General features: G+C 39.3%; 44 protein-coding genes, 1 tRNA gene, 1 rRNA gene, 1 other RNA gene and 2 riboswitches. Of the genes, 34 read left to right on the top strand and 13 right to left on the bottom strand.

From position 1 onward, the window contains the following. Positions 1 to 104, top strand: a 5S ribosomal RNA gene (gene rrf / locus J2Z32_RS21190); the annotation flags it as partial. A 63-nt stretch (positions 105 to 167) separates the two neighbouring features. Here the strand turns inward: rrf and J2Z32_RS21185 are convergent. Next, entirely contained in the window at positions 168 to 800 is a 633-nt protein-coding gene (locus J2Z32_RS21185) for a class I SAM-dependent DNA methyltransferase (RefSeq protein ID WP_210091198.1), read from the bottom strand. Between the two features lie 362 nt (positions 801 to 1,162). Here J2Z32_RS21185 and guaB point away from each other — a divergent pair, with 362 nt between their 5' ends. The 7 genes from guaB (at position 1,163) to J2Z32_RS21150 (ending at position 8,723) form a co-directional block, all read left to right on the top strand. Next, on the top strand, positions 1,163 to 2,620 hold the full coding sequence (gene guaB, locus J2Z32_RS21180) for an IMP dehydrogenase (RefSeq protein ID WP_210091197.1): 1,458 nt from the start codon (positions 1,163 to 1,165) through the stop codon (positions 2,618 to 2,620). Positions 2,621 to 2,798: 178 nt separating this feature from the next. Beyond that, positions 2,799 to 4,277, top strand: coding sequence for a D-alanyl-D-alanine carboxypeptidase family protein (locus J2Z32_RS21175; RefSeq protein ID WP_342453987.1), 1,479 nt, complete (start codon positions 2,799 to 2,801; stop codon positions 4,275 to 4,277). 187 nt (positions 4,278 to 4,464) lie between these two features. Continuing rightward, complete coding sequence (gene serS, locus J2Z32_RS21170) at positions 4,465 to 5,745, top strand: serine--tRNA ligase (protein ID WP_210091196.1); 1,281 nt, start codon at positions 4,465 to 4,467, stop codon at positions 5,743 to 5,745. Between the two features lie 193 nt (positions 5,746 to 5,938). Beyond that, a tRNA-Ser gene (locus J2Z32_RS21165) sits at positions 5,939 to 6,024 on the top strand. A 235-nt stretch (positions 6,025 to 6,259) separates the two neighbouring features. Then, on the top strand, positions 6,260 to 6,412 hold the full coding sequence (locus J2Z32_RS21160) for a small acid-soluble spore protein P (RefSeq protein ID WP_210091195.1): 153 nt from the start codon (positions 6,260 to 6,262) through the stop codon (positions 6,410 to 6,412). Positions 6,413 to 6,706: 294 nt separating this feature from the next. Then, on the top strand, positions 6,707 to 7,534 hold the full coding sequence (locus J2Z32_RS21155; RefSeq protein WP_425343027.1) for a YitT family protein: 828 nt from the start codon (positions 6,707 to 6,709) through the stop codon (positions 7,532 to 7,534). Positions 7,535 to 7,637: 103 nt separating this feature from the next. Next, a complete protein-coding gene (locus J2Z32_RS21150; RefSeq protein WP_210091193.1) occupies positions 7,638 to 8,723 on the top strand; it encodes a hypothetical protein in 1,086 nt (361 codons plus the stop codon). Between the two features lie 106 nt (positions 8,724 to 8,829). On the opposite strand, the gene tadA is transcribed toward J2Z32_RS21150, so the two are convergent. After that, entirely contained in the window at positions 8,830 to 9,399 is a 570-nt protein-coding gene (gene tadA / locus J2Z32_RS21145) for a tRNA adenosine(34) deaminase TadA (protein ID WP_210091192.1), read from the bottom strand. A 386-nt stretch (positions 9,400 to 9,785) separates the two neighbouring features. On the opposite strand from tadA, the gene J2Z32_RS21140 reads away from it, so the two are divergent. Together J2Z32_RS21140 and rluF are read left to right on the top strand one after the other, a co-directional pair. Continuing rightward, a complete protein-coding gene (locus J2Z32_RS21140; RefSeq protein WP_245251675.1) occupies positions 9,786 to 11,651 on the top strand; it encodes an ATP-binding protein in 1,866 nt (621 codons plus the stop codon). Then, positions 11,648 to 12,352 carry a 23S rRNA pseudouridine(2604) synthase RluF gene (gene rluF, locus J2Z32_RS21135; protein WP_210091190.1) on the top strand — a complete coding sequence of 235 codons (705 nt, stop codon included), beginning with the start codon at positions 11,648 to 11,650 and terminating at the stop codon, positions 12,350 to 12,352. The genes J2Z32_RS21140 and rluF overlap by 4 nt, the downstream gene beginning before the upstream one ends. A gap of 103 nt (positions 12,353 to 12,455) precedes the next feature. Here the strand turns inward: rluF and J2Z32_RS21130 are convergent, their stop codons facing one another. Next, positions 12,456 to 13,253, bottom strand: a complete 798-nt coding sequence (locus tag J2Z32_RS21130; RefSeq protein WP_210091189.1) for a flagellar motor protein MotB — start codon at positions 13,251 to 13,253, stop codon at positions 12,456 to 12,458. Further along, positions 13,240 to 14,040: a flagellar motor stator protein MotA gene (gene motA, locus J2Z32_RS21125; protein WP_210091188.1), complete on the bottom strand. Its 801-nt coding sequence runs from the start codon at positions 14,038 to 14,040 to the stop codon at positions 13,240 to 13,242. Before motA ends, J2Z32_RS21130 begins: the two co-directional genes overlap by 14 nt. 195 nt (positions 14,041 to 14,235) lie before the next feature. Between motA and J2Z32_RS21120 the strand changes: the two genes are divergently transcribed. From J2Z32_RS21120 to rbsK, 3 genes are all read left to right on the top strand, one after another. Continuing rightward, positions 14,236 to 14,529 carry a hypothetical protein gene (locus tag J2Z32_RS21120; protein ID WP_210091187.1) on the top strand — a complete coding sequence of 98 codons (294 nt, stop codon included), beginning with the start codon at positions 14,236 to 14,238 and terminating at the stop codon, positions 14,527 to 14,529. A gap of 104 nt (positions 14,530 to 14,633) precedes the next feature. Then, positions 14,634 to 14,933 carry a 4a-hydroxytetrahydrobiopterin dehydratase gene (locus tag J2Z32_RS21115; RefSeq protein ID WP_210091186.1) on the top strand — a complete coding sequence of 100 codons (300 nt, stop codon included), beginning with the start codon at positions 14,634 to 14,636 and terminating at the stop codon, positions 14,931 to 14,933. Between the two features lie 36 nt (positions 14,934 to 14,969). Beyond that, the gene (gene rbsK, locus J2Z32_RS21110; protein WP_210091185.1) at positions 14,970 to 15,944 is read left to right on the top strand and encodes a ribokinase; all 975 of its coding nucleotides are present in this window, start codon (positions 14,970 to 14,972) and stop codon (positions 15,942 to 15,944) included. Positions 15,945 to 16,043: 99 nt separating this feature from the next. On the opposite strand, the gene J2Z32_RS21105 is transcribed toward rbsK, so the two are convergent. The 5 genes from J2Z32_RS21105 to J2Z32_RS21085 form a co-directional block, all read right to left on the bottom strand. Continuing rightward, positions 16,044 to 16,538: a GNAT family N-acetyltransferase gene (locus J2Z32_RS21105; RefSeq protein ID WP_210091184.1), complete on the bottom strand. Its 495-nt coding sequence runs from the start codon at positions 16,536 to 16,538 to the stop codon at positions 16,044 to 16,046. Positions 16,539 to 16,802: 264 nt separating this feature from the next. Next, the gene (locus J2Z32_RS21100) at positions 16,803 to 17,291 is read right to left on the bottom strand and encodes a C40 family peptidase (RefSeq protein ID WP_210091183.1); all 489 of its coding nucleotides are present in this window, start codon (positions 17,289 to 17,291) and stop codon (positions 16,803 to 16,805) included. Between the two features lie 5 nt (positions 17,292 to 17,296). Then, a riboswitch (cyclic di-AMP (ydaO/yuaA leader) is annotated at positions 17,297 to 17,432 on the bottom strand. Positions 17,433 to 17,610: 178 nt separating this feature from the next. Further along, positions 17,611 to 18,102: a C40 family peptidase gene (locus J2Z32_RS21095; protein WP_210091182.1), complete on the bottom strand. Its 492-nt coding sequence runs from the start codon at positions 18,100 to 18,102 to the stop codon at positions 17,611 to 17,613. Positions 18,103 to 18,108: 6 nt separating this feature from the next. Beyond that, a riboswitch (cyclic di-AMP (ydaO/yuaA leader) is annotated at positions 18,109 to 18,246 on the bottom strand. 195 nt (positions 18,247 to 18,441) lie between these two features. Continuing rightward, positions 18,442 to 19,272, bottom strand: coding sequence for a hypothetical protein (locus J2Z32_RS21090; RefSeq protein WP_210091181.1), 831 nt, complete (start codon positions 19,270 to 19,272; stop codon positions 18,442 to 18,444). 52 nt (positions 19,273 to 19,324) lie between these two features. After that, a complete protein-coding gene (locus J2Z32_RS21085) occupies positions 19,325 to 21,319 on the bottom strand; it encodes a M1 family metallopeptidase (protein WP_210091180.1) in 1,995 nt (664 codons plus the stop codon). Between the two features lie 106 nt (positions 21,320 to 21,425). Between J2Z32_RS21085 and J2Z32_RS21080 the strand changes: the two genes are divergently transcribed. Further along, the gene (locus J2Z32_RS21080) at positions 21,426 to 21,938 is read left to right on the top strand and encodes a YwhD family protein (protein WP_210091179.1); all 513 of its coding nucleotides are present in this window, start codon (positions 21,426 to 21,428) and stop codon (positions 21,936 to 21,938) included. Between the two features lie 339 nt (positions 21,939 to 22,277). On the opposite strand, the gene J2Z32_RS21075 is transcribed toward J2Z32_RS21080, so the two are convergent. Then, positions 22,278 to 22,676, bottom strand: coding sequence for a VOC family protein (locus J2Z32_RS21075; RefSeq protein WP_210091178.1), 399 nt, complete (start codon positions 22,674 to 22,676; stop codon positions 22,278 to 22,280). Between the two features lie 85 nt (positions 22,677 to 22,761). Beyond that, positions 22,762 to 24,825 carry a transglycosylase domain-containing protein gene (locus J2Z32_RS21070; protein ID WP_210091177.1) on the bottom strand — a complete coding sequence of 688 codons (2,064 nt, stop codon included), beginning with the start codon at positions 24,823 to 24,825 and terminating at the stop codon, positions 22,762 to 22,764. A gap of 181 nt (positions 24,826 to 25,006) precedes the next feature. Between J2Z32_RS21070 and J2Z32_RS21065 the strand changes: the two genes are divergently transcribed. From J2Z32_RS21065 to argS, 6 genes are all read left to right on the top strand, one after another. Further along, complete coding sequence (locus J2Z32_RS21065; protein ID WP_210091176.1) at positions 25,007 to 26,065, top strand: FecCD family ABC transporter permease; 1,059 nt, start codon at positions 25,007 to 25,009, stop codon at positions 26,063 to 26,065. 63 nt (positions 26,066 to 26,128) lie between these two features. Continuing rightward, the gene (locus tag J2Z32_RS21060) at positions 26,129 to 27,103 is read left to right on the top strand and encodes a FecCD family ABC transporter permease (protein ID WP_425343026.1); all 975 of its coding nucleotides are present in this window, start codon (positions 26,129 to 26,131) and stop codon (positions 27,101 to 27,103) included. Between the two features lie 87 nt (positions 27,104 to 27,190). Further along, the gene (locus J2Z32_RS21055; protein WP_210091174.1) at positions 27,191 to 28,915 is read left to right on the top strand and encodes an ABC transporter ATP-binding protein; all 1,725 of its coding nucleotides are present in this window, start codon (positions 27,191 to 27,193) and stop codon (positions 28,913 to 28,915) included. A gap of 200 nt (positions 28,916 to 29,115) precedes the next feature. Then, positions 29,116 to 30,123: a hypothetical protein gene (locus J2Z32_RS21050; protein ID WP_210091173.1), complete on the top strand. Its 1,008-nt coding sequence runs from the start codon at positions 29,116 to 29,118 to the stop codon at positions 30,121 to 30,123. 87 nt (positions 30,124 to 30,210) lie between these two features. Further along, entirely contained in the window at positions 30,211 to 30,636 is a 426-nt protein-coding gene (locus J2Z32_RS21045) for a YwiB family protein (protein WP_210091172.1), read from the top strand. Then, positions 30,633 to 32,312, top strand: a complete 1,680-nt coding sequence (argS, locus tag J2Z32_RS21040; RefSeq protein WP_210091171.1) for an arginine--tRNA ligase — start codon at positions 30,633 to 30,635, stop codon at positions 32,310 to 32,312. The genes J2Z32_RS21045 and argS overlap by 4 nt, the downstream gene beginning before the upstream one ends. Before the next feature lie 70 nt (positions 32,313 to 32,382). Here argS and J2Z32_RS21035 read toward each other — a convergent pair whose 3' ends face one another. After that, positions 32,383 to 33,510: a S8 family peptidase gene (locus tag J2Z32_RS21035; RefSeq protein ID WP_210091170.1), complete on the bottom strand. Its 1,128-nt coding sequence runs from the start codon at positions 33,508 to 33,510 to the stop codon at positions 32,383 to 32,385. Positions 33,511 to 33,967: 457 nt separating this feature from the next. On the opposite strand from J2Z32_RS21035, the gene rpoE reads away from it, so the two are divergent. The 7 genes from rpoE (at position 33,968) to rpmE (ending at position 41,368) form a co-directional block, all read left to right on the top strand. Then, positions 33,968 to 34,549 (top strand): DNA-directed RNA polymerase subunit delta, encoded by a 582-nt coding sequence (rpoE, locus tag J2Z32_RS21030; protein WP_210091169.1) that lies wholly within the window; start codon positions 33,968 to 33,970, stop codon positions 34,547 to 34,549. A gap of 253 nt (positions 34,550 to 34,802) precedes the next feature. Continuing rightward, complete coding sequence (locus J2Z32_RS21025; protein WP_210091168.1) at positions 34,803 to 36,404, top strand: CTP synthase; 1,602 nt, start codon at positions 34,803 to 34,805, stop codon at positions 36,402 to 36,404. Between the two features lie 217 nt (positions 36,405 to 36,621). Continuing rightward, positions 36,622 to 36,999: a response regulator gene (locus J2Z32_RS21020; protein WP_210091167.1), complete on the top strand. Its 378-nt coding sequence runs from the start codon at positions 36,622 to 36,624 to the stop codon at positions 36,997 to 36,999. A 182-nt stretch (positions 37,000 to 37,181) separates the two neighbouring features. Beyond that, positions 37,182 to 38,033 (top strand): class II fructose-1,6-bisphosphate aldolase, encoded by an 852-nt coding sequence (fba, locus tag J2Z32_RS21015; RefSeq protein WP_210091166.1) that lies wholly within the window; start codon positions 37,182 to 37,184, stop codon positions 38,031 to 38,033. A 173-nt stretch (positions 38,034 to 38,206) separates the two neighbouring features. Then, positions 38,207 to 39,460: a UDP-N-acetylglucosamine 1-carboxyvinyltransferase gene (locus J2Z32_RS21010; protein WP_210091165.1), complete on the top strand. Its 1,254-nt coding sequence runs from the start codon at positions 38,207 to 38,209 to the stop codon at positions 39,458 to 39,460. A 265-nt stretch (positions 39,461 to 39,725) separates the two neighbouring features. After that, positions 39,726 to 41,054 (top strand): transcription termination factor Rho, encoded by a 1,329-nt coding sequence (gene rho / locus J2Z32_RS21005; RefSeq protein WP_210091164.1) that lies wholly within the window; start codon positions 39,726 to 39,728, stop codon positions 41,052 to 41,054. A gap of 116 nt (positions 41,055 to 41,170) precedes the next feature. Next, the gene (gene rpmE / locus J2Z32_RS21000) at positions 41,171 to 41,368 is read left to right on the top strand and encodes a 50S ribosomal protein L31 (protein ID WP_210091163.1); all 198 of its coding nucleotides are present in this window, start codon (positions 41,171 to 41,173) and stop codon (positions 41,366 to 41,368) included. 158 nt (positions 41,369 to 41,526) lie between these two features. Here rpmE and J2Z32_RS20995 read toward each other — a convergent pair whose 3' ends face one another. Further along, positions 41,527 to 42,777 (bottom strand): stalk domain-containing protein, encoded by a 1,251-nt coding sequence (locus J2Z32_RS20995; protein ID WP_210091162.1) that lies wholly within the window; start codon positions 42,775 to 42,777, stop codon positions 41,527 to 41,529. Between the two features lie 195 nt (positions 42,778 to 42,972). Here J2Z32_RS20995 and ffs point away from each other — a divergent pair. From ffs to J2Z32_RS20960, 7 genes are all read left to right on the top strand, one after another. Further along, positions 42,973 to 43,240: signal recognition particle sRNA large type (gene ffs, locus J2Z32_RS20990), an RNA gene on the top strand. A 216-nt stretch (positions 43,241 to 43,456) separates the two neighbouring features. After that, entirely contained in the window at positions 43,457 to 45,211 is a 1,755-nt protein-coding gene (dnaX, locus tag J2Z32_RS20985) for a DNA polymerase III subunit gamma/tau (protein ID WP_210091161.1), read from the top strand. Between the two features lie 110 nt (positions 45,212 to 45,321). Next, a complete protein-coding gene (locus J2Z32_RS20980) occupies positions 45,322 to 45,633 on the top strand; it encodes a YbaB/EbfC family nucleoid-associated protein (RefSeq protein WP_210091160.1) in 312 nt (103 codons plus the stop codon). A gap of 39 nt (positions 45,634 to 45,672) precedes the next feature. Then, the gene (recR, locus tag J2Z32_RS20975) at positions 45,673 to 46,272 is read left to right on the top strand and encodes a recombination mediator RecR (protein ID WP_210091159.1); all 600 of its coding nucleotides are present in this window, start codon (positions 45,673 to 45,675) and stop codon (positions 46,270 to 46,272) included. 30 nt (positions 46,273 to 46,302) lie between these two features. Beyond that, a complete protein-coding gene (locus tag J2Z32_RS20970; RefSeq protein WP_210091158.1) occupies positions 46,303 to 46,704 on the top strand; it encodes a hypothetical protein in 402 nt (133 codons plus the stop codon). Between the two features lie 209 nt (positions 46,705 to 46,913). Continuing rightward, entirely contained in the window at positions 46,914 to 47,213 is a 300-nt protein-coding gene (locus J2Z32_RS20965) for a DUF2508 family protein (protein ID WP_210091157.1), read from the top strand. Further along, a complete protein-coding gene (locus tag J2Z32_RS20960) occupies positions 47,210 to 47,473 on the top strand; it encodes a pro-sigmaK processing inhibitor BofA family protein (protein WP_342453986.1) in 264 nt (87 codons plus the stop codon). Before J2Z32_RS20965 ends, J2Z32_RS20960 begins: the two co-directional genes overlap by 4 nt. The last annotated feature ends 268 nt before the right edge of the window (positions 47,474 to 47,741 follow it).

Raw genomic sequence — 47,741 nt, 5'->3', positions numbered from 1 at the left:
GCGGAGGGGTTCCACACGTACCCATCCCGAACACGACCGTTAAGCCCTCCAGCGCCGATGGTACTTGGACCGAAGGGTCCTGGGAGAGTAGGACGTTGCCAAGCAATAGAAAAGAGCCGTTACTTAGTAACGGCTCTTTTTGTATGTCCTTTAACCCCTTTGGTAACTTAGGCTTTCTCCGCACAATAATAAAAGAAGGGTTCATCTTTTATTATTATATTTATTAACCCATATTTAGCCGACAACATGCGCAGGTTGTCCTCACTTGGAATAGGTTCAAAAGGTGGTATAAAACCTATAGATTTATGATGCTCTTTTAAACCATATCTTGTTCTTGCATGAGCAATAAGTAGCTTACCACCCTTATGTAAATGCTTTGTGGCATTTTGAAATAACATATCCATGTTCTTAATATGAGGTGTACCATTAAAAACAATGACCCAATCAAATTTTTTACTTAAGTTAATCTCTCCCTCTATATCAAAGCAGTGCGCTTCAATTTCTGGAAACATAGCCTTTAATTGATTTAACATTTGATCGGATACATCTATAGCTACGTACTTAATAGGGTGCATGTCTAGCTCATGCAATCGTTGCAGCCATACCCCTGTTCCAGCGGCAATATCTAAAATAGAATGCTGATGGTTAATATTGAATTGGTGAATAAGCTTATCAATGCAATCATAGGTTTGCTGTGGAATTTGCTGATGCCAGCGACTAGCTTGCTCATCAAAATGTGCGAGATCACTTTCTTTTGATTGTTTATTACTGGAATCAGTGTTGTTTTTAATTTTATTCATTTTTAGTTTCTCCATATTCCTCTAAAATAACTTAAATAGTTGCAGTAATTATAAATATTATTTCTTTTATTTATCAATAATATATATCTCATCTAATCTATTTTATATAAATATGCGTAAATTTTCACGGTTATTTATACATTTATTTACATATGTGCGCCCTGTAAAGACAACCGTTTTCCCCAGAAAGTATGCTGTTAAAAAGCGTATACTTGTCCTTGACAGCCTATATCCCCTTTGCTAAGATGAACATTAATATATTTTCGTGAGTGCCGAAGATGCCCGATTTTAAAAGGCAAACTGGTGTTTAGTAATAGATGCAAAAATGGTTTAATCCAATATTTTAAGGAGGAATTTTAACAGTGTGGAGTAAAAAATTTGAAAAAGAAGGCTTAACATTTGACGACGTATTATTAGTTCCAAGAGGTTCTGAGGTTTTACCAAAGGAAGTAAATCTTGGTACGCGATTAAGTGATAAGGTTAAGTTGAACATTCCTCTAATTAGTGCTGGTATGGACACCGTAACTGAGGCAGTTTTGGCGATTGCAATTGCTCGTGAGGGTGGGATTGGCATTATCCATAAAAACATGACGATTGAGCAGCAGGCGGGAGAAGTAGATCGCGTGAAGCGCTCTGAGAGTGGTGTTATTACTAATCCATTTTCACTCACAGCAGAACATCTAGTTTCTGATGCTGAGCAGGTTATGGGTAAGTATAGAATCTCAGGGGTACCGATTGTTGATGCTGATAACAAGCTAGTTGGAATTTTGACGAATCGCGATTTGCGTTTTGTACATGATTACAACATTAAAATTAGTAGTGTCATGACGCATGATAATCTTGTGACTGCTCCTGTTGGAACAACATTAGAGCAGGCTGAAGGAATTTTACAAAAGCATAAAATTGAAAAGCTTCCTTTAGTAGATGAAAATAATGTACTTAAAGGGCTTATTACAATTAAAGATATCGAGAAGGCAATCCAATTTCCGAACGCCGCTAAGGATGCACAAGGCCGCTTATTAGTTGGAGCAGCTGTTGGTATTTCTAAAGATACATTTGAGCGCACAGATGCGCTAGTCAAAGCAGGTGTGGACGTTATTGCTGTAGACTCCGCACATGGTCACCATATTAACATTATTGAAGCTGTTGCTGAATTGCGTAGACGTCACCCTGATTTAACTATTATTGCAGGAAATGTAGCTACAGGTGAAGCAACTAGAGCGCTTATTGAAGCAGGTGCTTCTGTAGTTAAGGTGGGTATTGGACCAGGTTCTATCTGTACAACACGTGTTATTGCAGGGATTGGTGTGCCTCAAGTAACTGCAGTTTATGATTGTGCAACAGTGGCACGTGAATACGGAATTCCAATTATTGCTGATGGCGGGATTAAATATTCTGGTGAAATTACGAAAGCAATCGCAGCAGGTGCACATGCAGTGATGCTTGGTAGCTTGTTTGCAGGTACAGAAGAGAGCCCTGGTGAATCTGAAATTTACCAAGGACGTCGTTATAAAGTATATAGAGGAATGGGATCACTTGGTGCAATGAAGATGGGTAGTAAGGATCGTTATTTCCAAGATGATGACAAAAAGCTTGTTCCTGAAGGTATCGAAGGTAGAGTAGCCTATAAGGGTCCTTTAGCTGACACGATTCACCAGCTATTAGGTGGTCTTCGCTCAGGAATGGGGTATTGCGGAACTAAAAATTTAGATGAGCTTCGTAATGATACTCAATTTATTAAGATTTCAGGGGCAGGTCTTCGTGAAAGCCATCCACATGATGTGCAAATTACGAAGGAAGCACCTAACTATTCCGTTTAACAGTATCCAATCATAGCCCAATCTAATACATTAATTTTGTTATTAATTAGTTAAAAAAGGTAGTCTAGACGTGATTCGTTTAGCCTGCCTTTTTTTGAGCTATAGGCTGTGATAGAATAGATAGAGCAACAAGTTTACAAGACAATTTGAGAGATCATGAGAGGGGCTTTAAAAGGCTGTGAAATTTAATTTAAATCAAAATAACCAAAATGATAATAAAAAAGTAAAGAAATCTAAAAGACAAATTATTCGCAGAAGTGTATCTTCTATTTTATTAGTAAATATGTTGTGCTTATCCCTTGTGCCGCCAATGGCATCTGCAAGCAACACATTGTTAGCAAGTGCAACAAATGAAAGTAATCAAAAAACCGATGAAAACAAAAAAAGCGAAGCAACCCCTAAAACAGAGGTTAAGGCTAAAACCACACTTCCTTCTGTACAATCATTAGATTTAAAGGTGAAGTCTGCCATTTTAATAGAAGCATCATCTGGACAAGTTTTATTAAATGTAAATGGTGATGAAGCGTTGCCACCAGCAAGTATGACGAAGATGATGACGGAATATATCGTTGCTGACCTTGTTAAAAAGGGTGAGCATAAATGGGATGAAATGGTAACCGTCCGCAAAAATGCAGCTCAAACGATAGGTTCACGTATTTTCCTAGCTGAAGGAGATCAGCATACAATAGAGCAATTGTATATTGCGATGGCGGTCGGCTCCGCTAATGATGCTACAGTAGCTTTGGCAGAGCATATCGCGGGTTCAGAGCAGGAATTTGTAAAGATGATGAATGATGAAGCAAAACGCATGGGAATGACAGCAACACATTTTGCTAATTCAAGTGGATTAGATATTAGTGATATGCCAGCTGATTTTCAGCCTGCGGATAAAAAGGAAACCGTGATGTCTGCTAGAGATGCAGCGACTTTGGCGAGATATATCGTAACGGATCATCCAGACTTCGATCGCTTTACCAAAATTCAAAGCTACAAATTCCGTGAACGTGATAAAAAGCCAATCGTAAACTGGAACTACATGCTAGAGGCGAACAAAAATGTAGTAAACTTTAAGCAATTTGCTTATGAAGGCTTGGATGGACTCAAAACAGGGCATACTACCAATGCAGGTGGTAGCTTTACTGGAACAGCAAAAAGAAATGGAATGCGTCTGATTAGCGTTGTTATGGGTACAAAAGGTACAAAAACGATGAAGGCGGAAAATGTCCGTTTTGTTGAGACAGCAAAAGTGCTTGATTATGGCTTCAATAACTTTGAGGCGAAGCAGGTTGTTGCACCAAAAGCGACAGTTGCTGGCAATGAATCAGTAACAGTGAAAAGAGCAAAGGATACTACTGTTCCTATCGTTTCAGATGAGGCAGTTACGTTTGTTGTGCCTAAGGGTGCTGATTTAAGCTCAATGCAAACAAAGGTGACCTTAAATGATCCAGAGACGCTTGTAGCACCACTTAAGGTGGGAAGTGTCGTTGGGACTGTGACTTATTCGTATAAAGATGCTGGAATGGATCAGCCGTTGGAAAAAACGGTGAATTTGATCACCGCGCAGGAAGCAGAAAAAGCAGGTTGGTTTACGCTATTGCTTAGAGCGATTGGTGAGTTTTTCTCAGATCTATTTAATGGCATCAAAAATCTATTCTAATGGAAGTATTGTAGTATGCTAGTGACATATTATCTTGTATGTTTATTAGTGATATTGTAAAATATTTAGTTAGAAAAAAATATATTCTCTCACCTTGACCCTTCGAGGGTTAAGGTGTGTTAGTTTACACATAATTTGCAGCACCTTTAGGCTGGCTTGTTGGGATGATTTTTAGGAGGGACTACCTATGTTGGACGTTAAATTGTTACGTAATGATTATGCTAAGGTTGAGGCAGCGCTTGCTAGCCGAGGCAAATCAGCAGAATTGATTTCAGATTTTCCAGCTCTTGATGAAAAGCGTAGAGCTTTATTACAAGAAAGCGAAGCATTAAAAAGCCGTCGGAATACCGTTTCTGCTGAGGTTGCTAAATGTAAAAAAAATAAAGAGAATGCGGATGAACTGATTGCAGAAATGCGTCAGGTCGGTGACCGAATTAAAGAGTTGGATGATGAGGTTCGTGTTCTTGAAGCACAGATTGAAACTTTGACAATGGCGATTCCTAACATTCCACATTCAAGTGTGCCTAAAGGTCGTTCCGAAGAGGAAAACGTAGAAGTGCGTCGCTGGAGTGAGCCTAGAAGCTTTGGATTTTCACCTAAGCCGCATTGGGATATTGCAACAGAGTTAGGAATTTTAGATTTTGAAGCAGGTTCGAAGGTAACTGGCTCCAGATTTACCTTTTATAAAGGGCTAGGCGCACGCTTGGAACGCGCTTTAATTAATTTCATGATGGATTTACATAGTAATGAGCATGGATATGAAGAAATGCTTCCACCTTATATTGTGAATCGTGATAGCCTATATGGAACAGGACAACTTCCGAAATTTGAGGAAGACTTGTTCAAATTGACAGATAATGATTATTATCTGATTCCAACAGCAGAGGTTCCAGTAACGAATTATCATCGTGAGGAAATTTTAGCTGTAGATGAATTGCCTCGTCGTTACGTCGCATATAGCTCTTGTTTCCGTTCTGAAGCTGGTGCCGCAGGTCGTGATACACGTGGGCTGATTCGTCAGCATCAATTTAATAAAGTAGAAATGATTAAAATTGTGCATCCAGAGCAATCTTATGAAGAGTTGGAATTGATGACTCAAAATGCAGAGCGTGTATTGCAATTACTTGAATTGCCATATCGAGTATTAGCGTTATGTACAGGTGATTTGGGCTTCACAGCTGCTAAAACCTACGACCTTGAGGTTTGGTTGCCAGAGTCCAATATGTATCGCGAAATTTCCTCTTGTTCTAATGTAGAGGATTTCCAAGCACGTCGTGCTAACATTCGATTCCGTCCTGATTTAAAAGCTAAGCCTGAATTTGTGCATACCTTAAATGGATCAGGTCTGGCGGTAGGTAGAACTGTGGCTGCAATTTTAGAAAACTATCAGCAAGAGGATGGTTCTGTCACGATTCCAGAAGTGTTACGACCGTATATGGGCAATATTGATAAAATAACTAAACGTTAGTTTTAATTTCCGTTATAAATGAGATGAATTGATTCCAACATGTATTTTCAAGAGGAAAGCTTGTTGGAATCAATCCAAATCACATTTAAGTCATATTAAAATCATACGCAAAAAAATTTTTTGTAAAAATGCTTGCTTGTTTTAAAAATATATGATATGATCTATTTTGTTGGCTGATCAATTAAATATTTTTGGAGAGGTACCGAAGCGGTCATAACGGGGCGGTCTTGAAAACCGTTAGGGTGCAAGCCCACGTGGGTTCGAATCCCACCCTCTCCGTCCTAAAGCCTAACTAAGAGATCGATTTTAATAAATCGATCTCTTTTTGTTTTGTATAACTTTATTACCTTTCCCTCTTCACTATACATAATGTAACCCACATTATTAGGTTATATCGTTAAAGTGAATAATTTTATACCTGCCCTCACATCCTATTAAGGAACTTAAGCATTCTGTGGCACATCTAGTTGAGCTCTAATGCTACCTTAAAGAATACCTTAAAGGAGGAAGAGAAATGAGTAAGCCTAAAGCTTATACAACACCAGGAACCACCCCTGATCAGCACCAACGCAAGCGAGATGATAATAAACAAGGACAAGAGCCTTTATCAGGTTCGAAAAAGGTTAAAAACAGTAATCATGTTGATCATCATAATCCACAAGGTTAATAAATAACCTTTGAAAATCTCAGCACTCTGCTGAGATTTTTTTATTTCCAAATTTGAATAATACAAGACAATATGTATACAATCATGTAATAATAAAGATAGACGGTCATTTTTTATATATGAATATAATGCTTATATCAATATAATAGGATGTCCAAAGTGGAGATACAGATTACACCCATACTGAAAGGAATGTGATGCTTAATGAACTCCTTAATCCCTGATATCCCTGTTACGAGTGAAGTGGTTTCTCAGCCGATAAAACAACATAAGCAACGCTCCATCGGAAATGTGATGCTGAGGTCGGCCTTTATCGTGATTGGGGCTCTTATTGTATCCGTTGCATTAGAGTTATTCCTCGTACCTAACCAGATTACGGACGGTGGAATTACTGGTATTTCTGTCATGACCTCTTATTTAAGTGGATTGCCCCTCGGTATTTTCCTATTTATTATTAACCTCCCTTTTCTTATCGTTGGCTACAGGATGATCGGTAAAACATTTGCCATTTCAACATTATTAGGCATTAGTGTAATGTCGCTAGGAACGGCACTGTTACATGATGTCCCTGCCTTTGTTAACAATACTGTGCTTGCTTTTGTGTTTGGTGGTGTATTTTTAGGTTTGGGCACAGGCTTAGTGATTCGTTTTGGTGGATCGTTAGATGGGACTGAAATCATTGCAATCTTAATTTCAAGAAAAACCCCATTTTCAGTGGGCGAGATTATTATGTTTTTTAACTTCTTTATTTTATTAACGGCAGGGTTTGTGTTTACTTGGGAGAGCGCGATGTTCTCATTACTTGCCTACTATATTGCGTATAAGACGATTGATGTCGTTGTGGACGGGTTAAATGAATCCAAATCAGTATGGATTATTAGTGACCAAATCGATGAGATTGGGGATGCCATTTTAAGCCGACTTGGCCGTGGTGTAACCTATTTATCTGGTGAAGGTGGATTTTCTGGTGATCCTAAAAAGGTGATCTTTTGTGTAATTACACGTTTAGAGGAAGCAAAGCTGAAGGAAATTGTAACAGAAGTAGACGAAAGTGCATTTTTAGCTGTAGGAAATATTCACGATGTAAAGGGCGGAAGGTTTAAGAAGAAAGCAATTCATTAAAATTTGATACGCTTTTTGTTTCTGTTCTGCATATTTGGTGTAATAATAGATGTTTAATTGTGGTATTATTGGTATGTTCATGAGAAGAGGGGGAGTATAGAGAATGTTTAAAAAGTATATTACTTTGCCAATCGTTATGTTGTTGGCGGTAGCATTAGTACTGACGGGGTGCAACACTAAAAAGGAACCAAAAGAGGCGCTTACTAGTGCCGCATTAGATGTAATGAAGTTAAATTCTTACATGGTAACAAATAAACTAAAAATTACTGATTTTAAGGTAAATGTACCTGAGGCAAATCAAGCACAGCTAGGATCAACAATTTCAATGTTGAAAAATGCTGAAATTACAGTTAAACAGGTTGTCCAAAAAGAACCAATGCAATCAGAAGTAGTAATTGAGTTTAAGGCAAAAAGCGATGATGTTGAAATGAGCTATAAAATGCCAATTATTTTTACCAAGGATGTATTTTATATAAAGGTACCTGAGATCCCATTTTTACCGCTACCTGAAACTATTGTTGGTAAGTTCATTAAATTTGATCTCAAAGAAATCGCGGAGCAAAGTGGAGAAACGGTTAACTTTGATATCCTTAACTCAGATAAGTTCCAGAAATTGACGGCTGAAATTTCTAATGAAATTTTGAATCAGTATGATCAGGCTAAATATTTTAAAAATGTAGATAAATCAGAGGTTTCATTACCAGAAGGCTTTAAGGCAAAGCAAGTAGTGCAATTTAACATTACGAATGATAATTTGAATGAAGCAATTGAGATTTTGATTAAGAAGGCTTTCCCAAAAGTACTTGATATTGTGAATAAAGAAGAATATCGCACGATGCTTAATATAAGCGAAGCTGATATTGCAAAAGCAAAATCTGGTTTATCTGAAATGACGGATGCTGAACTTCAAAAAGGCTTAAAGGAAATGAAGGATGCAGTTAAGATCAATAAATTGTCTTTAAACACCGCAATCGATGATAAAAACTATCCTTCATACCAAGAAACAAATTTTGACATTGAAATTGGTGATTTTAAAAATAACGAAACTGTTCAAATTAATGCGAAGGCAACAAGTGAAATGACCAAAATTAATGAAAAAGTAGATTTTGAATATGGCATCCCAACAGATGTAATTACGCTTAAAGAATTAGAAGAAATGTTCGGAAATAATTATAATTATAATTACTAAGACATAAAATTAAATCATGAACATGAATACCAAAAGGCTCTTGTGGATATTTAAATCTACAAGAGCTTTTGTTTACTTCTTTTATTTATTTTACTTGTACTTATACTTATTTTCCTTGCTGCTGCTTTCGTTTATCTCTTAAATCTCTAAAAAAGTTAGTTAATAGTTCACCACATTGTGTCTCCAAAACGTGACTAGTCACTTGAGCAGTATGATTAAAGCGAGGCTCCTGCAATAAGTTCATCAGTGTACCTGCACAACCAGCTTTGGGGTCAGTTGCTCCATAAATGACATGGTGTATTCGAGATTGTACAATCGCGCCAGCACACATGGGACATGGCTCTAAGGTGACGTATAATCTACAGTGAAGTAGACGCCATGCTTGTAAATGAGTACTTGCCTCCCGTATCGCAATCATTTCAGCGTGTGCAGTGCCATCTAATGCGCTCTCTCGCAGGTTGTGCCCACGTCCGATAATTGTGTCGCCATAAACGACTACAGCGCCGATAGGGACCTCTCCTTTGCTCTCAGCGATCTTAGCTTCCTTTATCGCCTCTTTCATCCAATGTTCATCTGGATATGTAGAGGTGGGGGCTGCTGGAATTTTCGAGTGTATAGAACGTTTAGATTGTATAGGGATTTGTGTAGGTTGTGTAGGTTTTGTTGGCTGAGCCATCTTGAAGCTCCTCTTCGTATTTTTTAGTAGAAAATATTGCTTTATTCAACGAACAAATATTCGTTTGTTAACATGTTGTGGGTAAAATTGTGCATAACTATTGAAAATATAATTTTTATCCCCACTATTATACACATACTGTGCACAAATATTGTTAATATGTTGATAAAATTGTGTATAACTCTGTTTAAATTTGTAGAAGCACATAGTTTGGTGTGTAATATTGTTTTTTATTGTAGAAAAATCAAATATAATTAGCAACAATTTCTTGCAAAACATGATGATGCAGGTATGATTAAAGTATACAACATTATATACCAAAAATAGTGATGGTTACCTAAAAGGCGGGGATCGGATTGTCTATAAAGTCAAAATTGTCTTTGGTTATGTCTTTGTTTTCTTTAACAATACTCACGCTTAATATTGTATTTAATTATTTTTCAACCCGAGAGGATTTACATAAAGAAAGTGAAGAAAATCTGATGTTAATGGCTAAGCAAATTGCTGTGAGCATTGAGCAAAGTAGGTCGGTGTATGAATACATATTAAATGATTCTAGAGACAAGATCAGTCAGGATGTAATAGACGAATTATTTAAGAAGGCTAGTCCCACTAATATTATTAATGAACTTATTAAATCAGATAAAAACCTACTAGAGATTTCAGTAATTAAAGCGTATTCGTGGGAAACGACACCTCAGATTTTGTTTGGCACATATAACTTTAAAGATGTAGAGGAGGATTATTCCTCTAGTCAGCAGGTTATGAAGACAGGCAAAAGCACCCTCAAAAATACATACATCAACGATAAACATGTGCTAGTTAGCTATGTGCCTATTAATCTTAGTCAATCCTCTCCGTTTGTTATTAAGATTATTTCAGACTATAATTCCATATCCTCTAGAATTACGACGATAATATATAGTCAAATATGGATTTCTATTGTGCTGCTTCAGGCAGTTATTTTTACAAGTTATATATTAGCAGGACGGCTTATTCGCCCAATTCAAAATATTTTAATTAAAGTAAACCAATTAGCATGTGGAGATTTCGACACACGATTACAGGTGAAAAGTAAAGATGAGTTTGGATTGCTAGCTCACCGTATTAATGTTATGGCCTACAGTTTAGGTACAAATACAATGGAGTTAAAAAATAAAAATGAAGAGAATCGTGCTGTTAAGGAATACTTAGAATCTATCATTAGTCAAACTGCTGATGCGATCCATTTAACGGATACGACCGGTAAAATTATTCGTGTAAACTCAGCATTTGAAACACTGTATGGTTGGCAAAGTGATGAGGTGGTAGGTACGTATCTTGATCTTGTTCCAGATGAATTGAAGTCAGAGAGTTATACATGGCAGAAGGAAGAAGTAAGCGGGGAACCTAAGCCTTTAGTATTATCAGAAACCATTCGTCTACGAAAGGATGGTAGTACAGTAAATGTGAGCATTAGTGAATCCCCAATCTATAATGAGGTTGGCGATGTTACCGGATTTATTCATATCTCTCGGGATATGACAGAGCATATTCGGATGGAGGAGCTATTACGGAGATCTGAGAAGCTAACAACAGTTGGACAATTGGCTGCAGGTGTTGCGCACGAAATTCGTAATCCATTAACGACATTGAGAGGTTTTTTGCAAATTCAGCAGAAGACCCAATCTATAAACAAACTTCATACGGATATTATGTTATCTGAATTAGACCGAATCAATCTGATTGTTAGTGAGTTTTTAATTTTGGCGAAGCCCCAGGCTGTGCATTTTCAAGTGAGAGATGTACGTTTTTCTATTGGTGATGTTTTATCCTTTTTGGATAGTGAGGCGCACCTGCATAATATAGAATTCAAAGTTCATTTCTCATCTTGCCCTGTTCTGGTACACTGTGAAGAGAATCAATTAAAGCAGGTATTTATAAATGTGATTAAAAATGCCATGGAGGCTATGCCTAGTGGGGGTATGATTGAAGTGTCTTTAGATGGAGATGGGGATGATTGTGCAATCATTCAAATAAGTGATCAGGGTATCGGGATTTCAAAAGAAAACCTACAAAAAATTGGCGAACCATTTTACACAAATAAAGAAAAAGGAACAGGACTTGGTGTGATGGTATCTCAACGTATTATTGAAGCGCATAAAGGAACAATGGATATTACGAGTGAGGTTGGCAGGGGCACAACGGTAACGGTAACTTTACCAAAAGTATTAGATTGTGAATCTACAGTGGAGGAAGAAAAGACATCATGAGAATAAATAAATTTATAAGTGAAACTGGATATTGCTCTAGACGTGAGGCTGATAAACTAATCGATGCTGGTAAGGTGACGATTAATGGCGTAGTTGCCGTTTTAGGCAGTCAGGCGGAGGCAGGAGATGATGTGAGGGTAAATGGTCAGCCCTTGGCGGCAAAGCCAGCACAACACGTTTATATTGCCTTAAATAAGCCTGTAGGTATTACAAGCACAACAGAAGGACATATTCGTGGCAATATTGTAGACTTTGTTGGACATAGTGAGCGGATTTTCCCGATAGGCCGCTTGGATAAGGATTCAGAGGGACTTATTTTGTTAACTAGTGATGGAGATATTGTGAATAAAATATTAAGGGCAGAAGGGAAACACGAAAAAGAATATATCGTTACGGTGGACAAGCCGGTTACTCCCCATTTTCTGCGTGCTATGAGTGAAGGCGTTAAAATTTTAGGGCAAATGACATTGCCTTGTAAAATAACAAGAATGACAGATCGTGTCTTTAGACTTGTGTTAACTGAAGGAAAAAATCGTCAAATTCGTAGGATGTGTAGTGCATTAGGTTATGATGTACGTAAGCTACAGCGAATTAGAATTATGAACATCCATTTGGGAGATTTAAAAATTGGGGCTTGGCGGGACTTAACCGCGCAGGAGAAGGCGGAGCTTGGCAACGCCTTGGATTATTCATTGGATTAGACTCCTAGTATAGGTAATAAAGAAAGCTTTGTCATTAACCTAATTAAGGGATAGGCCCTTAAGGTAGGATGACAAAGCTTTTTAGCATCTGCTAGTTTTATCATTATGGATTTACACTTATTGTATCCGTTGTATCTTGATATTTACGGATAATCGAAACCTCTACACGCCGGTTTTGAGCGCGCCCAGCAGCGGTATCATTGGTAGCGATAGGGCGATACTCTCCACTACCTATTGCTGTCACTAGCTTAGGACTGAGTAGTGGATTTAATAATAATACACGTGTAAAGTTTAAGGCCCGCGCAGAGCTTAGATCCCAGTTATCTTGAAACTTCTGTGTGTTTATTGGGATATTATCGGTATGTCCTGTAATTAAAATTTCATAATCAGGGAATTTCTCTAACATTTTAGAGATTGATTTAGCTAAAGAACGTGCATTTGGTTTTAATTCTGCATCACCAGAAGCAAAAAGCGCCTTATCGCTAATTGTTATCATCAACTGAGATTGATTTAATTTTGTCTCTAAATCATTACTTAATCCATTGTTAGCGATATATTCATCAAGCTGCTCCTTTAACGCAGAAAGGTTTTCTTCCTCTTGACGTTGTAATGCTGCCCGTTTTTTCTTAGCAGCTTGAGCGGCCTCATCTATGATGGTTGCACCGCCCATTGATTTTTTGTCATTGCTAATCATAGCGTTACTTTCAAGTAAACCTGAACCACCTGATAAAACGCTGTTAAAGGCCTCGCTCATTTGTTGAAACTTTTGAGCATTTACATTACTCATCCCATATAGAACAATAAACATAGCAAGCAACAAGGTCATCAAATCGGAATACGGAAGCAACCAGCTTTCGTCCGCATGTTCTTCATGCTCTTCATGACGTTTATTCTTGCTCACCGCCACCCGCTCCCTTCTCTAGTACCTTTTTACGCTCAGCAGGCGTTAGGAAGACAACTAGCTTTTGTTGAATGGCGATCGTGGATACTCCAGATTGAATCGAAAGCAAACCTTCGACCATCATTAATTTTACTTCCATCTCTTTTTTTGAAATACGCTTCAGTTTCGTAGCAATCGGATGCCACATTACATAACCGGTAAAAATACCAAATACGGTTGCGATAAATGCCCCAGAGATCGCGTGGGCTAGCTTATTAACATCACTCATATCTGACAATGCAGCAATCAGACCTACTACCGCACCAAGAACCCCTAGTGTAGGAGCATACATTCCGGCTTGTGAGAAAATCATTGCCCCTGCTTTATGACGTTCTTCTGTTGCCGCGATATCTTCGGTGAGTACATCCTGTACGAACTCCTGATCATTACCATCAATAATCATACGCATACCACTTCGTAGGAAGTCATCACTGATTTCATCGACTTTACTTTCAAGGGCAAGCAATCCTTCACGTCTTGTGATCGATGCCCATTCCATGAACATCTTAATTAACTCTTCCTTGGAAATAATTTTTGGTTTTACCATTGTGATTTTTAGCAGTGTTCCAAACTTTTTAAGTTCTGACATCGGAAAAGCTACAAATAACGTTGCCGCTGTACCCAATATTATAATAACAAAGGCCGCTGGGTTAGAGACCAAGCTTGCTAATGGAGCCCCTTTTAAGTACATACCTAAAATTAGTGATACAAATCCGAATATAAGCCCAATAATCGTTGATATTTCCATTGTACACCTCGTCCTTGAGATAAATTATCCTATTTTTCTTGTTCCTCAGCTTCCTTGCTGAAAAATACTCAATAATATTTCAGAAAAATGGCTTATCTTTGTTATCGACAAACTTCCCTTTTTTTTTAAGTGGTATTTTCCGTTATAATAGAACTAATATGTTACAAGATCATGAAAAGGAAGGGTGTTACACCCATGGGAATTAAGCATGGCAGAGAATATGGCGATATTTTAAAAGATTTGACGGAGGCGGTTTCGCAGATACCAGATAGCTATATTTTTTTTGAAATGGAGCCAAATGAATGGTCACAATTGTCACAGGAGCAAAAGGATGAGGTGTGGGAGGCATTAGCGGAGGATTTATTTTATGCTTTGGGTACACAATCGATGATTGAGGTAGGAAGTGCCATCGTCACCCATGATGCTAATTCACATCTTATTAACTTGTTTATTGGCGAGCAAGAATTTACTTCTGTTAGGTTGGTCTAAAAACAAGTATAATTATTTTTTTAAACGATAAAATGTATTAGCTTGAATGATAGCCTGGCAAACATGATCAGTCACTTAGAGTTACGCTAGGAAGGGGGAAAAGTATGCCATTTACACCAGAAGAAATTGAGGCGTATTTAGAAACGCTGGAAGGCTGGGAATTAGAGGAAGGACGATGGATTGTACGAAAGTATAAATTCAGTAGCTTTATGAAAGGGATTGCATTTGTAGGTGAGGTTGCAGCCATTTCAGAGGCGTTTGATCATCATCCATTTATTACAATCGATCATACAACCGTCACGCTTCGGTTAACGTCTTGGGAAGCTGGTGGAGTTACAGCCATCGATGTTAAAGAAGCACAGCAATATAATGAGTCCTTTCTGAAAGCAAGCGCTGTGGAGTGAAGTTGCATTTACTAACCTAGATTAAGGAGAATGGATATGGATACTCAAACTTCCGAACTAGCACGTCCTAATGTTGTTGTTGTTGGTAGTCTCAATATGGATATTGTGATTGAAGCTGAGCGTGCACCGTTGCAGGGAGAGACACTTACAGGCGAACAAGTTCATTTTATACCTGGTGGCAAGGGGGCGAATCAAGCTTTGGCTGCGGCAAGATTAGGCGCTAATGTAACGATGATTGGTGCGGTAGGACAAGACAAATTTGGCCAACAGCTAATTACAGATTTAAATGCAAACGGTGTAAATACAACACATGTAGCCCAATTATCTAATGTTACCACAGGTGTTGCTTCTATCTGGGTCACGGAAGGAGACAATCGAATTATTATTGTCGCTGGGGCGAATGGCAAACTGACGCCTGCAATGCTTAGGGAACCGGCAATAGAGTCATGCTTACGTGACGCTGATGTTGTATTACTTCAATTGGAGACAGAGATGGAGACGGTTGTACAAGCTGCACAGATCGCTGCGGAGGGGGATGCCATTGTATTGCTTAATCCAGCTCCAGCCCCTGCTTCAGGAACGTTACCTCCAGAGTTATTGTCCAATGCTACCGTTCTTGTGCCAAATCAGTCAGAGTTAGCAGGGCTCCTTGGTCAATCTGCATTAGAAACTCATGAAGAAGTGACACAAGCCATGCATAAGCTTGCTTCAGTCAATAATGCCGTTGTCATTACAACATTAGGTAGTGATGGATCCGCTTATATAGATCAACGTAATGAAGATAATGTAGAGGTGGTCTATGCTCCTGCTCATAAAGTTGAGGTTGTAGATACAACGGGTGCAGGTGACTGCTTTTGTGCAGCGCTGGGCGTCGCTCTAGGGCGTGGTGAAATAGTGGGGCAAGCCGTCACTTATGCTTCAGCTGCTTCGGCACTAGCAGTGACTAAGTTTGGCGCACAGGCAGGAATGCCCACACAAGAAGAGGTTATACAATTTATGAAGCGTTCATAAAGGTAAAGTATTTGGTTATATTATATTTTTCGTTAAAAAATAGATTGGTCACTTTTAAGGTGCCAATCTTTTTTTTGCACCTTAAAAGTGATCTAAAAGCTATTCCTGTCTTGGAAATCCTTGAAATACCATACAATAAAAGGATTGTGAGACCCCTTTTGGCGTCATTTTGTCATATTCATCTGTAATACTAAATCCAACATGTTCATAACAACGTATTGCTCGTTTATTCCATGTGAGCACTTCAAGATCAATCGTATTTCTTGGAGCACGTCGCAGTGCCTCTTCTACAATTGCAGACACAAATAAATGGCCATATCCATACCCGCATAAATCAGGCTTCATTCCGATTCCTAGTCTTGTCACATCAATAAGTGGAAAATATTGAGCAAACCCTACCAGTTCATCTCCTTCGTCCAAAATAGAGACATATTGCTCACTACGAAGCTGAGCATCGCCAAATTCAACCTCAAGTGCCTGCATTTGCTCCCAAGGTAACCAGCTATAAATATCATAAGGAGGATCATATCGCCAACTACAAACCTCAGCAGCATGTTTTTCTTGCATAGGAACGACTTGGAACCACTTGTTCATTAGTAACCACCTCATTTTCCAAGCTTTTAGATCACACGTATTAAGTATCCTCACACTAATAAAAAAAATAAAAATTTTTTTAAAAAATTGGGAACATAATATGCGGTTGGTACGTTATATATTATGTAGAGCGAAAAAATTAGATCATAAAAATATAGTTTAGCTTAAAAATAATTTAGTACACGATATAAAAAACCGCAAGGTTTCATTAAACAAATGAACCGTGCGGTAAGTGTATGAGTTGAAATATGTTTAACACTAATATTAAGTTAATGAAGCTGCATATTTTGCATAACCTGCTTTGCTGAGGACACGTTTAGCGCCAACATATCTTTTCTTATAATAGCTACTGTTAAGATTGTCAACGGCGATGCCTTTAGAAGAAGAAGCATGAGCAAATTTACCATTACCGATGTAAATACCTACATGAGAAACGCCTTTACCAAATGTATTAAAAAAGACGAGATCTCCTTCTTTTAAATTACTTTTAGAAACAGCAGTACCCATTTTATATTGTGCGGCAGAAGAGCGAGATATATTAACGCCAAACTTCTTGAACACATATTTAGTAAAACCTGAGCAGTCAAAACCAACTGTTGAAATGCCACCCATTTTATAAGGTGTTCCTTTTACTGCGTTTACAACAGAGACGAGTTTTGATGGTGCTGTATTAGTTGCTGCAAATGTACTTCCTGCACCTACTGTTAAAACGATGGTTAAGCTTGTTGCTACGGCTGCAATTACTTTTCTCAAGATGTTAAAGCTCCTTCCAATGCCTACGAGGTTAGCTTAAGGATTCGGTTGAAGGTTCCCTATGATCCCTTTGTTACAAGATCAATTCACCCGCATGGTTCCCCCGTTTCTATAATGTATAGAATTTGGCTGTCCGTTTGTTAGTTTAGTTTTTAAAAGTTACAGCAATAATTACAAAGTTGTTACTAATTACTTTGATAATTCTATCAAATTGTCATTCATTTGGCAAGCTTGTATCCTTATTTTTAAAAATCAACAAAAAAATACCCATAGCCTCATCCAATTCGGAAGAAAACCATAGGTATTTATTATTATCATATTATTCTACATCATCATGATCAGTAGTATCCGCAGCTACATCTTCATACTTGTCAGTACTTAAAATGCGTTTTGCGCCTACATAACGTTTTACATAGTAACTTTCGCTTAGCTTACTAATAATAACGCCTTTAGAAGAAGAAGCATGAGCAAATTTTCCGTCTCCAACATATACACCTACATGAGAAATACCTTTACCAGAGGTATTGAAGAAAACTAAATCGCCTTCGATTAAATCCTCTTTTTCAACAGCAGTTCCCATCTTATATTGAGAACCAGATTGATGTGGAAGCTTGATACCAAGCTTTTTAAATACAAATTGTGTGAACCCAGAGCAGTCAAAACCTGCAGTAGAAGTTCCACCTGATACATATTTTGATCCTAATCCACTTTCAACTGCAGAATCTAATTTAGAGTCTGCAAATGCACTACCTGTACCTAAACTGAATAATAGGGCACATCCTAGTGCCGCTGCGGTTAACTTTTTCTTCAAAAGAAGTTAATCTCCTTCCAATGCCTACGAGGTTAGCTTGAGGATTCGGTTTGAAGGTCCCCTATGATCCCTTTGTTACAAGATCAATTCACCCAAAATGGTTCCCCCGTTCCCTGGTGTACAGGAACTCGGCTCATTTTTATTCACCTATTTAGAAATTACAGAAATAATTACAAAGTTGTTACTGATTTATTACTGTTGTTATTGTACCAGCATCAGGTGTATTTTGGCAATGCTTAATTCATATAAAAAAATACGGATTTAACGCAAAGAGGCTTCCGCATTTGCGAAAGCCTTGATTTGTAAGGGTTTTCAATGACTATATTTTCTTAAAAAAGATTAGCATTTTTGTGAACTTTGCTCCCAAAGCTTGTATTGAGCAGTGACCCGCCAAATCGAAATGAGACTTCTAAATAATGGGAAGCATTGTTGTAAGATGAGTGCGAGTAACCCTGTCCATATGAAGGAGAGTGTGCCAAATAGAAGCGAGATTCCGAATAGACATAAACCAAGTAAGCATGAAATTAATAATCCTTTTAAAATAGACCGGAGAAAAATAATAAAAGAAGGTGCTATTTTATGCTGAAAGAAGTAACCAAATTGAATGAAGAGACTACATTGACGAATCATCCATATATAGGCGCACCATCCTGTTAAATATGCAATCACCGTAAACAGCACAGGATACGTTATCCCTACTTGAAGCAAATTGGTGATCAGTTGGCTCAACCTCGGATATATAAAATAGGCGGGGCTAATAATTAATAGCCATTCAATCAAATAGATGAGCAAAACTGGTTTGCCAAACTGCTGCATTCCTCTAAATAAGGGTAGTCCAGATTTTCTACTCTCATCAGGGACTAATCCATATAAAATACCCGCTTGGATAAAAGGACTAAGTATAATTCGTACTAATAATAAAATAACAATCCAAATTAATGCCGTTTTTATATTTGGATTTTGTTCAAATCCCAGTTGACCCTCAAATAGAAATAATATCCTACTTATTTCAGGCAATGATGAATCAGGATATCGCTCTAATACAGAAATGACAAGTTCATTGATGACACGGTATAGGAAAAATCCCCATAATAATTGATAAAGAAATAAAATGATGACAGAGGGGAATTGCCCCTTGACACGTCCCCATCCTTCGCGCAAATAGATCATGCTTTTCCCCCCAACCTAATAGTGTTGCATTTATTGTGTGGATTAAATTCAACTACCACAGAAATACCCCTACAATCGTTTCAATTGCTTTAAAAATGCCAAGGTCCAGGCGAGTGGTGAGCTTAGGATCAACCTGTGCTCGAAGGAAATTGTTGTTATGCTTGTTTTCTAAAATCATCTTATATTCAGGATCAATCATGACCCAATCCAAAGGGGCAGTATAGTTAAGCTTAATTTGCAGTTGTGTATCGTCACTGCTCCAGGTTTTGCTGATCGTGTGTCCATCTGTAAACTTTAATAATAGCGGGACCTTAGGATAAACTGCACCATTGCGTTGTAACTGAACGGTAGATTCATATATTGCTTTTCCATTAATTTTAACTGGTTTGATCGTAATTCCATTGACTGCGTAATCAATCATTACATTGCTATACACATGCTCATTAAAGTAATCCTTCCAGCTTTGACCACTGACCTGCTCAACTACCTTTTGGAAGGTCTTAGTTGTGGGGTGTTTAAAACGGTTTTGCAACGCATATTTGTTCATAATTCGATTCATTGTAGAGGTGCCTACTCTACGTTCGATATCTAGTAGCACTAGCTTCCCACGATAATATACGTTATTTGCATAATTGTTACTGGAGCCATATTCCCATGAAGGTTGTGTTAATGCGACAGGCTGATGAATTAATGAGCCCTGAATAGGTAAATTTGGCTTGATTCCAAATTCCTGATCCATTAACTTATCTTCGGCATAAGACGTAAATGCTTCATCTAGCCAAGCCTCTTCAAACTCATTATTCGCAATCATGCCATAAAAAAATTGATGTCCAATTTCATGGATGACGGTTCGCTCCAATTCGTAGCCAGGTGCTTCTTCAGTAGCACCAAATGCAGTAATTAATGTCGGATACTCCATTCCACCAGCACCATTTCCCGACTTAGGTGGCACAACGATGGATAATGTTGAATAAGGGTATCTTCCATACCATTTACTGAAGTTTGCTAAAGCGACCTTGGCTGCATAAAAATAGCGATCCTTTAAATCCTTATGCATCGGATCAAGATAGAGCTTGATTTTTACTCCTGGCACTTCATCTGAGGAGTATGGCTCCTCCATAAATACAAAATTGGGAGAGGCAGACCAAGCAAAATCGTGGACATCATCTGCATAATATTGTTCTATTTTTCTGTTATTTTGTATGACAGTGGCTTTGGTAGGGAAGCCTGTAGCTGCAATGATGTAGTTTTTAGGGACGTCAATTTTTACATTATATATGCCAAAATCAGAGTAAAACTCCGAGTTGCCATGATATTGATGTAAATTCCAGCCCTCAACGGTAACCCCTCTTCGCCCAACGGGCTCATACACACTTAGCTTAGGGAACCACTGCCCTGCCATCACAAAATCATCCACAATGCCCATTCGGGCAAAAATCTGTGGTAACTTTACTGTGAAGCCGATTTTAAGTGTGATACTCTCACCACCACGAATGGAAACGGGGAGGCGGATTTTCGCTAGTGTTCGATCGTGCGTATTGCCATCGTCAGGCTGGACATACATGACGCGATGAAGCAATGAGATGCCGTCTGTCGTCGTTACTTCAGTAAGTGTCATATTTCCATACCCGTTTTTAGGCATGACGTCGCCGCGGAGCTTCCCGCCTGATTCCTTCATAAAGGTGGTATCCTTTGAACTGAAGGCATTAGGATATAAATGAAAGTAAAGTTCATTGATTGTTTTTTTACCGGGATGCTTAAAGGTTACCGTCTGACTTCCAATTAATGTTCCTGTTGTTTCATCGAGCTTGACATTAATGTGGTATTCATTTAATCGATGACTTAGTATTTCTGCGGATGGCTGCTGCGGCTCAGTTGTGCTTGAAGTTGGTGCGGGTGTCAATGTAAGCTTGGTTGTAGGTTCATATGCGATAGGTTGTACAGCTTGTGAATAAACTCCTCTTGAGTTGAAGTACCATAGGGTTGTACTACTGATCAGGCAGACTGATAATAGAGAAATAATAAGTCTTTTGTTTACTCCAGACATTGGATATGGATACCTCCTGTTGACAAGCATCTACAGCATGTATATGTTTGCAGGACAAGAATTATTAGTTAAAATAAAATTATTAATAGAAAATGTAGGAGGTATTATGGATAAATCACAAAAGACAGGCAAAAAAATGTTTGCCTTAAATATTATTAGTAACGACGATAAGAGTAAGCATAAAGGTTTTGGTGCAGGCTCTATTAACTTAAATAGTATGTCTCCTGTCATTATTGATGGGGACGAGGCTTATATCGATATTGGTGCTATGCACGCAAAAAGTAAGGTAGAGAAGGGAATTAAATTCTCAGTAAACCGTGAGGATGTTCCAGCAGGTCGTCAAGTATGGATCGTATGGGTAGCGGTGGATCGTGGGGAGGATGGACAATTTTATGGAGGATTAACCGCTTGTGAAATGTGGATTGATACCGAAGCACGTAGAGGTTGGAAAATCTTAGCTGACCATGTCAATAAAATGGATTACGCCCTCAAGCGTAGAATTATTTTGGATGGACTAGAAACGGGCCATAAGCAAGCATTAAAGCAGCTGCTAATTGAGACCAATCCGGAGTGGTGGGATCGCACACCAGAGGAAATTAAGCAGGCATTAGAAGCATAAAGTTAAAGACAAAAGAACCTCGTTGCGAGCCGAAGAAACAGGTTGGGGAGAGACCCTTTGTAACCCTGTGGCGCGTGGAAGGTTCTTTTCGTTTATCTTTTTTTAATGGCTCAATCTTGAAATCAGTCCGTGACAGCTAACCCACACTAGCGAAGGGACAGAGAGATTCTGAAGGTTGTCTCTTAAAATCAAATTCCATCATCAATAAATTTACTTCAATAAAAAAGGAATATGATTTTAACAACAACCGCAAGAACTCTCTGGATCGTAGCTACCCCCTCCAGTTGTTGTCAAGTACTGATTTTTAAATAGAGCCTTTTTAATTAGATCCTCTCGAATTTAAGGAGCAACAAGTTCAACTTTAATGCGATCAGGGTCTTCAAAAAATAGAGCATAATAATGCTCGCCACCGGCAAATGGGTGCTTATCTTCATATAATATACGGTACCCCTTGGATCTAGCTTGCAACGTAATGTCATCCACTTGCTCCCTAGATGAGGCATGGAATGCTAGATGATTTAGCCCAACACGACAACGATGGTAAGGGATGTCTAAATACTTCTCCGGCGTTTGTACAAGTACAATATAGGTTTCCCCTAGCTTCCAGCTACAGCCCTCGTTCCATTTTTGATAAGGCTTATAACCTAACTCTGTGAGAAACCAACCCCAAAATTGGGAGGAGCGTGCTAGATCTTCTACATTCAGTTCAACATGATGCAATAAACCGATTTTATTCATTGTACACCTGCTCTATGTTTTTACTAAATATTATACCAACTCCGAGTAAAATGACCACGATAGTCGTGTGCATCCCGTCATGGAACTAGTTCATCCACCAACGCTTTAAATCTTTCCACCATGAGCGATTTTCCTTTTTAGGCTCTACAGGTGGTACGACAGGTTCAGGCTGCTCCTCATGGCTATGCGCTGTACAAGTCTCAGTTGGTTCCGTTCCTTGAATAAACGCCTCAAGTCTTTTACTAGGACAGTCATTTGTGGCGAGCTTACCACTTTCCGGATCTATATATACACTAACGACACCGTCTGGAATTGGGAAAATTTTTGGCGGTACCTTTTCTAGCGCTTTTTCTGTAAACTTTGCAAAAATAGGTGCAGCTTTTCTTGAACCTGCTGTATCCAGAATTTTACCTTGATCGTAGCCAACCCACACCGCAGTGGATAATTCAGGTGTGTATCCAACAAGCCATGCATCTGTACTTGTCGTACCCGTCTTCCCAGCAACAGGTCGCTTGATCGTATCAGACACACGGTTACCTGTTCCACCCGTTTCAAATACGCTTTCAAGTAGGTGTGTCAATACATAGGCGGCAGCGGGTTGAACAATTTGTTCTGCGGGTGTGTCATTAGCCGTATACAATATGTTACCTTGCTCATCTGTAATTTTTAAAACGGCAATTGGTGGTTTTTTAGCACCTTGGTTACTTATGACCGCAAAAGCAGAGGCCATCTCAAACGGGCTAATAGGAGACGTCCCGAGTGCTAGTGAAGGTACGGCTTCCATTGGGCTTGTAATCCCTAACTTTTTGCCCAACTCAATAACCTGTTCTGCTCCAATTTTTAAAATCGTATTTACGGCATAAATATTATCCGAGGCGGCAATCGCTTTACGCATATCAATTTCGCCGTTGTACTTCTCATTAAAATTTTTTGGACTATACGTTTTGCGGTTGTTATCATAATGAAAAATGGTAGGTTCACTATTAAATACACTCATTGGTGTCATTTTTTGAGATGCGATTGCGGACAAATACATAATTGGCTTAAAGCTAGACCCAGGATGTCTTGTCCCAGCAAACACATGGTTATATTGACTATTTAAATAATTTGCGCCCCCAACCATGGCTTTAATGTAGCCTGTACGTGGATCTATGGAAACTAAAGCAGCCTCCAGCTCCTTCGTCCCTTTTAGCTCAGAGGATACAGCGGCTTCAGCGGCCTGCTGGGCGTTCATATCAATCGTAGTATAAATACGTAATCCGCCATGCTCTAACAAATTTTCTTCAAAGCCAAGCTCGTTGGTCACTACATTTCTTACATAATCTCTAAAATAGGGTGCTTTATCTGAGGTTACACGTTGCTGCTCAGATTGAAAATTTAACATTTCCTCATAGGCTTGATCTGCTTGTGCTTGGGTAATTGCTTTTGTGCTCACCATTGCTGATAACACTATTTTTTGGCGGTCCTTAGCATTTTTCATATGGTTATATGGAGAATAGTAGGTAGGTCCCTTAGGAATTCCGGCTAAAATTGCACTTTCCGCTATACTCAGCTTATTTGCTGGCTTGCCAAAATACATCTTAGCTGCAGCCTCAATACCATAAGCACCTTTACCATAATAAATTTCATTTAAATACATCGTTAATATCTCTTTTTTACTGTATTTCATTTCGAGCTGAGCTGTGTACATTGCTTCTTTTAATTTACGCGTCCATGTACGCTCATGGGACAAATATAAATTACGTGCTAGCTGCTGTGTTAACGTACTTGCTCCTTGTACCCGATCCATCTCTTTTAAATTTACAAATAAGGCACGAAACATTCCTTTGATATCAAAACCAATATGTTCATAAAATTTACGATCCTCTACCGCAAGCGTAGCTTTCACAACCCATGGTGATACTTCTGAAAGGGCAATAGGCTGACGATTGCGCTCTCCGCTTGAGAACACAGCAATCGCTTCTCCATTCATATCGATGAGTTGGGAGTTACGATCATAAGCGGCGGGGGGAAGAGCCGTTTGTGACAAGTAAAGTAGAAGTAATGACATTCCTATAATGAAGCATACAGCCAGCACAGAGGTAAGCTTCAGCAAGATAAATAGAAGCTTGTGCTTAGATTTTCGATTGCTTCGGGACAGACGGTCCATCGTGATTCCCCCTTATGTAAGACTTGACGTACTAAGTCATAGTATGGGAAAGTTTGGAGACGTTATTCAAAATAAAATTAAAATCTTCTTATTTATTGCATTGACAATGATTATCATTGTTATTTAGAATGAGATTTAATGCTAAGCACATTTTAGTTAAGAAATGAAGGGTGAAAATAACATGATGCAATATGCTCCATCAGCTACAGAGGATGACGATGCGCCAAAAAAAAGGAAGCTCAAAAGTCGTCCAATTGCCGCCACGCTTATATTGACAGGCGGTGTAGTTTTACTACTTTTCAGTATTGGGTTATCCATTGCACTTGGTGCAGCAGATATAAAGTTGTCAGAGGTATGGGATGCAGTATTCCATTTTAATGATACGGTGACCAATCATCTTATTATTCAAGAGCTTCGCTTGCCGCGTGTGCTGGGTGCTGCGATGGTAGGAGCTTGCTTCGCCGTAGCGGGCGCACTTATGCAAGGAATGACCCGTAACCCGATGGCGGATTCTGGGCTGTTAGGATTAAATGCAGGGGCGGGACTTGCACTTGCCTTGTGCTTTGCTTTTGCACCAGGATTACCATTTATGTTCCTTATTATGTATTCGTTTGTTGGTGCTGGTGTAGGCGCAGGGTTAGTTTATGGAATTGGTTCGTTAGCCAAAGGTGGACTTTCACCTGTACGTTTAGTGTTAGCAGGTTCTGCGTTAAGTGCATTGTTTGCGGCATTAAGTGAAGCAATTGCATTACACTTTAGAATTGGTCAGGACATTGCCTTTTGGTATGCAGGTGGGGTGTCAGGGACAAAGTGGCTTCAATTAGAAATCATGTCTCCTTGGGTAATTAGTGCGTTAATAGGAGCCATCATTATTTCCCGTTCGATTACGATGTTAAGTCTTGGGGAAGATGTAGCTAAAGGCTTGGGGCAAAGAACGAATTTAGTGAAGCTAGTAGCGACCATTATTATTTTAATTTTGGCAGGCTCAGCGGTTTCCGTTGTAGGTCCTGTTGGTTTTGTAGGTCTAATTATTCCACATTTGACGCGATATATTGTTGGGGTGGATTACCGTTGGATTATTCCTTGCTCAGCAGTTCTAGGAAGCTTATTGGTGGTGCTGGCTGATTTAACAGCCAGAATTATTAATCCTCCTTATGAGACTCCAATTGGTGCATTAATCGCATTAATTGGCGTACCGTTTTTCCTCTACTTGGCTCGTAAAGAAAGGAGGGAGCTATAGATGGCAAACTCAGCGGTTATGTATACAGCTGACAAGAGGGATCGCAGGAAAGCTGTTCTTATCATGGGGATATTAGCTCTTTTAATCTTAGTTGTATTCATTATTAGTATAAACACAGGTCACATTCGATTAACGCCAGCAGAGCTATTAGATACTTTGCTAGGGAATGGAACCAAAAAGCAAAATTTAATTTTATTCCAATTTCGTTTGCCTCGGATCGTGATCGCTATCTTGATTGGTGCAGGTCTAGCAGCTTCAGGCTGTATTATGCAGGCGATTTCTCGTAATGCACTTGCAGACCCAGGGATTTTAGGGATTAATTCTGGTGCAGGGTTAGTTGTTATGTTATTTATCGCATTTTATCCTGCAACTACAGCGGTTCCTGTCCTCGGGTTACCATTTTTAGCATTAGTAGGTGCTTCGTTAACAGCAATTATAATTTATGGGTTGTCTTATAAACGTAATAAAGGGATTTTACCCACTCGTTTAATTTTAACTGGGGTAGCAATATCCGCGGGTATTAATTCAGCTATGATCGTGCTGACATTGCGTTTAAGTCCTGAGAAATACCAGTTTGTTGCGACATGGCTTGCAGGTAGCATTTGGGGGACGACATGGAAATTCGTATGGACACTACTTCCCTGGATTGTAATTTTGCTTCCCTACATATTCATAAAAGCTAGGGTGCTTGATGTGCTTAATCTTGGCGAAAATACGGCAATGGGCTTAGGGGCAAATGTGTCTAGAGAGCAAATCAAGTTCCTTGCGGCAGCAGTAGGCTTAGCAGCTGCTTGTGTTTCAGTGAGTGGGGGAATTGGCTTCGTAGGTTTAATTGGACCTCATGTGGCGAGACGATTAGTCGGACCAAGACATCAATACCTGTTGCCAACCTCAGCCTTAGTAGGTAGCTTGCTAGTCATTTCGGCAGATACGATTGGCAGATGGATTTTACAGCCAACAGAAGTACCAACAGGTCTAGTTGTAGCTGTATTAGGTGCACCATTCTTCCTCTATTTATTAGCTAAAGCTAAAGATTAATGAACATAGTAATAAAATATAACTCATCATTTTAAGCTGAAATAAGCAGTTTTTTAAATATTAAAATTCGAAGAGAGAGGGATGACATTGCTCAGGCGCTTTTTTGAATATTATCGACCCTATAAATGGCTTTTTATTATAGATTTTACATGTGCAATTTTTGCAGCCTTATTGGAATTAGTGTTTCCACTTGCAATTAATAAAGTGATCGACGATTTGCTTCCCCAAGGGAATTGGAAAACGATTTTGTATGCCTGCATTATTTTGTTAACGATTTATTTGTTTAGTGCATTTTTAAATTTTGTCGTCACCTATTGGGGGCATAAGCTCGGAATTAGTATTGAGTCGGATATGCGTAAAAAGCTGTTTGATCGTGTGCAGAAGTTATCTTTCCGCTTTTTTGATAATACGAAAACGGGACATTTAGTATCCCGTATGACCAATGATTTAATGGATATCGGGGAAATTGCCCACCATGGTCCAGAGGATTTATTTATTGCTATTATGACGTTAACAGGTGCCTTTGGTATTATGTTAGGGATCAATTGGAAGCTGGCAGTATTAACCTTCATCATTGTTCCATTAATGATATACCTATCGCTGTATTTCAGCCGGAAAATGTCCAAGGCATTTAATAAAATGTTCGCGGACATCGCGGATTATAATGCAAGAGTGGAAAACAACGTAAGTGGAATTCGTGTTGTTCAAGCTTTTGCGAATGAAAATCATGAGATTGAAAAGTTTGCAGTTAATAATGAACGTTTTCGTCTAACTAAGCTATTAACGTATCGCATTATGGCATGGAACGCCTCCGTCAGCTTTATATTAATGCGTTTTGTGAATTTGTTTGTATTAGTGTGTGGAACATGGTTTGTGATTCAAAAAGAAATGAGCTATGGTGAATTTGTTGCCTTTGTGATGTTATCTAATATATTTTTAGGACCGATTAAGCAAATTAATAGTGTGATCGAGACCTATCCAAAAGGGATTGCTGGCTTTAAACGGTATTTGGAGCTATTAGAAACAGAACCAGATGTAGCAGATGCTCCTAATGCTAAAACGATAACAAATATTAAAGGGAATATTTCCTACAAAGATGTTACCTTTGGTTATGAAAATAAAGATAAAATTTTGAAAGACCTAAACTTAGACATCAACGCTGGAGAAACAGTGGCGTTGGTTGGCCCATCAGGTGCGGGTAAAACTACACTTTGTAGCTTATTGCCACGATTTTATGATGTGGATGAAGGTGCGATTCAAATTGATGGCATTGATGTTCGAGATTTAACATTAGAGTCACTCCGTACCCATATTGGGATCGTGCAGCAGGATGTATTCTTGTTTGATGGTACAATTCGTGAAAATATCGCCTATGGTGATCTAAATGCGTCAGAGGAAGCTATTTGGGAGGCGGCAAGACGAGCCCAGCTAGAGGAATTAATACTGGAGTATCCAGAAGGCTTAGACACGATGATTGGGGAGCGTGGAGTAAAGCTGTCTGGTGGTCAGAAGCAACGCTTGTCCATTGCACGTATGTTTTTGAAAAACCCTCCAATTTTAATTTTGGATGAAGCTACCTCTGCATTAGACACAGAAACCGAAGCAGCGATTCAGCTTGCTTTGTCTGAATTGTCCAAAGGCAGAACGACATTGGTCATTGCCCATCGTTTGGCGACGATTAAGGATGCTGATCGGATTGTCGTTGTTGCAGAGCAAGGCGTTTTAGAGGAAGGAACACATGAGCAGCTGCTTAAACTAGATGGCACTTACAGCCGTCTGCATCGTGCTCAATTTGGTGCACAATTCGCTTAATCATTTCATATTAAGAAGCTAATAGAGAGCTGAATAGATACGAATCCCTCATTCTGAGCGTGCTTAACGAGCTACGTGGTCGAATGAGGGTTTTTTTCGTATCAAAAGCTATGATATGATGAGCAGTAGGCAGTTTGCAATGTATGATGAAAATAATGAAAAATTACAATTTTAGGAATTTCCTTGGAGGAGTTATGCATATGAGGGAGCCCCGAGATAAACCACCAAAACCAAGGTCTGCGCTGGCGATCATGTTTATGGTCTTATTTACAGTTGCGGTTACAACCTATTGGCCTTCTTCTAAGGAGGAGAAGCTTGGGACGGATACTCCGCCGTCACAGTCAGAAGACAACGCTAATCAGCAAATTACGAATCAACCCCCACCTTCTAGTGAGATACCTTCTAATGGTAAAGTCATCAATCCTTATTTGCTAGAGCAACAGTCGTGGAAGGAAAAGGACGTTAAAGCCATTACAATAAAATGGGAGGGGAACAAGGCTTCACTTTCCAAAAATGATACACAAATCATACTTGAGTCATTGAGGTGGACGGATACGACTATTGCGGAGGTACAGGCTTCATCTGCTACAACTGCAACGTCTTCTGCCCAAGATGTACAACTTCAAATTGATGTTGGAGCAAAGGAGCCGATTGTGCTTCCATATAATGTTAGCGTCAATGCGTATGCGGTGGATGGCAAATGGTATTATGCAAATGATCAAGTGTTATTGCTGATGAATCGGGTGCTGGAACAAGATAAGAAGCTAGCCTTATTTGATCATTTAAAGCAACAAGCAACGATAGAAGAGCAACAGGACGCTACGGATGAAGCAGACCAAATACAAGCCGAGCAGCTTCAAATTGATGGACTAGACTTTGAGGGATGGCAGCAAAAATTGACGCAGGAAACACCGCTTTGGAAAATCCCTTTTTATGATAATGATTCAGCCCAAATTTCTGAAGTCATTAATATTGCTGATGAGATTGTAATGTTACCAGGTCAGATTGTATTTATGGATGACGCACACCAGACTAAGAACGGGATTAAAATTGGAATGAGTAAAAATGAAGTCCAGCGTATACTTGATGTTAAAGCATTGAAGCTACCAAGCAGGTGGAGTTATAAAGTTGGCGATTATTATATCTTTCATATTTATTTTCAACAGGATAAAGTTGCGTTTATAGTGTTAAATAGCCCTTTAGTTTAATCTATAGAGATAGATATGGCATTACAAGGGTGCTAACGGTATAATAAATACCTGTGAGTATTTGAGGGAATGGGGATTATACTAGTTATGTCAGAGAAAAAGAAGGTTCTTATCCAAATTGTGAGTCAGCAGGGATCTGAGCACACTAGAGCGCAGTTTGATGGGGTAATGCAGGTGAAAGGCAATACCTGTTATGTTCAGTATACAGAAGAGCAATCAACGCCACATCAAGGACAAGTTCGTACATTACTTAAAATTTCTGATCATAGTCTGAAAATAATTCGCCATGGCAGCGTTGAATCGGAGCAAAGCTTTATTGCTGAGCAGCGTTGTCCAGGGTTTTATCGTTCGCCATACACAAGCTTTAATCTGTCTACACAGACCGATAAGCTAGAAATCCACAATCATGGAAACGAACTAAAGATTGCATGGGTGTATGATTTGTATGTGTATGAAGAGCTAAACGGAAACTTCATTAATAGTTTACATATACAGGAGGAAGTGAAATCATGACAATAAGTCCATTAGAACAACTAAACTTAGATGTAAAACAGGCAATTAGTGATGCAATTGTTGCGGCTGGTTTAGCGTCATTAGAGGAAGTCCCAACGATTACATTAGAAGTCCCAAAGGATAAGGCGCACGGTGACCTCGCTACAAATGCAGCGATGCAGCTTACCCGCATTGCCAAGCGGAACCCAAGACAAATTGCAGAGGAACTTATCAAGCATATGGATTTAGCTAAAGCAGGCATTGAGCGTGCTGAAATTGCTGGTCCAGGTTTTATCAACTTTACAGTAAGTAAAAGCTATTTGTATCCCGTTATTAAACAGGTGTATGAACAAAATGATCGTTATGGACGTGTAGAGGATGGCGCAGGTCAAAAGGTTGAGATGGAGTTTGTAAGTGCTAACCCGACAGGAAGCTTACATTTAGGTCATGCTCGTGGTGCGGCAGTAGGAGATGCATTGTGCAACATTCTTGATTTTGCTGGTTATGATGTGACACGAGAATACTACATTAATGATGCAGGCAATCAAATTGTGAATTTATGCAAATCTATTGAAGCGCGTTATTTACAAGCACTTGGTCAGGACGTTCCAATGCCTGAGGATGGTTACCATGGTGAAGACATTAAAGGTTTTGCTAAGGAGTTAATTGAAGAGCAAGGGGAAGCACTTCTGCAAATGTCAGAGGAAGCTCGAATGGAATTCCTCCGTAAATTTGGATTGGAAAAGGAATTAAATAAAATCAAACGCGACTTAGCTCGATTTCGTGTTGATTTTGATATTTGGTTTAGTGAAACATCTCTTTATGAGAATAAAAAGGTTGAATTGTCTTTAGAAGAGCTGAAAAGCAAAGGACAAGTTTATGAGCATGAGGGTGCGACATGGCTAAGAACAACAGATTATGGCGACGATAAGGATCGTGTATTGGTGAAAAATGACGGAACGTATACATATTTAACACCAGATATCGCTTATCATCGTGATAAATACGAACGTGGTTATGACCGCATGTTTAACATTTGGGGAGCAGATCATCATGGTTATGTGCCTCGGATTCGTGCAGCGATGGAGGCGTTAGGCAAAGATCCTAACAAGCTAACCGTATTGATCGCACAGATGGTAAGCTTGTTCCAAAATGGTGAGAAGGTTAAAATGTCTAAGCGGACAGGCAAGGCGGTAACGATGGTAGATCTGATGGATGAGGTAGGCGTAGATGCGATTCGTTATTTCTTTACGATGCGTAGTATGGATTCCCATCTTGATTTCGATATGGATCTAGCGGTTTCGACTTCAAATGACAACCCTGTATTTTACGTGCAATATGCACATGCTCGGATTTGTAGCATTTTCCGTCAAGCTGAAGAACAGGGCATTACGATTGATGACATTAACAAAATTAACTTTAATAAGCTCACTACAGAGCATGAATATGATTTGCTTCGTAAGGTAGGAGAGCTTCCAGAAGAAATTAGTGCTGCGGCTTCTCTTTACGCTCCTCATCGTTTAGTCCGTTATGTGTATGAGCTAGCTTCGTTATTACACAGCTATTATCGTGCAGAACGTGTCATTACAGAGGATATGGAGCAAAGTCTTGCTCGTTTAGCATTGCTAGGTGCTGTGCGTACAGCCATTAAAAATGTATTGACATTAATTGGTGTGTCTGCGCCAGATCGCATGTAATTTTAAACGCCCTCCTTTTTATGAAGGAGGGTGTTTTTGTCCTTTTTATTGAATTTTAGCTAATAGAATCTTACTTAGGCACTTTAAATATACGAGTTGCACATACCTCGCCAATAGATGTTTTAGTCTTATTGTTGTGTCCGATTGGACGTGAAGCTCGGCGTAATCGACGTTTAATCTCATCGGGTTTAAGTCCGGGCTTCAGGGATAACAATAAGGCAATCGTGCCACTAACATGTGAGGTTGCCATAGAGGTTCCGCTCATCTCACGATAGCCACCACCAAGCCAAGAGGAATGCACACGCTCTCCGGGTGCGTATAAATCAATATGGGGTCCTCGATTACTAAAGCTAGCTATTTTGCCATTCCGTCCTGTTGCACCTACTGATATTGTCTGGTGATATCTGGCTGGATAATCGACAGTGCGATTCTTTTTGTCATTTCCTGCTGAGGCTACAACGACAATATTTTCGCTATATGCTTTTTTTATGATGCTTTGTAAAGCACTACTTCTACTTTTCATCCCAAAGCTCATATTAATGACATGCATTTTATTGCGAATGCACCAGTCTATTCCTAAAATAATATCAGAGACGTAGGCTGAGCCATCATAGCTAAATGATTTTACAGGATAAATCATGGCACGTGGAGCAACTCCAATCATGCCTTGAATTCCCCCTGCTGCAGCAATTGTGCCTGCAATATGCGTCCCATGTCCATTATCATCGTAGGGTAGTGAGGCTGGGTTGATGATATTGACCCCTTTAGCTACTGAATTTTTAAGATCAGGGTGATTATAGTCGATTCCAGTATCAATGACCCCAATTCGGACACCATAACCAGTAGAGCGGGACCACATGGCTGGAGCACCAATTCGTTTTACCCCCCACGGAATGTTAGGCTTAGGCTCTTTGCCGTTAGAGGTTGTTATTTCTTTAATACGAGCATCCTTTTCAATTTTAAAGCTTCCTTTTTCACTCGAAAGCATTGCCGCCTTCGTTAATGGGCATACCAAGGCTTGAAGCAGGGATATGATGCGTATGTTTTTTAAAGCGGTATATTTGCCCTTTAGTCTATAAAGCTCTTGTATACAATCTAAAAATTGCCTTTTGTTTGAAAATCGAATAATGTGTCGTCCGTTTTTTCCGGAGGTATCGATATGATCATTTAAATATTGGAGGAATACGGAGTAGTCCATAAATGGCAGCCCCTCCTGACGAAGTATGCAGTATAGTATGACAAGGATTGATTTGTGGCTTGGGAAGGGGCCCTTTTTAGAGGAAATAGGCACTTAATGTGAAAACGCTAAATAAACAAAAATATAGGCTTGTAACTTGCGTGTCAAATACGCTTTACGGTCATAACATAAATAGAGAGCAAATTTGCTCTATCCCTTCGTGAGGTTAAAGTCTTGCTAAGGGAAGGATACAGTCAGAAAGTCGTCCTTTTGCAGCATAACACCTGTAGAAGGGCGACTTTTTTATGTTTAAATTCACAATAGAAAAAAAATTTTGCATTAAGGATAGCCAAGCCGCTTGGTTTTGTTTATGATAGAACTTGCTTTTTCATTTCAAATAAGGTTTACTTAGGTGTGATATGAATAAGTAAGGAAATGTAAGTGACTTTGAACTTTGTGTGAGAGGAAGTGTCTGTCAGTGAGTACACCACTCAATTTGAACATTGATCAGGAAAGAGCTTTAGAAATTCCTATGGTTGATTTGGCCTTTATGGTCTTGAAAGCTGCAAATACCCCGTATTATTATCGTGACCTAATGAAAGAAGTAGCTAAGCTTCGTGGAATGTCTGAAGAACAATCCCAAGAGGCAATTGCGGAATTATATACGGAAATCAATATCGACGGCAGATTTGCATGTGTTGGTGCTAATCTTTGGGGTCTTAAACGTTGGTATCCAATTGAACGTTCTGAGGATCCTGTGAGCTCTTCGAAACGTCCTCGTATCATTAATGATGATGTTGAGGATGATGATTTCTCTGATGAGGTTGAGAAGAAGTTTACTGCGGATAACGATGGATTTGATTCTGTGGATGATGAAGATGAATTATTTACAGATGAAGACGAAGAGATTGAAGATGAAGATATTGAGGATGTAGAAGACGATTCCTTAATTGATGATGAAGAAATTGATGAAGATCTTGTCGATGATGAGCTCTCAGACGATGAAGAAGAGCAAGATGAAGAAGACGAAGATTATGAGGAAGAAGATTACGACAAATAAGGTTAACATTTCTGCCATAGGATTGTTTTATAAGCTCGTGTTCTTACTTGACAGAGGCTATGCTAACGGGTAAACTATTGCATGGGCTTATGAGATTTTAACCTATAACTATAATTTTTTTTAATAAAAGTGCCCCGACCTATTCGGGTGTCACTTTTTTTGTTTTTTTGCTTTAATTGCTTCAATTTGGGTTACGCTAAGGATCTAAAGTCGCCTGAATCATATGATAATTTATGTAGGAGGTTTTTACACTGTGGCAAAATATATTTTCGTAACAGGCGGGGTTGTGTCCTCACTCGGTAAAGGGATTACAGCAGCTTCCCTTGGTAGACTGCTTAAAAACAGAGGTCTGAAGGTTACTATCCAGAAATTTGATCCCTATCTGAATGTTGATCCTGGGACAATGAGTCCTTATCAGCATGGGGAAGTTTTTGTTACGGATGATGGCGCGGAGACGGATCTTGACTTAGGGCATTATGAAAGATTTATTGATATCAATCTATCCAAAAACAGCAACGTAACGACAGGTAAAATTTATTCTTCTGTAATCGGCAAGGAACGTCGTGGAGAGTACTTAGGTGGTACAGTACAGGTCATTCCACATATTACAAATGAAATTAAAGAACGTGTGTATCGTGCAGGACGTGAAGCTGGCTCTGATGTGGTTATTACGGAGATTGGTGGAACTGTTGGTGATATCGAAAGCTTGCCTTTCCTTGAAGCGATTCGCCAAATTAAAAGTGATATCGGCCGCGATAATGTGATGTATATTCATGTTACGCTGATTCCATATATTAAAGCTGCAGGTGAAGTAAAAACGAAACCAACACAGCACAGTGTAAAGGAATTACGTAGTATTGGTATTCAACCTAATGTGATTGTTTGCCGTACTGAGCATGAATTATCTGATGATATGAAGGCTAAAATTGCTTTATTTTGTGATATAGACAAAAATGCAGTGGTTGAATGTCGTGATGCAGACACGTTGTACGAAATTCCTATGAATTTACGTGAAGAAGGTTTAGACGAAATTGTGGTTAACCATCTTAAATTAACAACACCTGCCCCTGACATGACCGAGTGGGAAAGTCTTGTTAATCGTGTTAAAAAGCTTGAAAAAACTGTAGAAATTGCAATCGTAGGTAAGTATGTTGCTCTGCATGATGCTTATTTAAGTGTAGTTGAATCCTTATCTCATGCTGGTTTTGATGCAAATGCTGAGGTGAAAATTCGCTGGGTTAATGCAGAGGATATTACCGATGAGAACGTGGATGAATATTTAAAAGGAATCGGCGGAATTTTAGTACCAGGTGGCTTTGGTGATCGTGGGATTGAAGGTAAAATTTCTACGATTCGTTATGCTCGCGAACGTAATATCCCATTTTTTGGTATTTGTCTTGGAATGCAGGTTGCTGTTATTGAAGCGGCACGCTCTTTAGTAGGACTAAATGGCGCGAATAGCTCTGAAATTAATCCTTCTACAGAGTATCCTGTTATCGATCTTCTTCCAGAACAAAAGGATATTGAGGACTTGGGTGGTACGATGCGTCTTGGCTTGTACCCTTGTAAGCTACAAGAAGGTTCTTTAGCTATGCAATGCTACAATGATGAGCTTGTGTATGAAAGACATCGCCATCGTTATGAATTCAACAATGCATATCGTGAACAATTAGAAAACGCAGGCTTGCGTATTTCAGGAACATCACCAGATGGTCGATTAGTTGAAATTGTAGAATTGCCAGATCATCCTTGGTTTTTGGCAGTACAATTCCACCCAGAATTTACATCACGTCCAAATCGTCCACAACCGTTATTCCGCGAGTTCGTGAAGGCGTCTATTACTCACCTATCCTAAGGCTTGGCGGTAAGTACCGACATGGCTTTTTGGTAGATGATTAAAAATATACAGCACCCTAAATGAGAGTAATCATTCATTTGGGGTGCTTTTTTGTATGCGGAAATTGTAGAAGAAACAGTATCTTTTTTCCAGATCAGAAGGGATTTTATGTTCTAGAGCGAATTTATTATTCATCTAAGTATATTTAGGTGCGACTGTAGGGGGGGAGACTTTTGTGAAAGACAAGAAAGTGTTGATTGTAGATGACCAGAACGGAATTCGGATATTGTTAATGGAAGTTTTTAATAGTGAAGGTTATACAACGATGCAAGCTCCTAATGGAAAAGTGGCGCTGGAGATTGTAAGGAATGAGGCTCCAGATCTTGTTCTACTGGATATGAAAATACCCGGTATGGATGGACTCGAAATTCTTAAGCATATTAAAGAAATAAACTCTGACATCAAGGTCATTATGATGACTGCCTATGGCGAACTTGATATGATTAAACAAGCGACAGATCTTGGTGCGCTGATGCATTTTACTAAACCTTTTGATATTGATGAGATGCGTTTGGCTGTAAATAATCACCTTATGGGTGGAGGAACGATTTAAGGTAACGAGGTACATCTAAGTCCTGACTGAAGGAAAGGATTACCTCTTTTTAGTGTGAGCTTTTTTTCTTGTAAATAATATTAAAGCTTGTTTAGTATTTGTCTTGGATTGTGTTATAATAACGAAGTGTGAATGTCGGCTATTTTATAAGAAAAAACCAACACCTTTAGGAGGATGGAACCATGCCATTAGTATCAATGACAGAGATGTTGAACAAAGCACTTGAGGGAAAATACGCTGTAGGTCAATTCAACATTAACAACCTTGAATGGACACAAGCAATTTTAAACGCAGCAGAAGCTGAGAAATCACCAGTTATTTTAGGTGTATCTGAAGGCGCTGCTCGTCACATGAGCGGTTTCTATACTGTAGTTAAAATGGTAGAAGGTCTTATGCATGACCTTAAAATTACTGTTCCAGTTGCTATTCATCTTGATCATGGTTCAAGCTTTGACAAATGTAAAGAAGCTATCGATGCTGGATTTACATCTGTAATGATTGATGCTTCTCATAGCCCAATCGAAGAAAACGTAGAAATTACTAAAAAAGTAGTTGAATATGCCCATGCTAAAGGCGTGTCTGTAGAAGCTGAAGTAGGTACTGTAGGCGGACAAGAAGATGACGTTATTGGCGGCATTATGTATGCTAAACTAGAAGATTGTATTGCAATCTCTGCAACTGGAATTGATACATTGGCACCAGCGCTTGGTTCCGTTCATGGTCCTTACCATGGTGAGCCTAATCTTGGATACAAAGAAATGGAAGAAATTTGTAATACTATTAAGCTTCCACTTGTTCTTCATGGTGGAACTGGTATTCCTGAGCATGATATCAAGAAAGCAATCTCTCTTGGTACTTCCAAAATCAACGTAAACACTGAAAACCAAGTTGTATTCGCGAAAGTTGTTCGTGAAGTGCTTGCTGCTAAACCAGATGCTTACGATCCTCGTACATTTATCCAACCAGGACGTGAAGCAATTAAAGAAACTGTAATTGGTAAAATTCGCGAGTTTGGCTCAAACAATAAAGCCTAATATCACGGTTTAACCTAACTATAAGTAGCTATACAAATAGGAAAGACGTCGGCAAAGATGCTGGCGTCTTTCCTATTTGTGTTCAGAAATGTTATTATGTATAAGAATCCTTGAATTTAATTTTAAACACAACGATAAGTCTATGTATTTGGCTTCAGGGGGATCTTTATTATATGGAAAAATTAATGATTAGTGGTGGACGCCCATTAGAGGGAGTTGTACAGATTAGTGGAGCAAAGAACAGTGCGATTGCGTTGTTGCCTGCTGCGATTTTAGCAGAGTCAACCGTTATTCTGGACAATCTACCACGTCTTAGCGATGTTGCTGTATATACAGAAATATTAGAGGAGTTAGGAGCGAGTGTAGAATGGTCTGATAATCAGATCATCATCGATCCTAGCCGTATTCGTTCAATACCGATGCCAAATGGACCCGTGAAAAAGCTACGTGCTTCCTATTATATGATGGGCGCTTTGCTTGGACGTTTTGGCGAGGCAACGATTGGATTACCAGGTGGGTGTAATTTTGAACCTAGACCCATCGATCAACACATTAAAGGTTTTGAGGCATTAGGTGCTACCGTAACGAATGAGCATGGTGCTATTCATTTACACGCCAAAGAATTAAAGGGTGCTAAAATTTATTTGGATGTTAGCAGTGTAGGTGCAACGATTAATATTATGTTAGCGGCGGCTAGAGCCAAAGGTTCAACCACGATTGAAAATGCGGCCAAGGAGCCTGAAATTATTGATGTTGCTACATTGCTTAACTCTATGGGTGCAAGCATCAAAGGAGCAGGTACAGAAACGATTCGTATTGAAGGTGTAAAGGAAATGAAGGGCTGTCGTCATTCAATTATTCCCGACCGCATTCAAGCAGGCACCTACCTTATTGCTGCTGCTGCAACGAGAGGTAACGTCTTGGTAGATGGCGTCATTCCTAAACACTTAGAAGCACTGACTGCTAAGCTAATTGAAATGGGTGTAACGGTAGAGGAGCTTGATGAGTCTATTCGAGTTATTGGGGCTTCTCGCTATGAGCATGTTGACGTCAAAGCACTTGTCTATCCAGGTTTTCCAACCGATATGCAATCACCGATGACCAGCCTTTTAACCCAAGCCGAAGGTGTAAGCATTCTTAGTGATTTTGTGTACAGCAATAGATTTAAGCATGTACCTGAATTAGTACGCATGGGCGCAAAAATCCGGGTAGAGGGTAGATCTGCTATTATTGAAGGTGGCAAACTGAATTCTGCCAAAGTGAAGGCAGCTGATTTGCGTGCAGGCGCAGCACTTGTCATTGCGGGGTTAACGGTAGAGGAAGGTGTCACTGAAATTTCTGGTGTTGAACTGATTGATCGTGGCTATGATAATTTAGTTACAAATCTGCGTGCATTAGGTGCGGATGTATGGCGTCAGGAAGAATAGTTTTTTTACTAGAAAAGATGGATATACTATAAAATTAGGTGTAGTTTGTAGAGCACGTCGCAGTGGAGTAAACGAAACCAAAAATGCGAAAGCATCATTCGCTAAATTGGTAAAAGTGTTTGAATGTTGATATACTCCACTGCATGTACTCTTCTTTATAGATTTTGCATAATTGAGCTGAGAATAGCTTGTGCTATAATAGTAGCGAAACAATTATAAATGTAAAAATTGATAATTTGAAAAAATTGAATAGGTGGTTTTATTTATGGATCTTCAGATTGCCGATCTGGAAGGAATGAAGCTGACTGAGCTATATAAGCTTGCAAAGCAGCATCAAATTCCATACTATGGACAATTGAAAAAGAAGGAACTAATTTTTGCTATTTTAAGAGCACAGGCTGAATCCAGTGGTCTGATGTTCATGGAAGGCGTATTAGAAATTTTGCCTGAAGGGTATGGTTTTTTAAGGCCAATCAACTACCTGCCTAGTGCGGAGGATATTTATATTTCTGCTTCACAAATTCGTAAGTTTGATCTTAGAACAGGTGACCTCGTCTCAGGTAAATGTAGAACTCCGAAGGAAAATGAGCGGTATTTTGGATTGTTACAGGTCAATGCTGTAAATGGAGAGAACCCGTCAGTAGCGGCAGAACGTCTTCATTTCCCTGCGTTAACTCCACTTTATCCACAGACTAAGATTGTACTTGAAACATCCCCTAATCATTTATCTACCCGTATTATGGATGTACTTGCACCAGTAGGGCTAGGGCAACGTGGCTTAATTGTAGCTCCACCTAAAGCTGGTAAAACACTGCTACTTAAAGAGATAGCTAATAGTATTTCTACTAATTATCCCGAAATTGAGTTGTTTGTATTATTAATTGATGAACGACCAGAAGAAGTAACAGACATGCAACGTTCTGTGAAAGGGGAAGTAATCGCTTCAACATTTGATGAGTTGCCAGAAAATCACATTAAAGTAGCTGAACTAGTGCTTCAACGTGCGCTTAGACTTGTAGAGCATAAAAAGGATGTTGTTATTCTCCTTGATAGCATTACTCGTTTAGCTCGTGCCTACAATTTGGTTGTACCGCCATCTGGACGTACGCTTAGTGGAGGGATTGATCCTGCTGCATTCCACCGTCCAAAACGGTTTTTCGGATCTGCACGTAATGTAGAAGAAGGCGGAAGTCTCACAATCTTAGCTACTGCATTAGTGGATACAGGTTCACGCATGGATGATATTATTTATGAGGAATTTAAAGGAACGGGCAATATGGAGTTACACCTTGACCGTAAGCTTGCGGAACGTCGTATTTTCCCTGCAATCGATATTCGTCGTTCAGGTACCCGTCGTGAAGAGGTATTATTGAAAAAAGAAGAGCTTGATACAATCTGGGCAATTCGCAAAAATATGAATGAGTCCTACGATTTTGTAGAAGGCTTCCTTAAAAAGCTAAAAAACAGCAAATCAAATGAAGAGTTTTTAGCTTCCTTTGATGTAACTGAAGGTTCAGCTCAACCTGCTCGAGCTCAGTCAGCTCCTAGAAGAGCACGGACTGTGACCAATTCTGGAAGTAATAGTACAGAATAACGTGAATTAACTAATTATTTATAATTGCATCTTGGGGAATGGGCATGCTATAATCACGTTATTGTTATATAACTCTGTGCACGCATGAGGCTCAGGGCGGAAAGAGGTGAAAGTCAATGAACGAAGCAATTCAACCAAAATATCACTTGACTACAGTAACTTGTGCTTGTGGTAACGTTTTTGAAACAGGTTCTGTTAAAGAAAACCTACGTGTTGAAATCTGCTCCAACTGTCATCCATTCTTCACAGGTAAGCAAAAATTCCTGGATGCTGGTGGCCGCGTGGATCGTTTCAAAAAGAAATACGGCATCTAATGAGTACCGCTGCATAAGGCAGCTTCTCGTATATATGTCAAAGGGGCTTTTCTCCGTTTTCAGCTTAGCTGAGCGTGAGAAAAACCCCTTTTTTAGTGTGGAGCATCATTTAATATAGGCTCTCTATTTAAATTAGTGGTTGACAGCCACTAATTTTATTAATTTTTGAATTCCACAATATCCCTCAGTTCATTCCATTCCCCGTTAGAAATAATTCCAAGACGCCATAGTGCAATCCCTTTGAGTTGATAACGCTTAGCTAAACCAACCAATGCTTGTAGGGAGGACTCATTTTCATTATTCATGTTTAAGCCTAATACTAAATTTTGAGCGCCTGCTTCTTTAACGGCTAATTGAATGCCTTCATTCACCTTGGAGATCGGCTCTGGATTGCCTTTGCTGTTCGTGTAATCATACGCCATAATAATGATTTCATCTGCAATTTGCCCAAGAGACTTATAATCATAACCTTGATAAGATGAATTTAAAGGATGAAGAGCTAATGATAATTTAAGGTCAGCCCCTTTTGCTTGCTTGGCGATTTCTTTGACAAAGTTCGTAAAGCTGGACCGTGTTTTTGTTTTGTCTGTAGTAAGACCAAGACCTTCAAAATCTAACAAGATCCCTTGGAACTTTTTATCTGTAGCAGCATTGACGATGTCTTCAATAACTTTTTCGCGAACAGTTGCATTTTCAATTACTTTAGTTAGCTCTCCTTTTGTATCGCTAGCATATACCATTAAATAAGGTGTTGTTCTAGAGCTTGCTGCATCAGAAACTAAACTATCCGCTGTGACATCACCAGCTGCTTGTGGCATTTTAAAATCTTTGCCAGTGAGTGTAAACTCGCCATTTTCATCAATACGGCTCCAGCCAAACGCAACTGCATCTAGTGTAGGGACACGTTTTACATCAGAAAAGGATTGAATAGCATAAAAGCCTAAAGTATATAAGCGTTCCTTAGGAGAGGTGATGGATACGGTACGAGTAGCTGCATTCCAATCTATCTCCGCACCAAATTGCTGACTAAAAAAGCTTAATGGAATAAGTGTATTTCCGTTTTTAACAACGGGGGGAACCGCTAAGTTTACTTTTGAGGTATTAACAGTTGCTTGTTTTTCTCCAACGGTAAGCTTGACTTGAACACTGCTTGCGCCTTGGCCTTTAATCGCAGTAATTGTTTTAGCCTTGCTATCCCACGTAATTTTAATATTAAGTGCTTCGGCGATTGAACGGAATGGAACCATCGTTGTCCCTTGCATAATAATAGGTTCTGTTGGAAAAGTGAGTGGGTAGTTATCTAGCTCAATTTTGGTTGGAGCAGCAGCCTTTATGTCTGTAGGATGAAGTCCTACAATTGTGCCGGCAATCAGGGCACTACATAATAAGAGCTTGCCAAATGATTTCATGAATGTCATCCTCTCTATCTTATTAAAATCAAAAAATATTATGCTAATCTATGAAACTATCTTTATTTACTATAACAAAAAATAGAGTTGATTTCATAATTTCGCCATTTGAGCCAATATAAATTGCTTAATTATTACTACGAACCATACCGGTTAGGTTGATTTTTCGAGTTCCATGAGATATACTTGTCTTTGCCGCGCTAGACGGGGAGGTAGCGGTGCCCTGTAACTTGCAATCCGCTGTAGCAAGGTTGAATTCCTGTTAGCGGTCTTGTTAATGTAAGGTTTGGTCTTTAAGGTAGACGTTGACGGATGGGTCCTTCGCAATGGATGTCTGTGAACCTGGTCAGGTCCGGAAGGAAGCAGCCATAAGCAGTGCCATTCATGTGCCGAAGGGTTACCTGTCCCGAGTTATGCTTTGGAGGTTCCACTTGGATTACAATGATCAATAACAGGTGCGCGGTTTAACTATTTCTATTTTTACTAATTGAGAATTCAGTGAGGATACATCTTTGTCTGTGGGCAGAGATGTTTTTTTATACATATTTTTGGACTTCTCCTATTTTTGAAGTGGCAGACTCGCCTTGTGGGAAGGGTAGATAATAGGTTTGTCTCGCGTGTGGATTATAGTATAATGGAATGGCGATAAAGCCGTTTAGAAAGAAGGAAGGGGCCACATATGGAGCATATTGCACTATACCGTGCCTGGCGGTCGCAACGATTTCAGGACATGGTTGGTCAAAAGCATATAATACGGACATTACAAAACGCAATCCGTGAAAATAAGCTATCACATGCGTATTTGTTTTGTGGACCGCGTGGTACTGGGAAAACAAGTGCTGCTAAAATTTTAGCTAAAGCCGTCAACTGTGAACAGGGCATGTCAGGTGAGCCTTGTAACGAATGTGATGCGTGTAAGCGAATTACAGCTGGTGCAGTGATGGATGTGCTTGAAATTGACGCTGCCTCTAACCGAGGCGTTGAGGAAATTCGCGACTTACGTGAAAAGGTGAAATATGCCCCAACGGAAGTGCGACATAAGGTTTACATTATTGATGAAGTTCATATGTTGACGACAGAGGCATTTAATGCATTACTAAAAACATTGGAGGAGCCACCTCCACATGTCATGTTTATTTTGGCAACAACAGAACCTCATCGTTTGCCTGCGACCGTCATTTCAAGGTGTCAACGCTTTGATTTCCGTCGAATTTCCCTTGATGAGCAAACAGAACATTTAAAGGGAATTTGCCAGCAGGAGAATATTGAATACGACGATGAAGCAATTGGGTATATCGCTAGGTTATCTGATGGTGGGATGAGAGATGCCATAAGTATACTGGATCAAATCTCTTCCTTTACTGCTGGTCATATTACGTATGAGCAAGTGCTTAATATGACAGGAGGTATACCATCTAGTCAATTCGCTGAATTAGCTAGAAAGCTGCTGAATGGAGATATTGGTGGCGTACTACAAATGATTGAGGACTTCATGCAGGAAGGCAAAAGTGCTGATAAATGCATGGAAAATTTATTGTACTATTTTAGGGATCTGTTAATGATCAAAATGGTTCCTGCCTCAGATAAATTAACTGAACGTGTGCTTGATCCACATGATTTTGCCGAAATGGCTGAAATTTACTCACGTGAGCAGTTGTTCTCAATTATTGATACACTTAATCAATATCAGACAGAGATGAAATATGCGTTGCAGCCACAAATGCTGTTTGAGGTTGCTCTTCTTAAATTGTGTGGCATTTCGGAAGGAAAGACGGTACTAGATGCTCAATCAGCCATGAGTCCCTCAGCTAATACAGGGCAATCGGGCACTTCTGATGAAATGAGACAATTGAAGGAGCAACTTGCAGCACTAGAAAATAAGCTGGCTCAAATTATGCAAAATGGGGTAGCCCCTGCTGCAACAGGAGCCGCTAAACCGAGTCCAACCCGGAGTACTCCATTACGGACATCTTCAGTTGCGAAGCTTCCAAGTGGACTTGACCAGTTTATTCAAAATCAGCATAGTGCTGAATTTATAGAAATTCAAAACAAATGGTCAGCCATACTTCAAGGTGTGAAGGAAGAAAAGGTAACGATTCATGCTTGGTTTGTGAATGGTGAACCTGTGTCATACTGGGAAGATGCCGTTCTTGTTGCCTTTAAAAATGATATCCATCGAGAAACGACTGAAAAACAAGTCAATAAGCAATTGATAGAACAGGTGTTATCTAAATATGTTGGGAAGCCAATGCGCTTGGTGACCATGATGCTTAAGGATTGGACAGAGGCGAATCAAGGCAAAAGCTCAACTCAACAAGAGTCACCAGTGCTTGAGATGTCTCATGATGATGATGATCTCCCTAAAAGCGAAAAGCCATGGGTGGATGATGCCATTGAAATGTTTGGTGAGGACTTAGTTGTTTTTAAGGATTAATTTAAATGTTTTTAATGTATTTTGAACTGAAATATGCAAACATTAGCAGGAACCACTATAATATAGTTTAGAATATTGATTAGGATACTTTAAAATTAGGAGATGACGTTATGAATAATATGAATCAAATGATGAAGCAAGTGAAAAAAATGCAAGAGCAAATGCTTAAAGCGCAAGAAGAGCTAGGCGACAAAGTAGTTGATGGCAGTGCAGGTGGCGGTGTTGTGACTGTACAAGTAAATGGTCATAAGAAGGTTATTTCTTTGAACATTAAACCAGAGGTTGTAGATCCAGATGATATCGAAATGCTACAGGACCTTGTCCTAACAGCAGTAAATGATGCATTAAACAAAGCTGAAGAGCTTGCTAACCAAGATATGGGTAAATTTACAGGTGGTATGAAGATTCCAGGCTTGTTCTAATTTTACGTCTATACGCTTAATAAAGGAGACCAATTTCCATTGTATTATCCAGAACCGATTGCCAAATTGATAGATGCCTTTACTCATTTACCCGGAGTTGGTCCCAAAACAGCCACAAGACTCGCCTTCCATGTTTTAAATATGAAAGAGGATGATGTGATTGACTTTGCCAAAGCTTTGGTTAGTGTAAAGCGTAATCTGCATTATTGCTCTGTGTGCTGTAATATTACCGATAGTGACCCTTGTAGAATTTGTCAGGATAAAACGAGAGACCCGTCCGTTATTTGTGTTATTCAGGACTCTAAGGATTTAGTAGCGATGGAGCGGACAAAAGAATTTAATGGGTATTACCATGTGCTGCAAGGCGCGATTTCTCCCATGGAGGGCATTGGACCCGATAATATTCGCCTCAAGGAATTGTTAACTAGACTCAGTGATGAGCGTGTTGAGGAACTAATTCTTGCAACCAATCCGAACATTGAAGGAGAAGCTACAGCGATGTACATCTCTAGACTAGTTCGACCTTTTGAGATTAAGGTTACGCGCATCGCGCATGGTTTACCTGTTGGTGGCGATCTTGAATATGCGGATGAGGTCACATTATCTAAAGCACTAGAGGGACGAAGAGAGTTAAACTAGGTTCAAATTAAGTGTGGGGATAGTGATCATATGTCTAAAAGATCAAAGGAAACGATCCCAGTTCTACTTTACCGATATCAAGGTCCATATAGAAATATTGGATTTACGGTATCTCCCTTATATGTAGACGATACCATTGAAATTAAGCCTGAGCAGATGCTGTTTATTTATGATGAGGATTTTATCCATATTCGCCCTGCGCTTAATCAAGCATTTCCGTTAATCGACCCGCAAACCGGAGAGGAAATCGAGATGTTTGATCCTTGCTGGGGTAATCCGATAAGGAAAGAAGCATGGGCAGGGATTTTTGCGGAGATGGATCGTCAGCCTATTTCTGACCCTGAGCTTCAAAAGTTCCTAGATCAGTTTGTCACTTGGATAAAAGCTTGGTTGAACATTGCTGATGGCATTGAGATAACAGGAAACCTATAAGGTATTGAGTGAAAATAATATATTAGAATATATATAATGAGCTATAAAAATGATGTGTAGTCATTATTTTTGCATTTCTCATTTTTGTAGAGTCTTTGAGGTCCCTGATCTGATTTTAGATTGGGGACTTTTATATTAATCATGTTCTAAGTTTGTCCTTCTTTTTATAAACATGGAATAAGTGTCTATAATTTAGGGGGAATGAAACTATGCAGTGGAAACATAAGTGGATTAAACGGATGTCTACTATAAAACAAAGACAACAGATCATGCACGAGCGTCAGAGGCTATATGATGAGGTCATGGAGGCGAGGATGGAGTGGGAGTTAGCCCATCAAGCTTTTCAGAATGCCAAAGAATCAGAAGAAGTGGACATTGCAATATACACATTAGAAGCGGCGGAAAGACGTTATCAAATGAGACTAAGAGCAGTGAAGGCAGTGTATCCACATTGGGTAAATGGCGAGGCTCAGATGAACGAAAAATCGTTGGAGGATGGTGTGTCGTGAAAACGATCTGGCTTGGTGTTCTGCTATTTTCTGCTGTCATGCTTTTGTATGTTACTATTTTCAAAAAGATAGGCTTTGCTTGGGTTAATAAATTTATGTTTCATATTGTATTGGCTGCACTAGGTTTGTATATCGTGAATTATTCGGGAATTTTAGCTAGTGTGTACATCCCTTTAAATCCTGTTACATTAAGTACAGTGTTTATATTAGGGCTTCCTGGAGTCGCGTTGTTATTTGCGCTTAAAATAATGTTAATTTAAGTGTTGACGACAATTATAATTATGTGGTACATTATATATCGCTTCTTCAAGTGGCCAAGCCTAATAAAAATGATTTGAAAAAATAATTTTAAAAAAAGCTTGACTAAAAACAACGAAGCATGGTATATTATAAAAGTCGCCGCTGAGAGATGCGACGATGAAAAAAGAGTGAATTGATCTTTGAAAACTAAACAACGAGTGAGTGAATTTCACGAAAGTGGAATTCAAAAATAAGTAGATTAATTTCAACGAATTAATCTCGTCAGAT

This window comes from Paenibacillus turicensis (genome assembly GCF_017873435.1).
Classification (GTDB): domain Bacteria; phylum Bacillota; class Bacilli; order Paenibacillales; family Paenibacillaceae; genus Fontibacillus; species Fontibacillus turicensis.
Note: the sequence above shows the minus strand (reverse complement) of the source record. Positions and strands in the feature narration are given on the sequence as shown.

Bases quoted from the DNA above. Each gene is read 5' to 3' on its own strand.
- J2Z32_RS21185 (WP_210091198.1), bottom strand. From the start codon at position 800: ATGAATAAAATTAAAAACAACACTGATTCCAGTAATAAACAATCAAAA.
- serS (WP_210091196.1), top strand. From the start codon at position 4,465: ATGTTGGACGTTAAATTGTTACGTAATGATTATGCTAAGGTTGAGGCA.
- J2Z32_RS21160 (WP_210091195.1), top strand. From the start codon at position 6,260: ATGAGTAAGCCTAAAGCTTATACAACACCAGGAACCACCCCTGATCAG.
- J2Z32_RS21155 (WP_425343027.1), top strand. From the start codon at position 6,707: ATGCTGAGGTCGGCCTTTATCGTGATTGGGGCTCTTATTGTATCCGTT.
- J2Z32_RS21150 (WP_210091193.1), top strand. From the start codon at position 7,638: ATGTTTAAAAAGTATATTACTTTGCCAATCGTTATGTTGTTGGCGGTA.
- tadA (WP_210091192.1), bottom strand. From the start codon at position 9,399: ATGGCTCAGCCAACAAAACCTACACAACCTACACAAATCCCTATACAA.
- J2Z32_RS21140 (WP_245251675.1), top strand. From the start codon at position 9,786: ATGTCTTTGTTTTCTTTAACAATACTCACGCTTAATATTGTATTTAAT.
- rluF (WP_210091190.1), top strand. From the start codon at position 11,648: ATGAGAATAAATAAATTTATAAGTGAAACTGGATATTGCTCTAGACGT.
- motA (WP_210091188.1), bottom strand. From the start codon at position 14,040: ATGGAAATATCAACGATTATTGGGCTTATATTCGGATTTGTATCACTA.
- J2Z32_RS21120 (WP_210091187.1), top strand. From the start codon at position 14,236: ATGGGAATTAAGCATGGCAGAGAATATGGCGATATTTTAAAAGATTTG.
- J2Z32_RS21115 (WP_210091186.1), top strand. From the start codon at position 14,634: ATGCCATTTACACCAGAAGAAATTGAGGCGTATTTAGAAACGCTGGAA.
- rbsK (WP_210091185.1), top strand. From the start codon at position 14,970: ATGGATACTCAAACTTCCGAACTAGCACGTCCTAATGTTGTTGTTGTT.
- J2Z32_RS21105 (WP_210091184.1), bottom strand. From the start codon at position 16,538: ATGAACAAGTGGTTCCAAGTCGTTCCTATGCAAGAAAAACATGCTGCT.
- J2Z32_RS21090 (WP_210091181.1), bottom strand. From the start codon at position 19,272: ATGATCTATTTGCGCGAAGGATGGGGACGTGTCAAGGGGCAATTCCCC.
- J2Z32_RS21085 (WP_210091180.1), bottom strand. From the start codon at position 21,319: ATGTCTGGAGTAAACAAAAGACTTATTATTTCTCTATTATCAGTCTGC.
- J2Z32_RS21080 (WP_210091179.1), top strand. From the start codon at position 21,426: ATGGATAAATCACAAAAGACAGGCAAAAAAATGTTTGCCTTAAATATT.
- J2Z32_RS21075 (WP_210091178.1), bottom strand. From the start codon at position 22,676: ATGAATAAAATCGGTTTATTGCATCATGTTGAACTGAATGTAGAAGAT.
- J2Z32_RS21070 (WP_210091177.1), bottom strand. From the start codon at position 24,825: ATGGACCGTCTGTCCCGAAGCAATCGAAAATCTAAGCACAAGCTTCTA.
- J2Z32_RS21065 (WP_210091176.1), top strand. From the start codon at position 25,007: ATGATGCAATATGCTCCATCAGCTACAGAGGATGACGATGCGCCAAAA.
- J2Z32_RS21060 (WP_425343026.1), top strand. From the start codon at position 26,129: ATGGGGATATTAGCTCTTTTAATCTTAGTTGTATTCATTATTAGTATA.
- J2Z32_RS21050 (WP_210091173.1), top strand. From the start codon at position 29,116: ATGAGGGAGCCCCGAGATAAACCACCAAAACCAAGGTCTGCGCTGGCG.
- J2Z32_RS21045 (WP_210091172.1), top strand. From the start codon at position 30,211: ATGTCAGAGAAAAAGAAGGTTCTTATCCAAATTGTGAGTCAGCAGGGA.
- argS (WP_210091171.1), top strand. From the start codon at position 30,633: ATGACAATAAGTCCATTAGAACAACTAAACTTAGATGTAAAACAGGCA.
- J2Z32_RS21035 (WP_210091170.1), bottom strand. From the start codon at position 33,510: ATGGACTACTCCGTATTCCTCCAATATTTAAATGATCATATCGATACC.
- fba (WP_210091166.1), top strand. From the start codon at position 37,182: ATGCCATTAGTATCAATGACAGAGATGTTGAACAAAGCACTTGAGGGA.
- J2Z32_RS21010 (WP_210091165.1), top strand. From the start codon at position 38,207: ATGGAAAAATTAATGATTAGTGGTGGACGCCCATTAGAGGGAGTTGTA.
- rho (WP_210091164.1), top strand. From the start codon at position 39,726: ATGGATCTTCAGATTGCCGATCTGGAAGGAATGAAGCTGACTGAGCTA.
- rpmE (WP_210091163.1), top strand. From the start codon at position 41,171: ATGAACGAAGCAATTCAACCAAAATATCACTTGACTACAGTAACTTGT.
- J2Z32_RS20995 (WP_210091162.1), bottom strand. From the start codon at position 42,777: ATGAAATCATTTGGCAAGCTCTTATTATGTAGTGCCCTGATTGCCGGC.
- dnaX (WP_210091161.1), top strand. From the start codon at position 43,457: ATGGAGCATATTGCACTATACCGTGCCTGGCGGTCGCAACGATTTCAG.
- J2Z32_RS20980 (WP_210091160.1), top strand. From the start codon at position 45,322: ATGAATAATATGAATCAAATGATGAAGCAAGTGAAAAAAATGCAAGAG.
- J2Z32_RS20970 (WP_210091158.1), top strand. From the start codon at position 46,303: ATGTCTAAAAGATCAAAGGAAACGATCCCAGTTCTACTTTACCGATAT.
- J2Z32_RS20965 (WP_210091157.1), top strand. From the start codon at position 46,914: ATGCAGTGGAAACATAAGTGGATTAAACGGATGTCTACTATAAAACAA.